The 54580-nt window shown below is 71.8% G+C and carries 37 protein-coding genes and 4 pseudogenes; 18 read left to right on the top strand and 23 right to left on the bottom strand.

Features of this window, described 5'->3' with window-relative positions:
- Positions 1 to 77 precede the first annotated feature (77 nt).
- The 5 genes from ABZT03_RS28915 to ABZT03_RS28895 all read right to left on the bottom strand — a co-directional run bounded on the left by ABZT03_RS28915 (position 78) and on the right by ABZT03_RS28895 (position 5160).
- On the bottom strand, positions 78 to 683 hold the full coding sequence (locus ABZT03_RS28915) for an ATP/GTP-binding protein (protein WP_356044558.1): 606 nt from the start codon (positions 681 to 683) through the stop codon (positions 78 to 80).
- 236 nt (positions 684 to 919) lie between these two features.
- The gene (locus ABZT03_RS28910; protein WP_356044556.1) at positions 920 to 1333 is read right to left on the bottom strand and encodes a DUF742 domain-containing protein; all 414 of its coding nucleotides are present in this window, start codon (positions 1331 to 1333) and stop codon (positions 920 to 922) included.
- 21 nt (positions 1334 to 1354) lie between these two features.
- On the bottom strand, positions 1355 to 1792 hold the full coding sequence (locus ABZT03_RS28905; protein ID WP_356044554.1) for a roadblock/LC7 domain-containing protein: 438 nt from the start codon (positions 1790 to 1792) through the stop codon (positions 1355 to 1357).
- Complete coding sequence (locus ABZT03_RS28900; protein WP_356044551.1) at positions 1789 to 4323, bottom strand: sensor histidine kinase; 2535 nt, start codon at positions 4321 to 4323, stop codon at positions 1789 to 1791. Before ABZT03_RS28900 ends, ABZT03_RS28905 begins: the two co-directional genes overlap by 4 nt.
- Positions 4324 to 4368: 45 nt before the next feature.
- On the bottom strand, positions 4369 to 5160 hold the full coding sequence (locus ABZT03_RS28895) for an MHYT domain-containing protein (RefSeq protein WP_356044550.1): 792 nt from the start codon (positions 5158 to 5160) through the stop codon (positions 4369 to 4371).
- A gap of 152 nt (positions 5161 to 5312) precedes the next feature.
- On the opposite strand from ABZT03_RS28895, the gene ABZT03_RS28890 reads away from it, so the two are divergent.
- The 3 genes from ABZT03_RS28890 to ABZT03_RS28880 all read left to right on the top strand — a co-directional run bounded on the left by ABZT03_RS28890 (position 5313) and on the right by ABZT03_RS28880 (position 7749).
- A complete protein-coding gene (locus ABZT03_RS28890; RefSeq protein ID WP_356044548.1) occupies positions 5313 to 5912 on the top strand; it encodes a class I SAM-dependent methyltransferase in 600 nt (199 codons plus the stop codon).
- Positions 5913 to 6471: 559 nt separating this feature from the next.
- Positions 6472 to 6768 (top strand): hypothetical protein, encoded by a 297-nt coding sequence (locus tag ABZT03_RS28885; RefSeq protein WP_356044547.1) that lies wholly within the window; start codon positions 6472 to 6474, stop codon positions 6766 to 6768.
- Between the two features lie 135 nt (positions 6769 to 6903).
- Positions 6904 to 7749: a hypothetical protein gene (locus ABZT03_RS28880; protein ID WP_356044545.1), complete on the top strand. Its 846-nt coding sequence runs from the start codon at positions 6904 to 6906 to the stop codon at positions 7747 to 7749.
- A 170-nt stretch (positions 7750 to 7919) separates the two neighbouring features.
- Here the strand turns inward: ABZT03_RS28880 and ABZT03_RS28875 are convergent, their stop codons facing one another.
- Entirely contained in the window at positions 7920 to 8102 is a 183-nt protein-coding gene (locus ABZT03_RS28875; protein ID WP_356044544.1) for a hypothetical protein, read from the bottom strand.
- Positions 8103 to 8269: 167 nt separating this feature from the next.
- Positions 8270 to 9318 (bottom strand): annotated as a pseudogene (locus ABZT03_RS28870) (acyl-CoA desaturase).
- Between the two features lie 585 nt (positions 9319 to 9903).
- On the opposite strand from ABZT03_RS28870, the pseudogene ABZT03_RS28865 reads away from it, so the two are divergent.
- Positions 9904 to 10182: pseudogene (locus ABZT03_RS28865) on the top strand (ATP-dependent helicase); the annotation flags it as partial.
- A 407-nt stretch (positions 10183 to 10589) separates the two neighbouring features.
- On the top strand, positions 10590 to 12617 hold the full coding sequence (locus ABZT03_RS28860) for an ATP-dependent DNA helicase (protein WP_356044541.1): 2028 nt from the start codon (positions 10590 to 10592) through the stop codon (positions 12615 to 12617).
- A 530-nt stretch (positions 12618 to 13147) separates the two neighbouring features.
- Here the strand turns inward: ABZT03_RS28860 and ABZT03_RS28855 are convergent.
- From ABZT03_RS28855 to ABZT03_RS28845, 3 genes are all read right to left on the bottom strand, one after another.
- On the bottom strand, positions 13148 to 13441 hold the full coding sequence (locus ABZT03_RS28855) for a DUF1330 domain-containing protein (RefSeq protein ID WP_356044538.1): 294 nt from the start codon (positions 13439 to 13441) through the stop codon (positions 13148 to 13150).
- Between the two features lie 192 nt (positions 13442 to 13633).
- Positions 13634 to 13933 carry a carboxymuconolactone decarboxylase family protein gene (locus ABZT03_RS28850; protein ID WP_356044535.1) on the bottom strand — a complete coding sequence of 100 codons (300 nt, stop codon included), beginning with the start codon at positions 13931 to 13933 and terminating at the stop codon, positions 13634 to 13636.
- A 530-nt stretch (positions 13934 to 14463) separates the two neighbouring features.
- Positions 14464 to 14832 (bottom strand): helix-turn-helix domain-containing protein, encoded by a 369-nt coding sequence (locus ABZT03_RS28845; protein WP_356044532.1) that lies wholly within the window; start codon positions 14830 to 14832, stop codon positions 14464 to 14466.
- Between the two features lie 436 nt (positions 14833 to 15268).
- On the opposite strand from ABZT03_RS28845, the gene ABZT03_RS28840 reads away from it, so the two are divergent.
- Together ABZT03_RS28840 and ABZT03_RS28835 are read left to right on the top strand one after the other, a co-directional pair.
- Positions 15269 to 15511, top strand: coding sequence for a hypothetical protein (locus ABZT03_RS28840; RefSeq protein ID WP_356044564.1), 243 nt, complete (start codon positions 15269 to 15271; stop codon positions 15509 to 15511).
- Positions 15415 to 15975 (top strand): annotated as a pseudogene (locus ABZT03_RS28835) (SNF2-related protein); the annotation flags it as partial. The gene ABZT03_RS28840 and the pseudogene ABZT03_RS28835, both read left to right, overlap by 97 nt.
- 13 nt (positions 15976 to 15988) lie before the next feature.
- Here the strand turns inward: ABZT03_RS28835 and ABZT03_RS28830 are convergent.
- Together ABZT03_RS28830 and xylA are read right to left on the bottom strand one after the other, a co-directional pair.
- Entirely contained in the window at positions 15989 to 16222 is a 234-nt protein-coding gene (locus ABZT03_RS28830) for a hypothetical protein (protein WP_356044531.1), read from the bottom strand.
- 382 nt (positions 16223 to 16604) lie between these two features.
- The gene (xylA, locus tag ABZT03_RS28825) at positions 16605 to 17771 is read right to left on the bottom strand and encodes a xylose isomerase (RefSeq protein WP_356044528.1); all 1167 of its coding nucleotides are present in this window, start codon (positions 17769 to 17771) and stop codon (positions 16605 to 16607) included.
- 183 nt (positions 17772 to 17954) lie between these two features.
- On the opposite strand from xylA, the gene xylB reads away from it, so the two are divergent.
- The 10 genes and pseudogenes from xylB (at position 17955) to ABZT03_RS28775 (ending at position 33573) form a co-directional block, all read left to right on the top strand.
- A complete protein-coding gene (gene xylB, locus ABZT03_RS28820; protein ID WP_356044525.1) occupies positions 17955 to 19400 on the top strand; it encodes a xylulokinase in 1446 nt (481 codons plus the stop codon).
- 44 nt (positions 19401 to 19444) lie between these two features.
- Positions 19445 to 20668 carry an ROK family transcriptional regulator gene (locus tag ABZT03_RS28815; RefSeq protein WP_356044523.1) on the top strand — a complete coding sequence of 408 codons (1224 nt, stop codon included), beginning with the start codon at positions 19445 to 19447 and terminating at the stop codon, positions 20666 to 20668.
- A gap of 315 nt (positions 20669 to 20983) precedes the next feature.
- Positions 20984 to 21142: pseudogene (locus ABZT03_RS28810) on the top strand (acetamidase); the annotation flags it as partial.
- Between the two features lie 47 nt (positions 21143 to 21189).
- On the top strand, positions 21190 to 21789 hold the full coding sequence (locus tag ABZT03_RS28805) for an N-acetylmuramoyl-L-alanine amidase (RefSeq protein ID WP_356044521.1): 600 nt from the start codon (positions 21190 to 21192) through the stop codon (positions 21787 to 21789).
- Positions 21790 to 22078: 289 nt separating this feature from the next.
- Positions 22079 to 23356 (top strand): GAF domain-containing protein, encoded by a 1278-nt coding sequence (locus ABZT03_RS28800; protein WP_356044519.1) that lies wholly within the window; start codon positions 22079 to 22081, stop codon positions 23354 to 23356.
- A gap of 278 nt (positions 23357 to 23634) precedes the next feature.
- Positions 23635 to 25158 carry an aldehyde dehydrogenase family protein gene (locus tag ABZT03_RS28795; protein WP_356044517.1) on the top strand — a complete coding sequence of 508 codons (1524 nt, stop codon included), beginning with the start codon at positions 23635 to 23637 and terminating at the stop codon, positions 25156 to 25158.
- Between the two features lie 373 nt (positions 25159 to 25531).
- Positions 25532 to 26854, top strand: coding sequence for an alpha/beta hydrolase (locus tag ABZT03_RS28790; protein WP_356044515.1), 1323 nt, complete (start codon positions 25532 to 25534; stop codon positions 26852 to 26854).
- A 78-nt stretch (positions 26855 to 26932) separates the two neighbouring features.
- Positions 26933 to 27982 (top strand): trypsin-like peptidase domain-containing protein, encoded by a 1050-nt coding sequence (locus tag ABZT03_RS28785; RefSeq protein WP_356044513.1) that lies wholly within the window; start codon positions 26933 to 26935, stop codon positions 27980 to 27982.
- A gap of 7 nt (positions 27983 to 27989) precedes the next feature.
- A complete protein-coding gene (locus ABZT03_RS28780) occupies positions 27990 to 29087 on the top strand; it encodes an effector-associated domain EAD1-containing protein (protein WP_356044511.1) in 1098 nt (365 codons plus the stop codon).
- 1 nt (position 29088) lies between these two features.
- Entirely contained in the window at positions 29089 to 33573 is a 4485-nt protein-coding gene (locus ABZT03_RS28775; RefSeq protein ID WP_356044508.1) for an ATP-binding protein, read from the top strand.
- A gap of 97 nt (positions 33574 to 33670) precedes the next feature.
- On the opposite strand, the gene ABZT03_RS28770 is transcribed toward ABZT03_RS28775, so the two are convergent.
- The 11 genes from ABZT03_RS28770 to ABZT03_RS28720 form a co-directional block, all read right to left on the bottom strand.
- A complete protein-coding gene (locus ABZT03_RS28770; RefSeq protein ID WP_356044506.1) occupies positions 33671 to 35362 on the bottom strand; it encodes a hypothetical protein in 1692 nt (563 codons plus the stop codon).
- Positions 35359 to 36144 carry a hypothetical protein gene (locus ABZT03_RS28765; RefSeq protein WP_356044504.1) on the bottom strand — a complete coding sequence of 262 codons (786 nt, stop codon included), beginning with the start codon at positions 36142 to 36144 and terminating at the stop codon, positions 35359 to 35361. The genes ABZT03_RS28770 and ABZT03_RS28765 overlap by 4 nt, the downstream gene beginning before the upstream one ends.
- Positions 36141 to 36959 (bottom strand): vWA domain-containing protein, encoded by an 819-nt coding sequence (locus ABZT03_RS28760; RefSeq protein WP_356044502.1) that lies wholly within the window; start codon positions 36957 to 36959, stop codon positions 36141 to 36143. The genes ABZT03_RS28765 and ABZT03_RS28760 overlap by 4 nt, the downstream gene beginning before the upstream one ends.
- A gap of 50 nt (positions 36960 to 37009) precedes the next feature.
- Positions 37010 to 39601, bottom strand: a complete 2592-nt coding sequence (locus ABZT03_RS28755) for a PQQ-binding-like beta-propeller repeat protein (RefSeq protein ID WP_356044501.1) — start codon at positions 39599 to 39601, stop codon at positions 37010 to 37012.
- 99 nt (positions 39602 to 39700) lie between these two features.
- Positions 39701 to 41656: a PQQ-binding-like beta-propeller repeat protein gene (locus tag ABZT03_RS28750; RefSeq protein ID WP_356044499.1), complete on the bottom strand. Its 1956-nt coding sequence runs from the start codon at positions 41654 to 41656 to the stop codon at positions 39701 to 39703.
- Between the two features lie 358 nt (positions 41657 to 42014).
- On the bottom strand, positions 42015 to 44108 hold the full coding sequence (locus tag ABZT03_RS28745) for a glycoside hydrolase family 36 protein (protein WP_356044562.1): 2094 nt from the start codon (positions 44106 to 44108) through the stop codon (positions 42015 to 42017).
- A gap of 183 nt (positions 44109 to 44291) precedes the next feature.
- Complete coding sequence (locus tag ABZT03_RS28740) at positions 44292 to 45812, bottom strand: carboxylesterase family protein (protein WP_356044497.1); 1521 nt, start codon at positions 45810 to 45812, stop codon at positions 44292 to 44294.
- Positions 45813 to 45925: 113 nt separating this feature from the next.
- Positions 45926 to 47635 carry a cytochrome c oxidase subunit I gene (gene ctaD / locus ABZT03_RS28735; RefSeq protein ID WP_356044495.1) on the bottom strand — a complete coding sequence of 570 codons (1710 nt, stop codon included), beginning with the start codon at positions 47633 to 47635 and terminating at the stop codon, positions 45926 to 45928.
- Positions 47636 to 47939: 304 nt separating this feature from the next.
- Entirely contained in the window at positions 47940 to 50501 is a 2562-nt protein-coding gene (locus ABZT03_RS28730) for an alpha/beta fold hydrolase (protein WP_356044493.1), read from the bottom strand.
- A complete protein-coding gene (locus ABZT03_RS28725) occupies positions 50474 to 52258 on the bottom strand; it encodes an N-acetylglutaminylglutamine amidotransferase (protein ID WP_356044492.1) in 1785 nt (594 codons plus the stop codon). Before ABZT03_RS28725 ends, ABZT03_RS28730 begins: the two co-directional genes overlap by 28 nt.
- Before the next feature lie 218 nt (positions 52259 to 52476).
- Complete coding sequence (locus ABZT03_RS28720) at positions 52477 to 53667, bottom strand: glutamate--cysteine ligase (protein ID WP_356044560.1); 1191 nt, start codon at positions 53665 to 53667, stop codon at positions 52477 to 52479.
- 364 nt (positions 53668 to 54031) lie between these two features.
- Here ABZT03_RS28720 and ABZT03_RS28715 point away from each other — a divergent pair, with 364 nt between their 5' ends.
- Positions 54032 to 54352 (top strand): hypothetical protein, encoded by a 321-nt coding sequence (locus tag ABZT03_RS28715; RefSeq protein WP_356044490.1) that lies wholly within the window; start codon positions 54032 to 54034, stop codon positions 54350 to 54352.
- Positions 54353 to 54580 lie beyond the last annotated feature (228 nt).

The raw sequence follows: 54580 nt of genomic DNA, 5'->3' as shown, positions 1-54580 counted from the left end.
GCCGTCGCAGGCCGGATCGCGCCCTGTTACGGACGGCGAAGCCACCCCTCACCCTGGGGCTGTTCAGGGTTGCCCGGTCAGCCGACCGAGTCGAGCAGCCGGGCGGTGTGCATCCGCCCGGCGTACTCGACCAGGCGGATCAGGACCTCCTTGCCCGAGTCGCGGTCGCGGGCGTCGCACAGGACGACGGGCGTTCCCCGGTCGAGGTCGAGGGCCTTCGACACGTCCTGGGAACCGTAGGACCGTGCACCCGTGAAGCAGTTGACGGCCACCACGAACGGGATGCGCCGGTGCTCGAAGTAGTCCACCGCGGGGAAGCAGTCCTCCAGGCGACGGGTGTCGGCGAGGACGACGGCGCCGAGGGCCCCCTGTGACAATTCGTCCCACAGGAACCAGAACCGGTCCTGTCCGGGTGTACCGAAAAGGTAGAGGGACAGGCCGGAGCGGATGGTGATGCGGCCGAAGTCCATTGCGACGGTCGTGGTGACCTTCTGGTCCACCCCGCCGGTGTCGTCGACCAACTGGCCTGCTTCGCTCAGCAGTTCCTCGGTGCGCAGGGGCCTGATCTCACTGACGGCGCCCACCAGGGTGGTCTTGCCCACGCCGAATCCACCGGCGACCAGGATCTTGAGTGCCAGGGCGGCCGTGTCGCCGTCCGCGGCGTCGGAGTGCTCGGAGACCATCGATCACTTCTCTCGGGAGTGCCGGCAACGGTCGTCGTCCGTACAGGGCCGCGCGCCGGCGGAAGGTCCGCGCACGGCCCGGGTACGTGTGTGCGAAGTCAGCATCATGACAACTGCGCCCCGCCCGCGGTGAGTACGACCACAAATTGCCCGATGTGGCCGACTCGTGTCCTTTGTGTTTCAGGGCGGGTGCGCAACTCGGCGCCGAACGGGCCGGGGTGGTCGTGAACGTACATCTACAGGGCCCGCAACCCTTCGATCACCTCGCGCAGAATCCGTTCGTCGGGCAGTTGCGCGGGGGGCACCGGGCGGCTCACGGTGACGCGGCCGCCTTCCAGGAGGTCGCCGAGGAGCACGCGGACCACGCCGACGGGCAGGTCCGCGCCCGCGGAGAGTTCCGCGACGGACTGCGTCTCCGTGTGGCACAGGTCGAGGAGAGCCCGGTGCTCGGGCCCGAGCCCGGTGTCGTCCTCGGTTCCGGGCGCGCCCGCGTCGAGGGTGACGAGGGCGATGAGGTCGAACCGCGCCCCCGAGGGGCCGGGTTGGGTACGGCCGCCCGTCATGGCGTACGGACGGACGAGCGGCCCGGCCTCGTTGTCGTACCACTGACTGCCCGGCTCGCGCGGGACGTCGCTCATGCCCTCGGTCATGTCTGCGGACCGCCTTCCGCGTCAGCCGGCGGCGGGCGGCCGCGCGCCGATCCGCGGCGCGGTGTACAGGTGCTCACCGACGCGTTTGACCAGCCGCGCCATCTCGTAGGCCACCAGGCCGATGTCGGCGGTCACGGCGGTGAGGACGGCGAGGCAGGAGCCGTCGCCCGCGGCGGCCACGAACAGGAAGCCGTCGTCCATCTCCACCATGGTCTGGCGTACACCGCCCGCACCGAAGTGGCGCCCTGCACCCTTGGCCAGACTGTGGAAGCCGGAGGCGACCGCGGCGAGGTGTTCCGCGTCCTCGCGCGCGAGGTCGGTGGAGGCGCCCACGGCCAGTCCGTCGTTGGACAGCACCACGGCGTGCCGTACCTCCCGCACGCGCAGCACCAGGTCGTCCAGCAGCCAGTCCAGTTCGCCGGACGGCTGCGCGGTTCTCGTGCTCGGGTCCTGGATCACGCGGGATCTCCTTCGCTGCTTTCTCTGCCGGCCGGGAGGTCCGCCGCGGCGGCGGTCCGGCCGGGCCGGCTCCCGCCGCCACGCGTCCAGCCGTCGCGGTACGCCGTCATGCGGTCCCTCACCAGTTCCGGGGTACGCGCGTCGTCACCGCGCGCGGGGGGCGTGTCGGCCGGTTCCTCCGCGCGCCGCTCCCGCAGTTGGGGAGCCAGGCTGGCCTGCCGGACCCGGCGCGGAAGGTCCTCGGACTCCCCGGGTTCGTCGGCGTCGTCCGGCGGGCGATGCAGTCGCAAGGTGGTGACTCCGGGAGGCGGGGTGTCGCCGGTCGTCCCGGCCGCGGTCGCCGCGGGTGCCACCAGCGCGGGCCGGCCGGCCGACGCCGGGACGGGCTCGTGCAGCCGTTCTGAGCGCGGCACGCGCGCGTGGTCGTGGTCCGCGAACCGCTTCGCTTCGGCGGTGCGCCGGGGGGAACGTTCCGGCCGGCCGGCGTGCAGTAGCGCGGTGGGCAGCAGGACGACGGCTGTGGTGCCGCCGTAGGGAGAGGTGCGCAGGTGCACCTTGATGCCGTGCCGGGCCGCGAGCCTGCTGACCACGAAGAGGCCCAGCCGGTCGCTGTCGAAGAGGTCGAGTGCCTCGGACTGCTCGATGCGCTGGTTGGCCTCGGCGAGGGTCTCCTTGCCCATGCCCAGGCCCCGGTCCTCCACCTCGACGGCGTAGCCGTTGCCGACGGGCTCGCCGGTGACGCGCACCCGGGTGTGGGGCGGGGAGAACTGCGCCGCGTTCTCGATGATCTCGGCCAGGAGGTGGGTGAGGTCGGCGACGGCGGCGCCGAGGACGGACGCGTCGGGCAGTTGCCGTACCTCCACGCGCGCGTAGTCCTCGACTTCGGAGACGGCCGCGCGCACCACGTCGGTCAGGGAGACCGGCACCCGCCAGGCCCGGCCGGGAGCCGCTCCGGAGAGGATGATCAGGCTTTCCGCGTGGCGTCGCATCCGGGTGGTGAGGTGGTCGAGCCGGAACAGGTCGCTGAGCTCGTTCGGGTCGTCGGAGCGCCGTTCCATGCTGTCGAGCAGGCCCAGTTGGCGGTGCACGAGGATCTGGCTGCGCCGCGCGAGGTTGACGAAGACCCCGGAGATGCCGCCGGCGAGTTCGGCACGCTCGACCGCCGCCCGCAGCGCGGCGCGGTGCACCGTGCCGAGAGCCTCGGCGACCTGTCCTGCCTCGTCCTCCGCGGGCGGCCCGGGCGGGGCCTCCGCCCGTACGTCGATCTCCTCCCCCGCGCGCAGTCTCCGCATGGCTTCGGGGAGTTTGCGCCGGGCGATCTCCAGTGCGCTGTTGCGCAGCCCGACCAGTTCGATGACGAGACCGCGGCCGATGCGCACGGAGATGACGAGTGACGCGGCGACGGCGAGGAGGCCGAAGAGGACGGCGGCGCCCGCAGGGGTGAGCAGACCCCGGGTGAACGGGTCGGCCTGGTCGGCGACCCCGTTTCCCGCGTCCGCCTCGATGGTGCGCATGCCGTCCCGCAGGGCTGCGTGCGCCCTGTCCCAGGCGGGTTCCGGCGCCGCGGCGAGGGCACGCGTGCCCGGGGTGGCGGCGAGGGCCCGATCCTCCGACGTGGTGACGGCGCTGTAGGCGTCACCGGCGGCGAGCGTCTGCCAGGCGGCCTGTTCGGGGCCGCGCAGGTCGCCGACGGCGGACTCGGTGAAGGCGCGGCGCGTGTCGACGGCGCCCGTGAACAGCCGCAGCCGCTCGCCGGAGAGGCCCCCTGCCAGGCGCGCGCCGGCCAGCACGGCGTTCTCCCGGGCCAGTGCCTCGCCCGCGCGGGAGAACTCGAGCAGCACGCGCGCCTCAGAACCGAGTTCGGCGTCCTGGATGCCGGTGAGGGCTCCTCCCACTCCGAAGGCGGACGCGATCGTCGTCGTGTACCGCCCGTAGGTCTCGCGCCATCCCACGCGCCGCTCCAGCACCGCGGCGCGCAGGGGACCCAGTCGCTCGGCTCCGGTGACGAACGCCTCCAGGCGCCGGGCCACCCCGGCGGGTGCCTCGCCGCCGTCGGCGATGGTGGTGTCGTCGCCGAGCCGTAGGTCCGCCACCGCCCGGTCCGTGTCGCGCGCCAGCTTCCTGAGGTCCTCGCCGTGGACGGCGGAGGGGTCGGTGGCATGGCGTACGGCGGCCTCACGCTCGGCCTGGAGCGCGGCCACGGTGCGCGCGACGGGCGAGCGGATCTCGGCGTCCACCCGCTGCAACTGGCGCAGCCGGGACACGTCCTGGGCCGTGCTGACGGTGGCGAACGCCCACAGGGCCAGCAGCGAGACGACCGGCACCATCAGCAGGCAGACGATCTTGGCCCGGACAGTGCGTGGCCGTATCCGCCAGTGCCCCACGCGCGCGGGTATGTCGTCGGGCGACGCCTCCAGTGGGTCGTCCGGCACTTCGTCGGCCGGCGGTCCGGCGTGCGCGCGGCGGCCGCGCACCGGTGGTGACGACGGTGTCTCGCCGCCTGCTGTGGGGGTCCTACGCGGTGTACGCATGGCCTCCTCGCTCGGAAGTGGGTCGGGGTCGTGCCGTCGGCGCCGTCACGCGTGCGTCGCACCCTGCGGAACGGCGCCCTCGACGGACTGCTGGGCCGACGCGGACGCCGCGCGCTCGCGCGAGGTCGGCGACAGTGCGACGAAGGCCGACGTCAGGAACAGGTAGGAACCGAGGCCGACGGCGAGCGGGAAGATGAACTGCATCGCGGTGGCCCCGGGCAGGGGCGCGCCGGAGGGTGTGACGCGCACACCGACCGCGAACATCCCGGTGTAGTGCATGCTCGTCACCGCCGCGCCCATGATCAGCGAGGCGACGGTGACGGCGACGGGTGACCTGATGTTGAGGGCCGCCCACAGGGCCGCCGTCGCCGCGACGACGGCGATGACGACGGACAGTCCGACCAGGGCGGGGTCGTAGCTGACGGTGCCGTGCAGTCGTACCGCCGCCATGCCCAGGTAGTGCATGCTCGCGACGCCGAGTCCGGTGGTGAGGCCGCCGAGGAAGAGCGCGCGGGCTCGGTCCTTGCCGTATCCGACGGCGAAGACGCCGGCACACACGACGATCATGGCGACGAGCAGGCTCACGATGGTGAGCGGCACGTCGTAACGGATGTCGGTGCCGCTGACGCCGAACCCCAGCATGGCCACGAAGTGCATGGTCCAGATGCCGGTGCCGATGGCCGAGGCCGCGGTGACGAGCCAGTTGCGGCGCGAGCGCCCGGTGGCGCCGAGCGCGCGGACGGTGCAGCGCAGCCCCAGTGCGGCGCCGATGCAGGCCATCACGTACGACAGCACGGGGGTCAGCCAGCCGAAGGAGGCGTGGTCCAGGTGTCCCATGACCCCGGGACGCTAGCCGGGTCAAGGGCGCATAAAGGGGGCGCATTTCGAAAGGTGTTGCAACATGACACAGGTGTGCGCCTGAACGATCGCCGCACGCTCGAACGTGCGCGCCGAGGCGTCATCCGTGTCGGTGCGGAATCATGCCGAGCATGAGCGACGACCACACACACGTCCAGGAGTTCTTCTCCGCCCGGGCCGCCGACTGGGACAGCCGGTTCCCCGACGACGGCCCCGCCTACGCGTCCGCGGTCGGCGCCCTCGGGCTGCGGGCGGGCGACCGGGTCCTCGACGCGGGCTGCGGAACCGGACGCGCTCTCCCGCCTCTGCGTGCCGCGGTGGGGCCCTCCGGGGTGGTCCTCGGCGCCGATCTGACCCCCGCCATGCTGCGGGCCGCCGCCGGGGCCGGCCGCGACCAGGAGGGACAGTTGCTGCTCGCCGACGTCACCGCGCTTCCGCTGCGGTCACGGTCGCTGGACGCGGTGTTCGGCGCGGGGCTCGTCTCCCATCTGCCGCGCCCGGTCGACAATCTGCGGGAACTGGCCCGTGTGGTGCGGCCGGGCGGCACCCTGGCCCTGTTCCACCCGATCGGCAGGGCGGCGCTCGCGGCACGCCAGGGGCGGCAGCTCACCCCGGACGATCTGCGCGCCGAGGCGAATCTCCGCCCACTGCTGACCGCTTCGGGGTGGCACATGACCTCGTACGTCGACGAGGACGCCCGGTTCCTCGCACTGGCGACCCGCGCGGTCTGACCCGCCGAGCCGGCCCATGCCCGTGGTCCGGGTCCGGGTGCTGTGGGTGTGGGTGTGGGTCTGGGGGTTCACTCAACGGGCGATCCGTTCAGGTGGCGGACGGGGCAACCCCGCAGGCCGGGGGTGGAATGGTGGCCCGCTCGTCCAACCGGTGACCGTTGGGGTGGCCCTTGATCTGCTGTTCTGCCGGTTCTGCCGGTTTGACCGGGCGTGATGCAGTCCCGGCGCGGCGGCGGCAGGCGTGCAGCGCGTCCCCGCAGCCGTACGGCGCGGCGCGTCGACGAACGGGCGGGTGACGGCGCCGAGCAGCAGCGCGGTGTCGTCGTAACGTCTCCGGGCTCGCCGGGTGAACTCGGCCCTCTCGGCGAGCGGTCGGTCGACGCGCGGCAAGGCGTAGGTGGGTAGAGGGCGAGCGAGTCCCAGGGCTCGGGTGCAGTCCCATGGGGATTCGTGGGCGGAACCGCACCGCCCCCTTCTGCCACCGAAGCTCCAACTCTACGGTGGGTGACAGGGCACGGACGATGAGCGATATCAGTCACGAGGAGGGAAGGTGGTCAGCATGCTCGCCAGGCTCCGCAGGTCCGTCGCCGGATTCCTCGACGCGCTGCGCACCGGGGCGGACACCGGCCCGGACACTCACGGGCACAACCTGTTCGAGGCAGCCGCCACCTATGTCGCGGCCTGTGCGGAGGACGACCAGGACCGGATCGACGAGGCGGCGGGCTGGGTGTCACCGGAAGCGCTGTCGTTCGGGGTGAACGAGCTGGCGTGCCGGGCGGTCGTGGCCCTCGCGCGGGAGCGGGACGAGTCGCCGCGTACGGTGGCTCGAGCACTCCTTGGGCTACCGGCGGTATGAAACCGCGCCGCGCGGATGGTCGATTCGCCCCTTCCTGCCGGAAACCGCAGCTCCGGGTGTGCTTCACGGTCGTGACAAGCGGCTTCCGGTCGCACTAGGGTGCGCGCGGTTGGACGAATGAATGGGGAGGCTGGGATGGCAGGGACGGAAGAGGAAACCGTCGCCGCCGCGGACGACGCGCTGTATGTGCTAACGGCAGCACTGCTGACGCCTGCGAAGTTCCCGAGCGTCCTCGGCGACGACTATCCGGAAGCCTGCGCGGCACTCGGTCTGGCACCGCTGGCCGACGGGTACGGACTGGTGCTGGGCCAGGACGGGGAGGGCGCCCGCTGGACGGTCGTCATCGACGACGTCTCCCTGGTCGCGGTCGCCATCGCGTCCTGGGACTGCGGCATGGAGCACGAGCTGTCTCCGCAGGAGCACACGGTCGTCGCCGCGCTGCCCGGCTGGCCCCTCGCTGTCGCCGTCGCGGCGCCGGGTGTGCCCGCGCCGCATGATCCCGGCCCCGAGCTGGTTGACGGGGCGCCGCTGTCGCCGCCGGACACGAGCGTCTGGGGCCCGGCGCAGCGCCGCATGGGCGCCGACGAGATCGCGCTGCGGTGGTCGGTGTGGCGGGAGCAGATCGACGAAGCGGACTTCCCGAGCCCGACCGCCGCGTCCACAGAGGACGAGGCAGCGTCGGACGCGGACGAGGCACCTGCCGGCAAGGTGGGCCTCAGCAACGTGCAGCGGGTGCTCGCCGAGGTGCAGGCGTACGTGGACACTCCGCCGCCGCTCGGTCGTGTCCGGTCCTCCTTCGCCTCGGGGGACGCCCGGATCCTGCGCGCGGACGGTCCCGGCTGGTCCCTGGTGGCCCGCACCGACGACATCGCCTTCGTGCTCCTCGACGCGGAGCCCGGTGAGGTGCTGCCGGTGGGCCGGGGGCCCAAGCTGCCGGCACTTCTCGAAGCGCTCGACAAGATGGCCGTACGTCCCAGTTGACGCCGCCTCGCTTTCGTCCCGGCCCTTCATTGGTGCGGGCGGATCGTGGCGGGCTACGCAGGGCCGACTGCCGGGCCCGAGCCTGGTGGTTCCACGGCCTTCCGTGGCACGGGCGCCGCTCCGGACGCCGGTGCGCCGCGCTCGAGGCGGCGCACCGGGACCGGGGTGCGTCAGCGGCCGATCTCCTTGCGGGTGACGCGGCGCAGCCTGCGCCGCTGCGAGGGGTCGAGCGCGAGGTACGCGGCCGCCGGAACCCCCAGGATTATCAGGAGCGAGGCCCACCAGGGCAGCCAGATCAGCAGGATCAGCCCGACCGCCACACCTCCTGCGGCGATCTTCGCGTTCTTCGACATGTGTGTCGCCTCCTTCGCGGCCACGGCCGCTCTCTGATCAGAAAAACGGCTTCGTGCTTCGCATGGTTCCGGACGGCGACCCTGAGACGCCCCTGAGATGGCCCCCTACTGGGTCGCGCGGCTCGTAGTCGGGTCGTCCGCCTCGCGGGCGGTCGGCTGCCGGGTGCCTACTCCGCCCGCAGTGACTGCCCCACCTTGTGCATGTGGCGCAGCGCCTGCCGGTAGGAGTCGAGGAGACCAGTCTCCGCGTACGGCACATCCAACTCCTGGCAGTGGGCGCGCACCAGAGGTTGGGCGATACGGAGATGCGGGCGGGGCATGCTCGGGAAGACGTGGTGCTCGACCTGGTAGTTGAGACCGCCGAGGAACCAGTCGGTGACGGCGCCGCCACGGATGTTGCGCGAGTGAGGACCTGGCGGCGCAGATGCCCCCAGGGCTCGGCGTCCGGGTCCGGCATCGCCATGCCCTTGTGGTCGGGTGCGAACGCGAGTCCCAGGTGCAGGCCGAACAGAGCTTGGTGAAGGGCGGCGAAAGCGAGCGCCTTGCCGGGGGACATGGACGTGAGCCGCAGCGTCGCGCAGCCCGCGGCATGGGTCGCCAGGAGTACGGCTTCCGCGGATCGTTCGCGGGGCGGCTGGCGGCGCAGGTCGCGGAATCCGTGGACCTTGAGGGCGACGCCTTCGAGCAGGGTGAGCGGAAATAACAGCCACGCCTGGTGGCGGGTGAGCAGACGCCGGAAGCCGGTGCGGTCCTTGGCCTGTTCGCCGGTGAAGACGGGGACGTCCGCGGCGACGTCAGGATACTTGTCGATGTGGTTGGGGTGGGCATGGTGGCGGTTGTGCTTGCGGTTCCACCAGGAGTAGCTCAGTCCCAGCAGCAGGTTGGCGTGGACCAGTCCGATGACGCGTCCGGCGGTCCGGTTCCCGGTGAGCTGGGCGTGTCCGGCGTCGTGGCCGATGAAGGCAGTGCGGGCACAGAGCACGGCGAGGGGCGGGGCGACGAGCAGGGTCCACCAGGAGTCGCCGTTCAGGGTGACTCCGGTGACGACTGCCGCAAGGGCGACGACGTTGAGGGCGATGGCACGCGCGTACCAGCCGTGTCGCCGCCCCAGGAGGCCGCGCGCCTTGACCGTGCGCAGGAGAGGTGCGAAGTCGCTCCCGGAGTGTGCGGGGGACGGCCCCGGTCGGCGTTCCGCTACGGCTGAGGTCTGGGGCATGTGCGGGCTCCGGCTCTCTCAGCAAGGGCTGACCTGAGGAAACGTACGGACCGGCGTGCGGTGGGGGCCATCCAGCCATCCCCCGTGTCCGCACGGGGGTCGGCCCCTCGCCGATGGGGGGTTGACGACACCCCTTGCAGTCCGTGAGCCAGGTCCGGAGGTGGAGAGACCGTCGTGGCGCGCGGTGCTGTACCCTCGGCGACTCCGACCGGGTAGTCAAATTTGAGGAGTGCCGCATCGCTGTGCAGACGGTTCCTTGGACGACAGCGCCCGAGATCGCGGACCTGGCCCGTTGCAGCGCCGTGTTCGTGCCCGGTGAACCGGCGCGCGCGGGCAGCGCCTTCTTCTGGCGGCCCGACGACACCGAGCCACCCGTCGTCACCGCAGGGGTCGCGGAGACGCTGACCGCGGCCGCGCCCGACGGCGCGGCGGTCACCCCGGTGAGCGTGTCCGCCGTCCGGCTGCCGGTGCGCGACGCCCTGCCGCTCCTCACTCGCGCGCGTGCCGGCACCCATGGCCACCCGGCGACCGCGTTCTGGGGCACGGCCGCCGTACTCGCCCTGCCGCCCGCGCGCGTGGGGTCGCCGGATGACCCCGGTCGACGCGCTCGGCGCCGCTCTCACGGGCTCCGCGGACGTCGACGGCCGGCGGGGTCGACGCCCAGGCCACAGGTGGCTGGAGACGCTGCGGGAACGGCTTGCGGACCCGGAGGGCCAGGCGCCGGTGGAGCAGCCCGCCGCACCAGCGGCCACCCTGCGGGACGACCAGCGGCGGGGGCTGAGCCGGCTGGCCCGGACGACGTCTCTGGGACTCGGCTGCTGTTTGGGCGACGACATGGGCCTCGGCAAGACGATCACGCTGATCTTCCGTGTCACGTCAGCATGTTGAGTCGTTGAGGTCCGGCATCCGGGCCGCACACGGCGGCGGGAACATCACCCCCGACTCGCCGCGTCGCTCAACCGGATTACGGCGGCCGCCGGTGTCCGCATTTGGATGCAGGCCAGCCCTGTACCGGCCTGTGACGCGACCGCGAACCTTTCCCATGGATTCACTGCTTTCCCAGTGCACGGGAAAGCATCACCAGAATTCAAGGGACGCGACGGAATGCATGACATGAAGCGCGGTCAGCCGTAAGGACATAGATGCAACAAGCAGGTCAAGACTTACCTTTAGGGAACTTTGGCCGTATGGTGCGGCTCGAATCGAAGGAGCCCTTGTTGTCAAACATAAATGATTCAGCCGTGCGTGCGGTTGAATCGGAGCAAGGTTACGTGTCCTCATTGTATGAGCTGCTCACCGAGCGGCTTTCCGAGGCGCGAGTGAACCGGGCGAGTGTTCTGAAGGCCCCGGCGGACGGTGCCGGCGAGGCGTACGAGAGAGAGATCGCCGCCGACCGTCTGACCAGGGAGATCGGCCGGCTGGAAGGCGCCGAGAAGGGGCTGGTCTTCGGGCGCATCGACTGGACGGACGGCACGACCCTGCGCATCGGGCGGATCGGACTGCACACGGAGGAGGACGACCTGCCGCTGCTCGTGGACTGGCGCGCGAACGCGGCGCGGCCCTTCTACGAGGCGACACCGGTCCACCCGATGGATCTACGGCGGCGCCGGCACCTGCGCCTCGAGGAGCGCACGGTCGTCTCAGTGAGCGACGAACTGCTCGACGGGACCGCCCCGACCGACGAAGACGCCGTGGGGGACGGCCCGTTGACCGAGGCTCTGTCGGCACGGCGTACGGGCAGGATGCACGCGGCCGTCGCGACGCTGCAGGCCGAGCAGGACGAGATCGTCCGCTCCGCCCACCGCGGGGTGACCGTGGTGCAGGGCGGGCCCGGCACCGGCAAGACGGTGGTCGCCCTGCACCGGGCGGCCTACGTCCTGTACGCGTTCCCGCGCGCCGCGGAGGAAGGCGTCCTCGTGGTGGGCCCCAACGCCCGTTTCCTCGACTACATCTCCCAGGTCCTTCCCTCGCTCGGGGAGAACGACGTCGATCTGGCGACCTGTCAGGAACTGGCTGGAGTGTCCCCGGACGCGGTGGACCCGTTTGACACGGCGCGCCTCAAGGGCGGCCCGGACCTCGCCGACGCCCTGGCCGGCCTGCTGCGAGACCACCAGGCCCCCGCCGGAGACTTCACCGTCCGGGTCGGGCAGGAACTGGTCCACCTCTCCGAGAAGGAGGTCGCCACTGCACGCGCCGCCGCGCTGGCGGCCGCATCCGGCCACAACCCCGCGCGCCAGGCGTTCAAGGAACTCCTGGTCGACGCCGTCACCGACGCGATGCAACGGGACATGGGCGACCTCCTGGAGCAGATCGACGCCGATGCCGAGCAGATGACGGGCCTGAACTTCGACCGGTTCACGGGGGTCGCCCAGCGCCGTACCGAGGGCGCCGCCGACCCGGGCCCGGTCCACGAGCTGGACCTGGACGCCATCGGGGCCGATCTCCTCGACGACGCCGGTGTCGACCGGGCTGTCGAGGCGCTGTGGCCGAGGCTGGTACCAGGCGACCTCGTGAAGGCACTGCTGACGGATGCCGACGCCCTGGCCGAGCTCCTGCCGACCCTGACCCCGCAGGAGCGGTCCCTTCTCCTGCGTGCCCCGGACGCCCCGTGGACCGATGCGGACGTGCCGTTGCTGGACGAGGCGGCGAGCCTGGTCGACGGCCCGCCCGAGCGGACGTACGGGCACGTCGTCGTCGACGAGGCGCAGGAACTGACCGCTATGCAGTGGCGGATGATCGTCCGCCGCTGCCCGGGGAGGGCGATGACGCTGGTGGGTGACTTCGCCCAGTCAGGGCCGGCCACGACGGCACGCGACTGGAAGGAAGCCCTGAGCCCGAATGTCGGGACGCGGTTCAGACTGCACGACCTGACGGTCAGTTACCGCACCACGCGGGAGATCCTGGAGAACGTCCGGGACCTGCTCGCACGGATCGCTCCGGACCAGCGGCCCACACGGTCACTGCGCAGCGGTGAGAGCCCGCGCACCGTGACCACACATGCGGACGGGTTGGTCACCGCCCTCGTGGAGGAACTGCGCGCCCAGAGCACCGCGCAGCCGGACGAACTCCTGGGAGTGATCTGCGCGGACACCCGGGTGAGCCAGTTGGCGGCTCACGGCATCGCCGACCACGCACGCATCGTGCCCGCGTCCGAAGCACGTGGCCTCGAGTTCGACGGGGTCGTCGTCCTGAACCCGGAGGAGATCATCACGGCACGCCCCGGCGGGGAGAGGGACCTGTATGTGGCCCTGACCCGCGCCACCAAGCGCCTGTGCACCATCACCACCCAGCCCGCATGATGGCGCGGCGCCCGCGTGGTCGCCGCGGGCGCGCACGTGCCCCGACGCGCCGTCAACATGCGCACTGGTGTAGCCCCGGCCTCCCTGCTCAGCCTGATGTCCTGCCTTCCCGCGTGCGTCGTCCAACGAGAGAGCCGGCTACCGGGTCCCCGCGGACTGGGACCGACGGAGTCTGCGACGTGTTCTACCCGTCCGAGGGGTTCGCCTCGGACGGGTAAGGCTTGTCCCGCAATGTTGGACAGGAGTGTGAGTCAGTTTTTCTCGGGCACTCGTGCACACTCGCGTGCACACTGGAGATCGCAAAAAAGGCCCTCGGCCGACATTCCTGCTGGTCACTGGTCTTTCATGAAAGTAGCCCCGACGGGTGACACAGCAGATGGATGCTGGACGTGCCGCTGGTGATCAGATCCGTTTGCCCGCTGGACCGATCTGTTGCATGAGTACCGGTTCGCGGTTCGCTTGGGGCGAGCCTGAGTTCTGCCGACGAGGCCAGCGGGGCCGCCAGGCCGGCCTGAACGTCAGTGCGCCGGTCAGTCGACGCCTTCGATGATGCGGAAGTCGCGTTCGACGCCGTCGGAAAGGACGACCAGCGCCTCCTGGTATGCCGCGCTCTCGCGTGCCGCGACCGCCTGTTCAAAGGTGTCGAACTCGATCAGGACGGTGCGCTCGGCGATTCCGGCGTCGTGGGCGACGACCCGACCGCCGACGGCGAGCCTCCTCCCGCCCCCGGCCTGCACGGCCGGACCGGCCAGCTTGTTGTAGGCGGCTAGCTTCTCGGGGTCGGAAATGGTGCGGTAGACACTGACCCAGTAGCCCTTGGCCATGGAAACCTCCTGTGTTCGGACAAGCGTGCCAGGCTTCGAGTCGACACTCGGATTGATCGGCCCGGCGACGGATCACCGGGCATTTCAGAGGGCGGTTCGCAAGGGACTGGCTGATTGTGGTGTGCTGTTGAGATAGGACGATGTCTCAGTTGGCGATGGAGCCCTGCCTGCAACTCGTACCAAAAGCTCAGGTCACCAGACATCCCTGCCCGGATGAAGTCGTGAACGATGTCCCGCCCAAGCCGTCCTCTCGTCGACGGCGTTGAGCAGTGCCGCATGACGAGGCAGCCACGCGGTGTTGGCTGCGGCGTCGACGTCGGTGGTGGCCTGGAGCTGTTCCTGGCTCAGTCCGGCCTGCTGGGCGAGGGTCGCGGCGTGTGCCCCCCATTCGTAGGCGCAGCCGGTGCGTGCGGTTACTCGGGCGATGATGATCTCGCGGTCGATGGCGGGAAGAAGTCCGTGGCCCAGCAGGCCGGCCTCCAGGGCGAACATGCGTGAGGCCAGTTCCGGGTTGCGGTGCAGTACCCGGAACAGTTGTGAGCGGCTCGCCTGTCACGCCGGGAGGCATCCATCGGCGCAGTGCCTGGGCGATGGGCGCGGGATATGGCGGGGAGAGCGGTTCGATGCGCGGCATGGGCATCTCCTGCTTCGGTTTTCGAATCACTATGATGCTTCGAAACCCGAAGCGCAAGGAGTGGGCATGGAAGCCAGAACGCCTCGGTCGGGTTGACCGGTACGGGGGTCCGATTCAGGGCGCCCTGTCATGGCTGCACTCGATCTGCTCGGGCGGCGCTGGACGCTGCTCATCCTGTGGCAACTGAGCCAAGTCCCGGCAGGCTTACGGGATTTGCAGCGCCGTCGTGAACGCAAGCCATCGAGCGTGCTCAGCACCCGGCTGGGCGAGCTGACCGGCGCCGCGTGCTCCCTCTGCACGGCGACGCCTATCACCTCACCCAGCTTGGCGAGGACCCAGCTGCCGGGCGGAGGTTCCGAACGCGCCGTCCGCCCAGGCCGCGCGGGCGTCAGCCGGCGGAATCCCTCTCGGGTACCCCGTCGCCCACGACGTCGGGACGCGAGGTGCCGTCGGCGGGCCGCTCACTGTCGCGATGCGCCGGTTGCGGGTCGAGCATCGCCGCCCAGCGCTCCGACCACTGGACGAGGGGGCCGAGTGCGAGGCAGGCGTCCCGCCCCAGTGGAGTGAGCTCGTACCGGCTGTCGGGTAGTTGGTGAACCACGTGGGCATCCAGCAGTTCGGTCAGGCGCTGCCGCATCACGCTGGAGGACATGTCGTCGCACTGCTTCTGCAAGGGGCGAAACCCAAGGGGGCCCCCGCGCAGCTCCCAAAGGATGCGCAGGCTCCACCGCCGCCCGAACAGGTCGAGTGCGGCCATGAGGGGGCGACCGGTGGTCGAACCACGAACCGGCTTGCCGGGTTTTGGGGTTGGCATGGCGTGGAGTCCAGCCTCCAAGGTTGATGCTTCGGATTCCGAAACGCTACCATCGAGGATTGCTTCGGAAAACGAAGCGAAGGGGACCATCGTGGCAACCACCCACCCGCGTCGCCCCGCACCCTGCGCTGCGGAATCCCACGATCACCGCCTGGGAGCACCACCTGCGCTGCAGCTGCGTCAGTGGTGGTGACGGCCAGGCTCAACGCCCACGCGGAGAGGGAGACCAGATGACCACGACGCGGTTTCCCTCGACTGCGGGACGAACCGCCGTCTCCGTCGCCCTGGCCGAGGACGCCTCGGGGAACGACATCACACCGCGTGGAGTGTTCCCGAAGACCTAGCGGCCACGGCCGAAGTCCGCACCCGGCAGAGCGGCATTGCCGCCGGCCTCCCCGCGGTCGCCGAGGTCTTCGCGCAGGTCGATCCCAAGGCCGAGATCGAGGCGAGCGTCGCCGACGGCGCCCGGCTGACCGACAGCGACGCCCTGTTGCGCCTGTCCGGTCCGGCGCGCAGCCTGATCACCGGCGAGCGCACGACGCTGAACGCCTCGCCGATCTGGCCGACGGCGAGTTCGTGCTCACCACCTACGCGACGATGCGTCTCGAGGCGGCCGGGCTAGCCGGAGTGCCGTGGGGCATGGTCGTGGCGGACGGGGCCCAGCACGTGAAGAACCCGTAGTCGGCCGCGACCCGCCAGCTGCGCACGATCGGCGCACGCGCGCGTGGCGCTCACCGGCCAACCTGTCGGAACTCTGGGCGAGCCGCTACTGGACGACCCCGGTGTTGCTGGGCCGGCTGGGCACCTTCCGCACGCGGTACGCGCGGTCCGTCGCCGCCAGTGCGGCCGTGCCCCGGCCGCGGCGGAGCGGTCGGCCCGTCTGGTGGGCGCCCTTTCCTGCTGCGGCGGCGGAAGTCCAACCCGGGGATCGCTCCCGAACTCCCGTCGAAGACCGAGACCGACCGTGCCGTGTCGCTCACGCACGAGCAGGCGGCCCTCTACGAGGCCGTGGTGCGCGAGACACTCGCCGAGATCCCGGGAACGGACAGCATGGCGCGGCGGGGCCTGATCGTGAAGTTACTGACGGCCGCCGGCCGTCCTACGGCAGCGCGTCGGTCGGCAGGGACGGGATCAGCGACTCCAGGTCGCTGGGCAGGTCGCTCAGCAGATCGCTGGGCAGCCCGCTCGGCAGTTCGCTCGGCAGCCCTGAGGGCAGGCTACTGGGCAGCTCGCTCGGGAAGGCGGGCGACGATCCGGGAGAGCGGCTCGCGCTCTCCCCGGCACCGGGCGACGACTTCCCGTCGGGCGAGTCGTCGTTACCCGAGGCCATCATCACCACGACGACAACGGCCGCCGCTGCCGCGAGAACGGCGAGGAGAACGAACAGGGCGGTGCGGCGACCGCCCGGACCACGGCGACCGGGTGGGCCGTCGGGCGGACCTGGCGCCCAGCCACCGTAGGACTGTGTAGGCGGTCCGAAACCGCCACCCGAAGGCGGCGTGCCCCCCGGTGGCCCGGGCGGCTGAGGCGGTACGGGTGGCATGGCCATACCGCCAAGCGTCGCGGCGGAGCGGGCAGAGCGCGACCCCCGCACGGGAGTTGATACGCAGTCATGTCATGGACCACATGATTCCGGAGCATTCCACGCGGGGGTCGTCCACCGCCGCGTGCGCCGCGAAGGGGTCCGCGGCGCACGCACACGCGCGCGCGTGCACTCAGCCGCGGGCTCCCAGCAGGTGGTCCATCGCCAGCTGGTCGAGGCGCTCGAACGCCATCCCGCGCGCGGCGGCCGCCTCGATGTCGAACTCCTCGAAAGCCGCACGGTCCGCGAGCAGCGCCTTCAGACCGTCCGCGGCCGTCGGCTGCGCCAGCTCGTCCAGCCGCGAGGCGCTCAGCGCCTCCTGGACCTCCGGATCGGCGCGGAAGGCTGCCGCGCGCTCCTTGAGGATCAGGTAGTTGCGCATGCAGCCCTCGGCCGACGCCCACACGCCGTCGAGGTCCTCGGTCCGCGGCGGCTTGAAGTCGAAGTGCTTCGGGCCGGAGTAGCCGGCCCTCTCCAGCAGGTCGACGAGCCAGAAGGCCGCACGCAGGTCGCCGGCGCCGAAGCGCAGGTCCTGGTCGTACTTGATGCCGGACTGGCCGTTGAGGTCGATGTGGAAGAGCTTGCCGGCCCACAGGGCCTGGGCGATGCCGTGCGGGAAGTTGAGCCCGGCCATCTGCTCGTGGCCGACCTCCGGGTTCACGCCGTACAGCTCGGGGCGCTCCAGGCGCTCGATGAACGCGAGGGCGTGGCCGACGGTGGGCAGCAGGATGTCACCGCGCGGCTCGTTCGGCTTGGGCTCGATCGCGAAGCGCAGGTCGTAGCCCTGCTCGGTCACGTACTCGCCGAGAAGGTCGAAGGCCTCCTTCATCCGGTCGAGAGCGACGCGCACGTCCTTGGCGGCCCCGGACTCGGCACCCTCCCGGCCGCCCCAGGCGACATAGGTCTCGGCGCCGAGCTCGGCCGCCAGATCGATGTTGCGGATCGTCTTGCGCAGCGCGTAGCGGCGCACGTCGCGGTCGTTGGCGGTGAACGCGCCGTCCTTGAAGACGGGGTGCGTGAAGAGGTTCGTGGTCGCCATCGGCACCTTCATGCCGGTCGCGTCGAGGGCCTCACGGAAGCGCTTGATGTGCGCCTCGCGCTCGGTGTCCGAGGACCCGAAGGGGATCAGGTCATCGTCGTGGAAGGTCACACCGTGGGCGCCGAGCCCGGCCAGGCGCTGCACCGTCTCGACCGGGTCGAGGGCTCGGCGGGTGGCGTCGCCGAACGGGTCCCTTCCCTGCCAGCCGACGGTCCACAGGCCGAAGGTGAACCTGTCCTCGGGGGTGGGCTGGTAGTTCATACCGCGGCTCCTTGCTTGCTCCGACTATTTCGTCATGGCAGTTTACAAATTAGTATGCCCACGCTTCCCTGGGAAGGGACAAGATGTCCCTGAGGGAGCGAGGTCCGGGTCACCGCAGCCCGGGCGTCCCCGGAAACACCAGGTCAGAGCCCCGCGGAGCCGCGGAAAAATAGGGAGAGCCCGATGTCAGCAGCCGAGGGTCCGCTCGTCGTCGGCGTGGACACGTCCACCCAGTCCACCAAGGCGCTGGTGGTCGACGCGTCCACCGGCCAGGTCGTCGCGAGCGGCCAGGCGGCGCACACCGTCTCCACCGGCGCGGGCCGGGAGAGCGATCCGCGCCAGTGGTGGGACGCGCTGTGCGAGGCGCTGCACCAGTGCGGCGACGCGGCTCGCGAGGCGGCGGCGGTGTCCATCGGCGGCCAGCAGCACGGTCTGGTCACCCTGGACGGCCGCGGTGAACCGGTGCGTCCCGCACTGCTGTGGAACGACGTGCGCTCGGCACCGCAAGCCCGCCGTCTCATCGAGGAACTGGGCGGCCCGAAAGCGTGGGCGGAGCGCGTCGGAAGTGTGCCCGGCCCGTCGTTCACGGTCACCAAGTGGGCCTGGCTGGCCGAGAACGAACCGGAGGCGGTCCGCGCGACCAAGGCGGTGCGTCTCCCCCACGACTACCTCACCGAGCGACTCACCGGCCTCGGCACGACCGACCGAGGCGACGCCTCCGGCACCGGCTGGTGGGCGTCGGCGACCGAGTCGTACGACGACGACATTCTCGCGCGCGTGGGGCTCGACCCGGCGCTGCTGCCCCGCGTGGTGCGCCCCGGCGAGGTCGCGGGAACCGTGCGCGACAGTCACGACCTGCCGTTCTCCAAGGGCACCCTGGTCGCAGCCGGCACCGGCGACAACGCGGCCGCCGCCCTCGGCCTCGGCCTGCGCCCCGGCACGCCGGTGCTGAGCCTCGGCACGTCCGGCACGGTGTACGCGGTCTCGAAGCGGCGCCCCGCCGATCCGAGCGGCACGGTCGCGGGCTTCGCCGACGCCCACGGCGACTGGCTGCCCCTGGCCTGCACCCTGAACTGCACCCTCGCCGTGGACCGCGTAGCGGCTCTCCTGGGGCTCGACCGCGAGGCCGTGGAGCCAACCGCCGACGTGACGCTGCTCCCCTACCTGGACGGCGAGCGCACCCCCGCCCTGCCAGGCGCCTCCGGGCTGCTGCACGGACTGCGACACGACACGACCGGCGGCCAGCTCCTCCAGGCCGCCTACGACGGTGCCGTGCACTCCCTGCTGGGCGCCCTCGACCTGGTCATCGACGAGGACGCGGACCGCTCCGTCCCGCTGCTGCTGATCGGCGGCGGCGCCCGCGGGACGGCCTGGCAGCAGACCGTACGACGGCTCTCCGGGCGTCCGGTGCAGGTGCCCGAGGCCAGGGAACTGGTCGCGCTCGGCGCCGCGGCCCAGGCCGCCGGCCTCCTGACCGGCGAGGACCCCGCGGCGGTCGCAAGGCGCTGGAACACGGCCGCCGGACCCGTGCTCGACGCCGTGGAGCGGGACGAGGCGACGCTGGCCAGGATCGCCGGGGTACTCTCCGACGCGGCCCCGCTGCTGGCTCGCTCCACGGACACCCGCTGACGGGCACGCACACGCGTACGCACTCCGACCGAGGACTGACCGGCATGACCGCACCCCCGCACGAGGCCCACCCGGCCGGTCCCGGTCGCGCGCTGCCCGACACCCAGCAGGGCATGCGCCGCCGCAACCTCGCGCGCGTGATGCACACCGTCAGCGCCGAGGGGCCGCTCTCGCGTGCCGCCGTCGCCTCCCGCATAGGTCTGACCCGGGCGGCGGTGTCGACCCTGGTCGAGGAACTGATCCGCTCGGGCCTGATCGAGGAACTGGGCCCCGAGCGGCCCGGCCGGGTGGGCCGGCCGGGTTCGGCGCTCGCCGTCAGCGGACACGGTCCGGCCGGCATAGGCGCCGAAATCGGCGTCGACCATCTCGCGGTCTGCGCGGTCGACCTGCGCGGTGAGGTGCGGGCCAGAGCCGTACGGCACGGAACGAACCGCGGGAGCTCCCCGGAACCCGTGGTCGAGTCCCTCACCTCGCTGGTGCGGCGGGTCGTCACCGAGGCGGAACGCGAGGGCCTGTGGCCGGCCGGGCTCGCCGTGGCCGTGCCGGGACTGGTGGCGCGCGACGCCCGGACCGTGGTGCGCGCCCCGAACCTCGGCTGGCACGACACGGACCTCGGCACCCTGCTGCCCTTCGGATTCCCGCTGACTGTGGACAACGAGGCCAACTTCGGGGCCCTGGCCGAACTCTGGCTCGGCGAGGGCACACCGCGCGACTTCCTGCATGTGTCCGCGGAGATCGGCATCGGCGCGGCACTCGTCGTGGGTGGAGGACTGCTGCGCGGAACACGGGGCTTCGCCGGCGAGTTGGGGCACGTGCCGGTCCGCCCGGAGGGGCCCGCCTGCGCGTGCGGCGGACGGGGGTGTCTGGAGCAGTACGCCGGCGAGGAGGCCGTACTGCGCGCGGCCGGCCTGGCGCCGGGCGAGGACCGCGTCGGACTCCTCGCGGGGCGTGCGGCGGACGGCGACGAGGACGTACGGCGGGCTCTGCGCGACGCGGGAGAGGCGTTCGGTGTCGCACTGACCGGGGCGGTCAACCTGCTGGACCCCGAGAGTGTCGTGCTCGGCGGTGCGCTGTCCGGGCTGGCGCCCTGGCTGCTGCCGTCCCTGCAGGCCGAGTTGGACCGCCGTACGGCGGGGCCCGCCTGTCCGGTGAGCGTGTCGCGGCTGGGCCCCGAGGGCCCTCTGCTCGGGGCCGCGCATTCCGTGGTCCGGGCGTTGCTGGACGATCCGGCGGCGGTGGCGGAACGGGCTGCTCACCCGATCGGGTGAGGAAGTTCTCCACAATCCACCGGCTGTCCACGGATGCGCGGACCGTCCTTCTGCCCAACCCGCATACGCCGTAGCGTGATTCACGTGAGGCGCACCCGACCTGTCCGGCCGACGGCGTCCAGGTGCCGAGCGTACGAGGGGGAAACACATGGCAGGGAGAGATGTCCGGGACTCTCCCGGCGCACTACAGGACTTCCGCGGGATCGAGCGGTGCGGGGATGAGCGGGCGCCGCACGGTTGCGGCCCTACGGCCGTGACTAGGAGGCCGAGCAGACGGGGCGAGGGGGAACCTGCGGGGTCGGAGTCGGGGTCTGGGTCGGGTGCGCGATGAACACCGTGGTGATCGTCGAACCACTCACGGGGCTCGCCACCGCGTGGCCCCGCGCCGAGTCGGACACCCACAGCATCCCGACGGCTCCGGCGCGCCCACGAGAGGACGCGTTGCGGATATCCCGGCGCGATCTGGTGCACTGGCCGCGCCGAACAGACCGTGTCCTCCCCTTGTCGAGAGGCAATCGTCCATGGAACGCGCACGACCCGAACTCACCAGACGGCTGCTGCTGAGAGGAGCCGCACTCGCCGCACTCCCCTACGCCCTGCTCCCGGAGGCCACAGCAGGGGCCGGGACGCAGGCCGTCGACTACCCGCCGGCCGAGTGGCAGCCGGCCTCGAAGTCCAACTACACGGTCTCCGAACGCCCCGGCGCATACTCCGTGGACCGGGTGGTCATCCACGTCACACAGGAGACGTACGGCGACACGCTGTCCATTTTCCAGAACCCGCAGAAGCAGGTGTCCGCGCACTACGTGGTCCGCTCGGTGGACGGGCACGTGGTGCAGTGCGTCCGCGAGGCCGACGTCGCCTGGCACGCCGGGAACTGGAGCTACAACACGCGCAGCATCGGCATCGAACACGAGGGCTGGGTGGACCGGCCCGCCTACTTCACCGACGCGATGTACGAGCAGTCCGCCAGACTCACGGCGGCGGTCTGCAGGACGTACGGCATCCCGAAGGACCGGTCCCACATCATCGGCCACTACGAGGTACCGGGCTCCGACCACACCGACCCGGGACCGAACTGGGACTGGGTCCGCTACGTGAGACTGGTCAACTACGCCTGACAGCGGTCGGTTCCGAGTCGGGCCGGCGTGCCTCGTCGCGTCGGCGTGGACGGCCCGGGCGCAGTGGTTCGGACGGGGGAAGTCCAGCGGTTCGCACGGCCGAGGCCCAACGGCGCGTACGGCCGAAGTCCAGGGATTGGCCCGGCCGATGTCCGGCCGTTCGGACGGCCGGAGTCCAGTTACTCGCACCGCCGAAGTCCAGCCGTTCGGAAGGTGGGCGTCCCAGAGGTTGTCGGCGTCCCGCCCCGGAGTGACGATGTCCCCAACCGTATCGCCGTCGGGAGGCCGAGTGACCGAGCCATGGGTGGCCCTGGAGCCGGGGGCCGATCCCGCCGAGCGCGTTCGGATGCTGCGTCGGGCGCACGAGACGTTCGCCGCCGCGGGCACCGTGCCGCGGCCGGTCAGGTCGGTGGTGGCCGACTCGTGGCGGCGGTCCGCGCGGGCCGGCGTCGGACCGGACGGCACCGCCGACGTGGAACTCACCGACGGCGACCTCGGCGCCTACCGGGCCGAGCATCCGCTGGCGCGGGTGATGCCGCTGTTCCGTGAACTCATGGGCACGTTCGCGGCCGACGGGGAGCACCTGCTCGCGGTGTGCGACGAACACGGCCGGCTGCTGTGGGTCGAAGGCCATCCGGCGACCCGTCGTGAGGCCGGGCGGATGAACTTCGTGCCGGGTGCGCGCTGGGCCGAGTCCGCCGTCGGGACGAACGCGCCGGGCACGGCGGTCGCCGTCGACCGGCCGGTGCAGGTCTTCGCGGCCGAGCACTTCATCCGGCGCGTGCAGCCCTGGACCTGCGCGGCGGCTCCCGTGCACGATCCGCGGACGGGTCGGGTGCTCGGTGCCGTGGACGTCACTGGCGGGGACGGACTCGCGCATCCGCACAGCCTGGGATTCGTCCAGGCCGTGGCGCGGGCCGCCGAGTCCCAGCTCGCGCTGCTCCTCCCGGTACGGCAGGCGACGGACGGTCCGGGGCTGACCGCGCTGGGCCGTGACGAGGCGCGGTTCACCGTCGGTGGCCGGGGGGTCAGACTCAGCCGGCGGCACAGCGAGATCCTGGTGCTGCTGGCCCGCCACCCGGAGGGCCTGACCGGGGACGAGTTGCTGTGCGCGCTGTACGAGGACGAGTCGGTGACGCCGGTGACACTGCGGGTCGAGATGGCCCGCCTGCGCGGGGTGCTCGGCGCAGGGATGCTGGCCTCGCGGCCGTATCGGCTGACGGTGCCGGTCGAGTCCGACGTCGACACCGTCGAGCGACGGCTGCGGAGCGGGGCGGTCACCGCGGCGGCCGCGGCCTACCCGGGTCCGCTGCTGCCCGCCTCCCAGGCCCCGGGGGTGGTGCGGCTCAGACGGCGACTGGCCGACGGGCTACGGTCGGCGCTGATCGCCCGCCGCGATCCCGACCTGCTGGCGGACTGGGCGCACACGGCCTGGGGCGAGGACGACATCGACGTGTGGCGGGCACTCGCCACGGTCCGTCCGACGGCTGCGGTACGGTCCCGACTGGTCGCGCTGGAAGCCGAGTTGACTGCACCGGCACGGCGGCCGGGGGCCGCGAACCACTGACCGAGGGGCGGACCGGCCGAGCACGCGCGTGATCGGCAGACCGGCAGACCGGCTGAGCGAGTGGTGGTGGTGACTGGCCAGCCGGCTGACCGAGTGGCCGACCGACGGCCGGCCACTCCCCTCCGCTCTCCCTGCTCCTGCTCCTGCTCCTGCTCCTGCTCCTGCTCCTGCTCCTGCTCCTGCTCCTGCTCCCGCAACGTCCCTGCAACCTCCCGGTTCCTAGCCTCGCGCCGAGAGCTGCCCAACGGCGGGCAGCGCTTCTGAGGGAGGCCACCAGCATGACCCGTTACGCGGCGCCCGGCACCGAGGGCGCGATCGTCTCCTACCAGGCGCGCTACGACCACTTCATCGGCGGGGAGTACGTACCGCCGGCCCGGGGGCAGTACTTCGAGAACCCGTCTCCGGTGAACGGGCAGCCGTTCACCGAGGTCGCGCGTGGCACGGCGGAGGACGTGGAGCGCGCGCTCGACGCGGCGCACGCGGCCGCGCCGGCGTGGGGCCGCACGTCGGTCACCGAGCGTTCCGACATCCTGCGCAAGATCGCCGACCGGATGGAGGCGCATCTCGAACCGCTGGCGGTGGCCGAGAGCTGGGAGAACGGCAAGCCGGTGCGCGAGACGCTCGCGGCCGACATCCCGCTCGCGATCGACCACTTCCGCTACTTCGCGGGGGCGATCCGGGCGCAGGAGGGCTCACTCGGCGAGGTCGACGACGACACGGTGGCGTACCACTTCCACGAGCCGCTGGGTGTCGTGGCGCAGATCATCCCGTGGAACTTCCCCATCCTGATGGCCACCTGGAAGCTCGCTCCGGCGCTGGCCGCGGGCAACGCCGTCGTGATCAAGCCCGCCGAGCAGACACCGGCCTCGCTGCACTACTGGATGAGCCTGATCGCCGACCTGCTGCCGCCCGGCGTGGTGAACATCGTGAACGGCTTCGGCGTGGAGGCGGGCAAGCCGCTGGCGTCCAGCCCTCGGGTGGCGAAGGTCGCGTTCACGGGTGAGACCACGACGGGGCGGCTGATCATGCAGTACGCCTCGGAGAACATCAAGCCGGTCACGCTGGAGCTCGGCGGCAAGTCGCCGAACATCTTCTTCGACGACGTCTGGGCGCAGGACGACGACTTCCGCGACAAGGCGCTCGAAGGCTTCACGATGTTCGCGCTCAACCAGGGCGAGGTGTGCACCTGCCCGTCCCGGGCTCTCGTCCAGCGGGGCCACTACGCCGAGTTCCTGGAGGCGGCGGTCACCCGCACCGAGCTGATCAAGCCCGGGCACCCGCTCGACACGGACACCATGATCGGCGCGCAGGCCTCCAATGACCAGTTGGAGAAGATCCTTTCCTATCTGGACGTCGGCCGACAGGAAGGGGCGAGGGTCCTCACCGGAGGTGAACGTATCCAGTACGACGGCGAGTTGAAGGGCGGCTACTACGTCCAGCCGACCATCTTCGAGGGCGACAACCGGATGCGGATCTTCCAGGAGGAGATCTTCGGCCCGGTGGTCTCGGTGACGTCGTTCGACGACTTCGACGACGCCATCAAAACCGCGAACGACACGCTCTACGGCCTCGGGGCGGGCGTGTGGACGCGCGACATGAACACCGCCTACCGGGCGGGCCGCGCGATCCAGGCGGGCCGAGTCTGGACGAACTGCTACCACGCCTACCCGGCGCACGCCGCGTTCGGCGGCTACAAGCAGTCGGGGATCGGCCGGGAGACACACAAGATGATGCTGGAGCACTACCAGCAGACGAAGAACCTCCTGGTGTCGTACTCGCCGAAGAAGCTGGGCTTCTTCTAGAGCCCGAAGTCGGTTGCCTGGACGCATCGTTGCGCTCCAGGCAACCCGACTCGGCAACCACGCTCCGCGATCACCCCGGTGCGCGGGTCCTGGTCCGTCGCCTTCCGCCGCCACGGCGGCCCGCACCCGCTGCTCGCCCGCGAACAGGGCCGACGTTCCGTTCCATGTGCGTGCGGCTCACGGCCGTCGCGAGGTCTTTCGCGGCGAGCAGGCCACCCCTGACGGTGGGTTGCGGTTGGCGGGCCCGGAGACATCGTGCACCCGGCTCAAACGGTGGGAATGCCCCTTCCCGGTGCGGTGTACCCCATATGCTGCGTCGGGAGTGGCGCGGGGCCGGACATGGGGTGCCGTGCGCTCTTCGGGGGGAGGGGCTGTGGAGCAGTGGGGGCCGTTGGTGCCGGCGGTGGCGGCGGTGTGGCCGCGAGTCGAAGGGCATGTCGTAGGTCGGGATCTCTGCGACCTCGAGGACGAGGTGCTGGCGGGGTTAAGGGCCTTCGACCGGGCCTGTGAGGCGGCCGCGGCCGAGCAACCTGCCCTCACGCCCGATACTTTCGACGCCCTTGAGGGGGCGGCCCGCGTCGTGGAGGCCGCGTTGCAGGCCCGGCCGCCACTGGGAACCTGGCTGGGCGAGGAGTTCGACCGGCTGACCCTCACGCGGGAGCGGTTCGGGCCTGCGGAGGCGCCGGCCTACTGGACCCCCGTGCAGCGCTCGCTGATCGTGCCGGTCCTGTACGGCACCGACCGGGCGCCGCTGGCCGACGGCACCGACCCGGCCGTGTACGGGTCGGAGCGCGGTGCGCTCGCCTACGGGCAGGTGACCGTCGGTGTTCCGGACGACCGGGTGATCGGTTCCGTGGGCAAACCGCGCTGGTGGCGGCTGCGGCTGAGGCCCGACCCCGCGCGCGACGTGCTCCTCGCCGCCACCCGGCCCTCGGACGAGGACACCTTCGCCCGAACGGTGCGCGCACAGCTCGACCACGGCACCTCCCGCGAAGCGCTCGTGTTCGTGCACGGTTACAACGTCACCTTCACCGACGCCGCCCGCAGTGCCGCGCGGATCGCCTACGACCTCAACTTCACCGGGCCGGTCCTGCTGTACAGCTGGGCCTCGAAGGGCGGCGTTCTGGACTACCCGGCGGACGGGGACGCGGCACGGCGCGCCGTGCCGTATTTCGGGACCTTCCTGCGCGCGCTGCTCACGCGGACCGGGGTGCGCCAGGTGCACATCATCGCCCACAGCATGGGCAACCGGCTCCTCACCGACGGCCTGGCAGAGCTGAACACCGCCGCGCTGCCCGGGGACTGCGGGCGGCTGGGTCACGTCGTGTTCGCCGCTCCCGACGTGGACGCCGACGTCTTCCGCCAGTTGCTCCCGGCCACCGTCCGGCAGGCCCGCACCTGCACGCTGTACGTCTCCGACCGGGACCGAGCTCTGGCAGCGGCCCGGAGACTTTCGGACTTTCCACGGGCGGGGCAGGGCGGCCCCGGCGTGATCGTCGCGCCGGGACTCGACACCGTCGACGTGACCGCACTCGGGACCGACCTCGTCGGCCACTCCTACCTGGGCAACCACGCCACCGTACTGGCCGACCTGCACGGGCTGTTGCGGCACGGGCACCGCCCCGACCAGCGCTTCGGGCTCGCTCGCAGCTCGCACCCGGACGGCGACTACTGGTCCTTCCTGCCCCAGAGTTGACCGGGCCACCCGCCCACGACCACCGATGACCGAAGAGCCCCTGACCCATGACCTCCGACGGACACAGAGCGACTGACGATGACCCATTTCGTTGACCGAGTACCGTTCGAGTGGAGCGCGCCCGGCGCGCTGGAACTGCGCGATCTGCTCGCCTCGGTGTACAGCCGTTCCGCGCGGGCCGAGCAACTCGCCAAGCAGGCCGGTGTGGACACCGGTTGGGTCGACCTGGAACGGCCGATGATGAGCGTCTGGTTCGACCTCATCGAGGTGGCGAGCAACCAGAAGCGCCTCCGCCCGCTGCTGGACGCTGTCACCGCCGGGCCCGACCAGGCCGTCGCGGAGCGCGTGCGTGAACTGCTCGACGCGCACCCGGTGGTCGAGGCCACCGGCCCCTCGGGGACGGACGCGGGGGACGCGGCGGACTTCCGGCACTTCGAGAACCCCGGCGAACAAGAGCGGCAGATCTTCCGCACCAGCACGCTGCAAGACGTGGCGTTCCTGCGCCGCGGCACCGAACTGGCCAGCGCCGTATGCCGGTTGCGGGTCACCGCCGCCGACGGAGCCCAATATCACGGCACAGCGTTCCGTATCGCGGACGATCTCCTTCTGACCAATCATCACGTGCTGTTCGACGACAACGACGCACAACCCCGGGCGGTGGAGGCCTGGTTCGGCTACGAGACCGACCTGCGGGGCCGGATCCGGGAACACCACGTGGTGCCCTGCGATCCGGCGTCGGCCGTCGGGGAGCGGGGGCCGGACTGGGCGGTCGTGCGCAGCGCGACGGGCCTGCCCGAGGACGCCGTGTGCGTGTCCTTACCAGGCGGCAGCGTGTCGGTGTCGGTGGACGACAGGGTCTACATCATCCAGCACCCTCACGGCGGCGTGAAGAAGCTGGCAGCCCGCCACAACGTCGTACGGCACGCCGACGACACCGTGATCCAGTACTGGACCGACACCGAGCAGGGTTCGTCGGGCTCGCCGGTCTTCGACGAGCACTGGGAGCTGGTCGCACTGCACCGCCGCTGGCGCAGAATCGGCTCGGCCGACGGACCGGCCGAATTCCGCAACGAGGGGCTGCGGGTCGAGCGCGTCGTCGAGGGACTGACCCGGATGCGGCTGGTGTGAGCCGGGGATGTCCGCACTGATCGACGAATACGCGTTCAACCTCGACGACGAACGTGCCAGGACCCTCCTGCGAGCCCTGATCGCCGTGTACGGCTCCGCACAGCGGGCACGGCAGCTCATTCTCTCCGCCGGACTTCGGGAGGCTGACGTCAACTGGCACAGCGGTATGGCGGACGTGTGGCCGGAGGCCCTCGAGAAGGCGGCGCCGGCCGGTCTGCTGCGGGCTCTGGTCGAGAAGGCCGCGAAAGACCCCAACACCAAGGGGCATCCCGTATTCGAATACCTGCTCTCCGAAGAGACCTCCTCCCCGGAGTCGGACCCCTGTTCGACGCACCTCGTCAACAACCGCCAGCGGGCGTTCATCGACCGGGTGGCGTTCCGCGCCACCCTGCACGGCATGATCAACGGCGACGGCAACCGGGTCATGGCCGTGCAGGGGCGGCGCCGCTCGGGCAGAACACACAGCTGGTACCTGATCGCCCATGTGCTGGACAGCCACGGCGTCAACCGCCGCCGGATCCGGATGAGCGACTACGGCACCCCGGTGCGCGTCGCGGACATCGGGCACACGCTGCGGGAGATGTTCGGCTGGAACCTCTCCGTGGACCCCAACACGTCCGAGGACAGCCAGGCGCGCAGCCTGGTCAACCAGATCGGGAACGTGATGAGCGAACAGCGGGCCGTCGGCGCGGGGGTCGGCCACTGGCTGGTCATCGACGACTCGCAGTCTGTGAGGTTCACCGAGCCCGCTCTAAGGGCCCTGACGCGTCTGGTCTCCGCCGTCGTCGAGGAGGAGATGGCCGACCGGCTCCGCATCGTCCTGCTCGCCTACGACGGCTGGCTGCCCGACGACGTCCAGTCCTACGTCTCTCACGAGGAGTTCAGCCCTCTCGTCGGCAAGGACCTGCACGACTTCGTCCTCGCCGTCGCCGAGGAGGCGGGCCGCCCCATCGACCCGGACCAGGTCGACCACCTCGCCAACGAGCTCAGCAGCCGCGCCGGCGGCGGTCACATCGCCGCCGACGCGCCGCTGCTGATGACCGACGGACTGCAACGCGCCGCCGCGTCCTGGGCCCGCGATCAGTTCGCGTGCGGAGGCGGATGACGTGCCGGGCACACCGGCCGGCCCGGACCGGCACGACGACGAGATCCGCCGGGGTCTCCGAGAGCGAACGGCGCTGCTGTCCTCCTTCGCCGCCCAGTGCCTCGCCCCCGTCGAGGACGCCGCCCAGACCCACGGCGACGCCGCTGTCCAGGACTTCCTGCTGGAGGACTGCTCGCGCACCACGACGCCCCGGGGACGGCGCTGGTCCCTGGCACCCGGTCCGCGGGCCCGGACGCTGGACGGTCTCGGGAGCCGCGACCGGCTGCTCGTGGCGGCGGAGTCCGCGCCCGGCGGCCGCGAGGACCCGGCGTGCGCCTGGGCCGTACGACTGCTGCGGGGCACCGCGCCGCCGCTGTCCGGGCAGAGCTTCGACGAGCTGTACACCACCCTGAGCGTCGTCGGCTGGTTCCAGGACGCTCGCCTCGCACGGCAGCGGCTGAGCCTGGACGGCGTCGCCCTGCCGCGCCGCGAGGACATCGAGTACGCCCTGGGACGCGCCCGCCTGCTCCAGCCGCTGCACGCCCTCACCGGCACCCGGTTCGCCGGGCGCGCCCGTGAACTCGCCTGGCTCAGCGACCGCCTCGACGACGCGCCGGACGGTGGCCGGCCCTCGGCAGCGCAACGCACCCCCGCCGTTCGGGTGTTCGTGCACGGGCCCGGCGGCGTCGGGAAGTCCACGCTCCTCGCCCGCTTCGTCCTGGAGCGTACCGGTGACCGGGCCGGCCGCATGGGCGAAGCCGTCGGCGAAGGCGAAGCATCACCGGCCGGTGTCCCCTTCGCCGGGCCCCGTCCCGCGACCGGCCGCCTGCCCGACGGCGCCTTCGGCACGGACGACACCGCAGGCGGGGACGTGCCCCGTGCCGGATCCCCCGCGCCTCCTGGCGAGGCACGGCCACCGACCCCGATGCCCTGCCTGTACCTCACCTTCGACCGGCATGACCTCGTCGCCGAACGGCCGCTGACCCTCGTCGCCGAGGCGGTGCGCCAACTCACGCTGCTCAAGCCGCAGTTCGCCCACCTCGCCCGCGACCTGGTCGGGGAGCTGGCCAACACGCTGACCTCGGACCGCCTCACCCGTTCCGAGGAGGGACACCTCGGCCCGCGGGCCGCCCACCGGCGCGACGAACTGACGCTGATCGACGCGTTCGCGGCGCTCGTCACCTCCGTCACCGGGGGCACCGCCCGGCCTTGGGTGCTCGCCTTGGACGCGTTCGAGCAGGTGCAGCGCAGCGGACCCGTCGCAGTGGAGCGCCTCCTGGACTTCCTCACCCTCATGCACCAGGCGCACCCTGGTCTACGGGTCCTCGCGGCAGGCCGGGCACCGTTCGGATCGGCCACCTTCCGGAGCCTGCGGCTGGACGGATTCGACCCCGACACAGCCCGGTCCTTCCTGTACGGCGAGCTGACGGACGGGGCCCACGGCGCCCTGCCGGCCGCACGCCGCCGGGAGCTGGACGCCATCACCCGCATCGTCGGGACGGGCCCGCTCAACCTGAAGCTCGCCGCCGCCCTCGTACGGCGGGAGGGGACCCGGGTTCTCGACGATCCCCGCCTGCGCAGCGAACTGCTGCTGGAGCTGGGGTCCCAGAACGTGCAGGGGTTCCTCTACCGGCGGATCCTGGACCATCTGGACGACCCGGACCTGCGCAGCCTCGCCAGCCCCGGCCTGGTCGTGCGCACCCTCACCCCCGGCGTCATCCGCGATGTGCTGGCCGAGCCGTGCGAGCTCGGCCTCGTCGACGCGGACCGCGCGCGGCGGCTCTTCGACGGCCTGCGGGCCGAGGTCACGCTGGTGGAGGCCGTACCCGGCCGGGACGCCGTGGTGCACCGGGGCGACGTCCGCCGCGTGATGCTGGCCCTGGTGCGCCGCGACCGCCCGTCCGTCGTGAACCTGATCCACCGCAGCGCGGTGCGGTACTACGCCCGGCTCGACGCGCAGGGCGACGACGCGGTCGAGAACAGGGCGGAGGAGCTCTACCACCGGCTCGCCCTGAACCAGTCGACCCGCACGCTGGACGAGCGGTGGACGGATGCCGCCGGCCCGCGCCTGGAGGGCGCGCTGGACGAACTGCCCGCGCGCGCCCAGGTCTATCTCACCGAGAAGCTCGGCAATTCGGCTACGGCGGGCCTGCGCCGCAAGGCGGACGGCGAGACCTGGGAGCGGCAGGTCCTGCGCCTGGGCCGGGCCCACCTCGCGGCGGATCAGCCTGCCGAGGTGCTGAATCTTCTGTCCGAGCGGAGGCACAGGGTCGAGCGGAACCTCGAACTGACGCTGCTCAGCATGCGGGCGGGACTCGCCCTGCGCCGTCCAGCGGCGGCCTTCGCACACGTCGAGCGCGCCCAGGAGCTGGCCGCGGAGTCCGGTGATCCCACCGCGTTCGTGGAGCTGGCGCTGCTGGGGGCGCGCGCCTGCGAGGACCTCGGCCGTTTCGACGTCGCCATGGACCTGCTGGTGCAGGCGCGGCGGGTGGGCGGCCGGCCCGGCATGGCGGTCCGGCTGCTGTCCGTGAGCGCGGCCCAGCTCAGGATCCACCGGCGGCGTGGCACCTCGGACGGCGTGGAGGCGCGCGCGTTGCGGGCGGACACCGTGCTCCAGGTGCAGGGCCTCCACGAGAGGTCCCTGCGGCGGCACCCCGTCCTGATTCGTGAACTGGCCGCCGAGATCGGGGACGAGCTGCCGGAGCTGGTCTCGTACACCGCAGGGTCGCTCGGTGTCGGCGGCGCCGAGGGCCCTGACGACGCATTGCTCGGCACGTTCACCGGGGAGGTCGTGCACACCCCGCGCCCGGTGCCCGCCGCCGAGCCCCCGGGGCAATCCGGGGCCCGGGTCGCGCCGGTGCGTGACACGGGTCCGTCCGCCCGTCCGGGATCGGTGAGCGTGAGCAGCGTCAGCCGGGGCATGGCGGTCGGGAGCCGGTTGGGCGTGGATGACAAGGCGACCGCTGAGTGGAACAGGGCCCTGGTCCACTCCTACCGCCACGAAGTGGATCGCCCCCACACCGGCGACGCCGTCGTGGTGATCCCCGGGTTCGCCGGGAGCACCCTGGTGGACGGGGAGAGCGGCGCGACCCTCTGGGCCAGAGGCCTCGACCTCTACAGGGCTCGGACGTTTCGTGGGATCGAGCGCGCGATGGGACGGCTGTCCGTGACGGAGGAGGAACGCCTGGGGACACCGCGGCGGTTGCGGCCCGCCGGACTGCTGTCGCTTCCCGTCTGGCTTCCCCTCCTCGGCGGCCTCTCGCCGTACGGCGCACTCGTCAGGGGCGTCGGCTCGGTGGCGCTGCACGACGACGCGGTGCTGCCGTTCCCGTACGACTGGCGTCTGTCGGCGGACAGCAGCGCCCGCCTGCTGGCCCACGCCGCCCTGGACCATCTGAGCAGGTGGAAGCGGCACCCGGCCCGCCATGCCTCCGCCTACCAGGACCCGGCCGAGCCACCGAAACTGGTGCTGATCGCCCACTCGACGGGCGGGTTGGTCGTCCAGAGCGCCCTGGCACAGTTTCCGGAACTGGCCCGCGCGACCCGGGACGTCGTGGCCGTCGGCACACCGTTCCGAGGCGTCCCCGCAGCGGTGACCCTGTTCGGTCCGCCGCGCTCGGAACGGCACACTGCGGTGAACGCCGCCCGCGCCGCGCTGCGGACGATGCCGGGCGTCTATGACCTGCTGCCCGACGCGCCCTGCGTGCTCACCGACGTCGGCGGGCTGCGCCGGCTCACCGCCGACGACGTGGCAGCCCTGGGCGGGGATCGCGCGCTCGCCTCGGCCGCTCTGGACGCCCGCCGCGGCCGTACCGCCGCCGGGCCGCAGCCGCGCCTGCACGCCGTCGTCGGCACGTCTCAGCCCACAGCGCAGAGCCTGTCCGTCGTGGACGGCGTCGCCGAGGTGTTCCGGCACGTTCCGCGGCTGCATCCGGACGGTGCCCCGGTCCGGGAAGGCGACGGACGGACGGGGACGGTGAACGAAGGGGGCGACGGTCTGGTGCCGGTGTGGTCCGCGACGCCGCCCGAGTATGCGACGTGCCTGGACGTCGTGGCCCAGCATGGCTCGCTCCCGTCCAGCGCGACCGTGATCAACCTTGTCCAGCGGATCCTCACCGCCGGATCCGACGGCACCGACCCGCCCCCCGCGGAGGTCGGCGACGATTCTCCCGTCAGGGGCCGCGCGCCCGGACGGGTGCCGCCCGATCCGGACGCCGGCCTGGCGGCGTCCTTCGGCATCAGCTCGCCGTCACAGATCCTGCCCGGAGTGGAGTGGTCGTTGACCATCACCGGCGCCCACCACACCGCTGTCACCTGCCGGGTGCTGCGCGCGGAGACCGGTGAAGTGGCGGCACGGCCGACGCTGCGCCCCGTGCCGGGGACTCCGGGCACGTCCACGGCGGGGGTCGTCGTGGACGGCCCGGGGTTGTACACGATCCTCGCCCAGGCGGGGGGGCTGTCCGCCACCGCGCTCGTGGTCGCCGCCGAGGAGTGGCTCGACACCTGAGACCCCGGGCCGTCGACCGCGCCCGGACCGGCGCGGCACCGGACCTCCTCGCACCGGCGGCGGTGACGCCGTCCCCGCGCCTCCCACGCGGGAGGCGTCACCGCACGAGGACGAACAGGAGGACGGCGACGAGCGCGACGAGCAGAACACCCAACAGCGCCAGCGTGATCCTGGCACCGGTGACGAGCCGGGACGACGGTGCCTGTGGCAGGAGGGGCAAGCAGTCGGCGAACAGGTCGGTGGGGTGGAGGTCAGACCGGTGGGCGGCGGGAGCGAGCCCGGGGGAGCGTCGCTGCTCAGGTGCGGGCACGGACGTGACGGGAGTGGAGAAGGGCGGGGCGAGCCATGCGGGGCGCGGCGGTTGTGGCTGCTCGGGCTTCGCGGGCTCCGGTGCCGGCCGTACGCGGGCTGCCCGGACTTGCGTCGCGTCCGCGGCGGAGCCGACCGGGGCCCCCGGGCCACGGACCGGCCGGGGTTCGGCCTTGGGGCCGACCGGCGCCCCTTGGGCACGGACGGGTCCGGGTTTCGCGGTCGGAACGGGTCCGGGTTTCGCAGCCGGGACAGGCCCGGGTTTCGCAGCCGGGACCGGCCCGGGTTTCGCGGTCGGGGCGACGGTCGGTTTCGCGGCGGGGACGGGCCTCGGGTCCTGTGGCTCGTCGGGGGCCGGGAAGATGCCGAGGTCCAGAAACGGACGCGTGGCGGGCCGTGGGCCCGTCGTGGGCCGGTAGGCCATGGGCCTCAGTACATCCGCCTGCGAGGCGACCTCCGGCTGCGGTTCGAGGTCCGGTTGCAGGTCGACGGGGCATTGGAGCAGCGCGAGCAGTCGCCGCGCCATGCCCCGCACCTCGTCCACGTTGTGGTTCAGCAGGGTCCGCCAGGCGGCGGACTGCGCGGGGTCGCGGAAATCCTTCCGGGAGAGCAGGAGATGGTCGGATCCCGGCTGATGCAGGGTCTTCCACAGCGAGAGATCGTGGCTGAGCATCACCAGCGTGCTGTAAATGACGTGCGAGGGGAATCGGTCGCGGTGCATCGCCACGAGGGCGTCCGGCTCCTGGATCGGGATCCCGTTCGCCGTGCTGGGCGTGAAGACGGTACCGACGGCGACCTCGGTGTGGCGGATCTGGGTCGCGCCGTCCGGGCCGCGTTCTCCCTCGCGCGGCAGACGGAAGTCGGGGTGGCCGTCCTCACGCCGGGGCGGCAGCGACCACGTGGGCACGGTCATGGCGTCGTAGTCGACGAACCGCACCTCCGTCTCGGCGGTCACCAGAATGTTGCCGCTCTGCAGGTCTCCGTGGCTGATGCCGGACCTGTGCATCTGGTAGACGGCGCTGGCGAACCGGTATGCCAGCCGCCGCAGTTCGTCGGCCGTGTCCCGCCGCCGCTGGTCGAGGAGTTGGTCCACCCATTCGGTGAGCCGCTTGCCGGGCGCCCACTCCATCAGGACCACGGGCCACCAACGCGCTTGCACCCACAGCCCGTTGTGCAGATAGTGCACCTCGGTCCGCCACGAACCGCGGGCGCCGCGCAGGCAGTTCGCGATCTCGCGGTAGCGGTCCTTGCGGTGCGGCTCGTCGCGGGTGAAGCACTTCAACGCCCAGAGCCGGCCGTCCTGCGGGTCCTCCAGGCGGTACACCGCCCCGAAACTGCCGCAGTCGGCACCCGGTTGGCCGTCGGCGTCCAGCCGGGGCCGGCACCGCTTCAGGCGTGGCTCCTCGCCGCACTGCTCCAGCCGGGCCACTGCCGACTGGAAATCGACCAGCGTGGGCCATGATCCAGAGGGCGTCCTCACGTCCCGCACTCCGCTCTGAGCAGGGTGATGTCGTCGTCCTTCAGGGCACGCCTCACCCGTTGGTCCCGCACCCAGGTGACGAAGTCGACCTGGGTGGCACACACCGCGTCCAGCACCTCCCAGGGCCGGCCACCGCCGTCGGCATGACGCATCCACCAGACGGCCAGCGCGTCCGTCATCAGGTAGAACACGTCCTCCGAGCACCAATGCCCCTCCACGAAGCGGGGGTTGGTAGAGGACTGGGCACCGCCTGCCCGGATCACCTCCGGCACGCGTGTCATGACGGCCACCGACGCCACCACGCACCCGGCGCGAACCTGGAACATGCATGAGTCGCCGACGCAGACCACCCGCCACCCGCTTCCCCCGAGGCAATCGGGCGGCTCGTGCTCGGCCGGCTCGGGGAGGAGTTGAAGGCCGAGGAGCGTCGCGGCCGGGGAGTTGCTGATCCGGTGCTGGGCCAGCCACGCCATGGGACCGGACGAGGCGGTCATGTCGAGCAGGGTCCTGCGCTGGTCGGGCCAGCGAAGGCCCGCGTCCATGGTGACGTGCATGAATGCCTGGCTGTCGCGGAACGCCCGGCCGGGCGCGGCGCACAGGTCCCGGGCCAGTTGGCTCGCCCACCAGCCGCTTCCGGCCGAGCCGCTGCTGCCGTCGGCCACGATCAGCCGGGCCTCTCCCTTGAAGTTCGCCGCGGGCAGCACGGAGCATGCCGCGTCCTCGATCCGGGTGGCGCTGAGGTCCGACTTCGGCGCCTGCATGAGGATCTGGCCCGCGATCATGCGGGTGTGCCGACGTCCAGGAAGAGCATGACCGACTGCATGCTCGCGTTGAACACGAAGCCGCGCGCTCCCGGCTCCACCGGGATGCCGAGGTCCACGGCCGTGTCCCGCATGTCGGGCGGCAGAACGTCGGAGATGGAGAACAGCTTGGCACCCGCCGGCGGCAGCCCTCCGGCGGTGCTCGGGTAGCGCGTCGGCTTCGCCAGGTCGGACGCGATGTGCAGGTTGAACAGCAGGGCACTGCCGTCCATCGTGCCGATGGAGCGCAACTGCTGGGCGGGTCCGACGGGGTCACCGTCCGTCGACTCCCCGTCGGTGAGGTTGAGGATGATGGGGGGAAAGCTGCCGGGGTGCTCGGTCACCCAGCCGTCCAGGACCCGGTGGGCGTACCGCAGGGCCTCGCACATCGGGGTCCCTCCCGAAGCCGCGGCCTCCAGCCAGATCGGCATCTCCGCCACATGGGTGGTGCTCGTGCCGTCCGGGAGGACATCGGTATGGGTCAGCCGCTCGGTCCGGATCCTGCCCTGGGCGAGGGCGCTGGCGGCCACCAGGTCCTGACCGGCGAGCGGGCCACCGAGCGCGGGCCCGACCGCGGCGCCGTAGCCGATGACGGAGACGTGGAAGAAGTCCCAGATCTCGTCGATGCCCCGGCCGCACCGGATGATCAGCTCGCGGAGCATGCTGTTGATGGCGTCGGCCACGGCCATCTGCTTCGACTGGGTGGTGCTGGGCATGGTCGCGCGCATGGAACTGGACTGGTCGATCAGGAACACGATGCAGGCCGGATTGGCCCGGCTGATCTCTGCCTCGTACACGGCGGGAGTCCCTTCTACTCAGGATGGTTGGCTGCTGCTCGACGGCCGTCTCAACCGGGCCGGCTCCAGGTGTTCAGGCGCCCGTCGAGGAAGCCGACATGGAGCTCGCCGGGAGTGACCGTCACGTTCATGGGCTTCGGGCCCTCCGCCGTCAGCGGCTTCAACTCCTGCCCGGTCCGTGCGTCCAGCCGCCGCACGCTGTCCGCGCCGCAGACGTACACCACGCCGTCGACCACCGTCACCGGGCTGCGCCCGTCCGCCTCGACGGGGGTGCGCCACCGCTGCGTCCAGTGCCGCAGCGACTGGGCGATCACGGTCCCCTTGCGGTCGATGACCACCAGCAGGTCGCCGTGGACGACAGGGGGCGCGGTGATCGGGTGGGGTGAGGCCTCCCACTGTCGGCGGGTGGTGCCCGTGCGGCCGAGGTGGTGGAGGGTGCCCGCCGCGCCGCCGATGTACGCGCCGTCGGCGGCGAGGGTCGCGGCGCAGCCGGCGGCGTCCCACGGCTGGTGCGGGCTGTGGCTCTCCCGGGTGGCGGGCTGCACCGTCACCAGGCCCCTGCGTTCGGTGGGGACCCAGACGCGGACCCCGTCGGACGCAAGGGGGGAGACCACCGGTTCGTCCAGCGGGATGACGCGTTGCCCAGCGGCGTCGTGCGGCGGCAGAGGGCGCTGGAATTCGAAGAGACCATGAGTGGTTCCGATCAGCAGCAGGTCGTCAACCGTGACGGGCGGCCGCAGGCCGGGATCGCCGTCGAGCTGCAGAACGACGTCGCCGTCGTCGGCCGTGTCGCTGAGGTCGTGGCCGTTGAGCAGGCCGTCCCGAAGGGCCCACCACAGTCGCCCGTCCCAGGGGACGGGAGTCGACTCGGCGGTGCCGCGCAGGGTGAGCGTGCGGTGGTGCTCCCCCGTCCTCGCGTCGAACAGGTGCGCGGTGCTCCCGCAGGTCACCACGATGCGGCCGTCTGCGATCAGGGGTGGGCACAGCAGTGGGCCGCCGGTGTCACGGACCCATCGCGGCCGCTCGGCAGGGCCGGTGTTGGTACGCCCACGGTGAGGGGTGGACCGGCCGGCCGGGGAGGGGGACGCCGTGCGGCGGTCGCCGGACAGCAGGGTACGCGGGTCGTCCGGAGCGTCGTCACGGGTGGCACCGCTGTGGGTGTCACCGGACAACGGTGGGCCCGGATCGTCCACGGCGTCGTCACCGGTGGCGTCGCTGTGGATGTCGCCGGGCAACGAGTGACCCGGATCGTCTGCGGCGTCGTCACCCGTGGCGGCGCTGTGGAAGTCACCGGACAGCGGGGCACCCGGATCGTTTGCGGCAATGCCACTGGAGGCGGCGCCAGTTGGCGCCGGGGACACATCTGCTTCCGTGGCGGCGGTCACCTCGGCCGAGGCGGTTGCCGCACCGGGCGCCGGAGCGGGGGTGTCGCCGCTCGGTCCGTACCCGGGCGACGGGGACGACGGGAGCGGCGTGTGCTGGGCGGCGGGCACCGCGCTCGGCACAGGGGTGGACCGGGTGGACGCTGCGGCGAGGCGGGTTGTCGATGTGTCCCGGCCCGTCGAAGGCGACAGAGCCGAGGACAGCGCCGGGCGGTCGACGCCGGAGCGGTCGGCCCCGGAGCGATCGACGCCGGAGCGATCGACGCCGGAGCCCACGGAGAGAAGCTTCCGGGCCCTTTCCTGACGGAGCAGGTCCCCCACGTACTCCGTCCAGGCCGTGCTGTGCTGGGCGATCCGGTGATTGGCCCACAGCGGCGGCACGGTGATCCGCCTGAGCCGTCCGGCTCCGGGCCGCGACCACGGCCGTCGGCGCGTCGAGCGCCCCGCCGCCTTGCGCAGTCTGTCGCCCGTGTTGCCGTGCGCGAACGCCCAGTGGGCGAGGGCCGCCTCAGCGGGTACGCGTACGGCCTTGCGCTGTGTCAGCGCGTCGACCAGGTCGGTCGTGGGCAGCGGAACGACGCCTGTGCAGGCGAACGCGGCGATGGCACCCACCGCGTGGATGCTGCTGGACTCGTGGGCCACGGCGTCGCCGCGGCGGAGCTCCGGGGGCAGCCATCTGGCGTCGGCCCACGCGAACGGGGGCCTGGCCGTGCCCGGCGGGTTGTAGCGAGGCTGGAGGAGGCGGCGCAGCACGTAGGCCAGGTGCACGTCCACGACCACGGCTCCGTCGGGAGTGAGGAACAGGTTGGAGGGAGTGAGGCCGGTCAGCGAGAGCTTCCGCGCGTGCAGGCTCCGGGCCAGCCCGGAGAACTGCCAGACCAGGTGAAGCGCTGCTTCCGCCGGAAGCGGCCGCATGGCCACGGCGGCGGCCAGGGAGATGTGGGACGGGGGTCCCCCTTCGGCCGCCGACACCCCGGCCAGCCAGGGGGTGGCGATCCAGGCCCGGTCGGCGGCGGCGTCGTATCCGCCGTGGGTGGGCATGACGTGGCGGGCCCAGGAACGGTCCCGCCCCGTGCAGACCTGCCGGAAACGGTCCAGGACCTTTTCCACCAGCTGTCCCGTCAGACCGGCCGGCCCCCAGCCTGGGTGCAGTTCCTTCACCGCGTGGTGCTCGCCGTCCGGTCCGACGGCGAGATACGTGTGTCCGAGCACCCCGCTGCCCAGCGGCTGGACAAGGTGGAAACCCCCGAGCACTTCCATGTGTGGCACTCCCGTGCGGCTGTCGTTGTCCTGTCCCGTTCTTCGTCCCCGGGTGTGCTGTGTGAGGTCGGACGTCGCGGCCGCCCCCGCTGCGGCGGGTCATGGTCCGGCCGGCCCGGGGAGGCTGAGGGCCTGCACGGTGCAGTTGATCGTGCCGACGTACGCGGCCCCCCGCGTAATGAGGGGCGGCGCCTGCAGGGCGGCCTCGACGGGGTGGGTCCAGCGCACTTCTCCGTTGTGGGCGGCGACCGCGGTGAGCGCTTCGTCCGAGCCGACGTACACGGTGCCGTTGTCGTACACCGGGACGCAGCGCAGACGGCTGCCCGCGGTGAAGCGCCAGCGGCGGGCTCCGGTGTCCAGGTCGCGTGCCCAGAGGGTGCCGCCCACCGTCCCGGCGAACAGTGTGCCGTGGCCGATGACGGGGCCGGTGACGGCCGTGGCACGGCCTGCCCAGCGCCACCGCTCCTGTCCCGTGCGGGTGTCGTTCGCGCAGAGGGTGCCCGTCCGGCCGGCCAGGTACAGGGTCTGGGCGTGCTCGGCGGGCGCGCCCACGACGTCCTGCACGTACGGCAGTTGCAGCACACCGGACCCGTCGTGCAGCGACAGGGCCTGGACCGTGCCCTGCCAGCCCGAGATGTACACGCGGTCCGCCGTGACGGTCGGGCGGTCGACGATGGGGCCGTTGCCGCGGCTGCTGACCCACTCCGCCTGGCCGGTGCGGGCGCACAGGCAGTGGACCGCTCCGTCACGCGCTCCCACCAGCACCCGGTCGCCCCTGACGGCCGGTGTGAACAGACAGCTGTCGCCGGCCGAGTAGCGCCACCGTGTGGATCCGTCCGCGGTGTCGAGAGCCAGCAGTGTGCGGTCCGAGCAGGTGACGTAAATCGTGCGTCGGTCCGCGGCGGGGGTGTGTTCGATGCGCGCCGGGAGGTCGCGCCTCCACAGGACGCCGCCGCCGACCGCGTCCAGCAGTTCGACGGTGCCGTCCAGTGAGCAGAAGGCGATGCCGACCGTGGCGTCGACGGGGGAGGTGAAGTAGGCGCGCCCGCCGAGCCGGTGGGTCCATCGGACGTGCGGCGCGTCCGTGGAGCCTGGGTCGCGGGGCCGTGTCCGAGCTCGCTTCTCTTGGGCGAGCACGAACGATCTGGTGTGCTCGGCATGCTTCAGCACCTGGGTGCGGGCGGTGTCCGTCAGCCAGGTTTCGCTACGGGTTCTCCTCGCGCGAGGCTGTACGCCGTGCTCGGCGAGTCGGGCGAGGAGTTGCTGTGCGGTGATGCGATCAGCAGGCTCCGGCCGGGTGCATGCCACCACGAGGTCCTGCAGAGAGGCGGGCAGGCGGTCGAAGGCGCCGGCGGGGAACCGGGGTGCACGGCCCGCGATGGCCTCGTTGAGGTCGTGGCGGTCCATCTCGGTGCCGGTGGCGGCGTACGCCAGGGTCAGACCGAGGGCGAAGATGTCGCTGGGGTGATCCGCTCCGCCGTAGATCTGTTCCGGGGCCATGAAGGCGTCTGTGCCGACCTTCATGGTCGGATGGGTGCGCGTCCGGTCCAGTTTGCGGGCGACGCCGAAGTCGATGAGCCGTAAGGAGCCGTCCGCCGCGCTGAGGACCAGGATGTTCGCCGGTTTGAGGTCGCGGTGCACGATCCGGCGCGCCTGAAGGCGGATCAGAATGGGGGCGAGCTCGGCCGCCAGGTGCAGCACGCGCCGGGTGGCGAGGGCACCGTGCTGGGCGACCAGTTCACGCAGGTCCATGCCCTGCACGTATTCAGTGGCGAACCACGGCGGCCTGCCGTCGGGATCGCAGTCGATGAGATGCAGGGTCCCTTCGGCGCCCATCTCGCGTAGTGCTTCGATCTCCCGGCGGAACAGACGGATCACGTATTCGTCCGACCAGAGATCGCGGCGCAGCACTTTCACCACGGCCAACATCGGCTCTTCGGTTCCCGGTTCACCGGTGCTGGCCAGGTAGACGGTGGCCATGCCGCCGGCGCCCAGGACGGCCAGCATGGTGAACGGCCCCAGATGCGGTGGATCGCCGTTGCCCAGGCTCATCATGTCCCCTTCACTCCCCCCTACTGAAAAGGACAAGAATTTCCATGGTGCGCTGCCGCCTCGCACGGTGATGCAAGAGAACTCCTGAGGCGACGAAATCCCTTCAGAAGCAGCGACAATACTTCAATAGGCACCCGCTTTTTACAGCACGGATGATCTACTGCAGAGTATGAAAGAAAGCGATTATCTGATACTTCAAGTTGATCGACATATTTCGCCTGCGACCGTGTGACGAGGCGGTGTTCAGCGAGCGGGGACGGCCATCGTGCGCGGAAGCCGCCGGGTCCGGCACGTGATGTCGAGGCTGCCGACCGTCCGGTGAGTGCCGTCCGGTCCTCACGGGGTTGCGTCCGGGCGCGCGCTACCGCGTGTACGCCGGCACGCCGTCACCGGCGTCGCCGCTCGGTGCGGTCTGCTCGGCCTTGCGGTCCAGGCGCAGGAGTACGGCGGTGTCGGGGCGCGGGAGGTGGACGGTGAGTCGGCCGTCGGCCGGGGACCAGGAGGCGGTGGCGTCCGCGGTGGAGGGATAGAGCACCGCGGGCCGCACCGAACTGCCGTGCAGGTGAGGGACGGTGAGGGTGCGGGTGTCGTCGCCGGCCGGTCCGCGCCGCCACACGGTGAGCAGTGTGGAGGTCCGGCCGCGCAACCCCTGGGCGATCCAGGTGTCGTCCCACGCGGGGAGGCCGAGGGGCCAGAACGGGAGGCCTGCGCCGATCTCGCCCCGGATGCCCTTGTAGACGTCGAGGCCTCGGCGGACGAGCCGGAGCTGGTCCTCGCTCATGCGGTCGAGGAAGCCGGACAGGTGGACGCGGCCCAGCAGGGCGCCGGTGACGGTGAAGGCGATCCGGTCGTCGCTGAAGTGGGGTTGGGGATAGGCCCACACGGCGGACTGCTCGGGGGTGACCGCGGTGGGGGCCGCCGCGGCGATGGGCGGGTAGCGCAGGGGGTCCTGCTGGTCGCTGGTGGACTGGACCTGGGTCACCGCCAGTTGCGCGTAGTCCATGCGCAGCCCTCCCGACCCGCAGTTCTCCAGGACGAGTTCCGGGTGACGGTCGAGCACGGAGCGGAGCCAGCCGAGGTGGGCGCGGTGGTGTCCGAGCAGACCGGCGCCGGCGCTGTGGCCGCCGCTGTCCGTGCCCGGACCGATGTTGACGTTGTAGTCGAGTTTGAGGTAGCCGACGCCCCAGTCGCCCACGAGCCGGTCCACGACCTGGTCGAGGTGGGCACGGGCGGCCGGGTGGCGCAGGTCCAGGTGGTGGCGCCCGTGTTCGGTGACGCGGATCCCGCCGCGCCGGAAGAACGCCTCGGGCGGCAGGGAGTGGGCCAAGGGGCTGCGTACGCCGATGACTTCCGGCTCCAGCCACAGGCCCGGGGTCATGCCGTGCCGTCTGACGGCGTCGAGGACCTGGGTGATGCCGCCGGGGAAGCGGCGGCGGGAGGCTTCCCAGGCGCCGACGGCGTCCCACCAGCCCTGGGCGTCGTCGTCGTACCAGCCGGCGTCGATGACGAAGACCTCGGCACCGGCGGCGCCGGCCGCCTCGACGAGCGGGAGGAGCTTGTCGGTGGTGGGGTCGCCCATCAGGGTGTTCATGTAGTCGTTGTAGATCACCGGGAGGGCGTGCAGGTCGGGGTGGTCGCGGCGGAAGTGACGCCGGTAGGCCGTGAGTTCGCCGAACGCGGTCTCCAGGCCACCGGATTCGGCGTGGACGAGGACGGCCGGTACGGTGGCGAACTCCTCGCCCGGCTTCAGTGTCTGCCGCCATTGGTGGTGGGCGTCGTCCGGGCCGAAGAGGGCGAGGTAGGCGGCGCCCTCCCGTTCGCCCGTCTCGAAGCGCCAGCCGGCGCTGGACTCGATCTGCCAGAGCCAGGCCCGGCCGGCCCGGTCGGTGAGCGCGCCCATCGGCAGATGACGTCCGGTGGACCAACTGCCCTGCGAGTAACGCTCGAAGGTGCCGCGGCCTTCGTGGCCGTGGGCGGACCGGTTCAGCCGGACGCTGCACTCGCGGAACGGTGCCTGCCGCCAGCGGCATTCGGCGAGCCAGTCGTTGTCCGCCCAGTGGAGGGTCAGGCCGTCGAGGGCGTCCGGGCCGCCCACCGCGTCGACGATGCCGCCCAGCGTCAGGGTGGACACGCTCTCCAACTGGAGCGCTTCCGCGCCCTCGTTGACGAGGCGTACCTGCGAGCGGACGTGTGCGGCGCCGGGTCGTGTCCGCAGGCCGACGTGGGCGGTCAGACCCGTGACCGGGTCGGTCAGCCGGATCGTGGTGCACTGGCCGCCGCCGTCCTCCGCGGTCTCGTGACCGCCGTAGGTCATGCGGTCGCCGATGGCGGTGTCGATGAAGCGCTCCCCCGACCAGGTGCGGCCGTGGCCTGTCGCGGTGACCTCGACCAGCGGTACCAGCCGGACCCACTCCTGACCCCGGGCCCCGAGCCTGACCGCCCCGCCGGCGTCCACGAGCACGTGCAGCCCGAGCACCGGGTGGGACCACAGCCGTCGCTCCCCGGCCGATGCGATGTCAGTGCTCAACACACTCCCCCGTCACGACGTCACCAGTGCTCTGCACACCTACCCGTCGGGGCTCGTCGGTGCTCAACACACTCCCCTGTCACAGCGCCGCCTGTGGTCGACGCTCCCCCGTCACGGTGCCGTCAGGGGCAGCGGGGCGAAGGTGTGGTGCTCCCAGAGGCGGCGGGAGGTCTCCTCCGGGTAGGCGGCCACCGTGGGTTCGGCGTCCAGGAGTTGGACGAGGTGCCGTTCGCCGTCGTACGCGGGCCAGCCGGGGTCGCCGGTGGTGGCGAACCCGGTCCACGCGGAGCGGAAGCGGGCGGACAGCGCCTCGGTCCCGGGTGACGGGGTGGCACCGACGAGCAGGGCGCCGAGACCGCCGTAGACGCCGAAGGTCAGGGGTATGTCCAGGCCGTGGCAGGCACCGAGGGCGCCGCCGTCGGCCGGGGCGGGCCAGGTGAGTTCGTACACGTGGGCCCGGCCGCCGCCGGTGACCTGCGCCTGTGCGAGGTGCAGGGAGGGCATGCGGAACAGCCAGTCGGACTGGACGAGTTCGAACAGGTACTCCGCGGAGGCGTCCGGGAATCCGGTGCGGTACGCCTGTTCCGCGTCCGGGCCGGGCCCGAACAGGCCGAGGGCGGTCGAGGCCATGGCCTCGTCCACCGTGCCGAGCAGTCCGCCGAGCAGGAGGAACAGGCGGTACTCGTCGCGGTTGTGGCCGGTGATCAGCTCGACGTCCCGCGCGGAGCCGCCTGCAAGTGCCTCCCACGGCGCGGTGGGCAGGACGTCGCCGTCGACGACGGGCGAGAAGGGGGTCGGGGTGTGGGCCACCGGGCCCCAGCGGTGCGCGAAATCACGCATCCGGGCGGTCAGCGCGGCCCCGGCGCCGGGCAGCTTGCGCGGATCCACCCCGGACAGGTCGGCGGCGGTCGGGCGCAGGCCGAGCCCCTCGCTCATGGCCTGGGCGATGTCCGCGGCCAGCTCTCCGGAGAAGTAGGTGCCCGGCACGCTCTGGGCGATGGCCCGCCGGAACAGTCCGCGGGCCCGTGGCATGGCCAGCAGAGCGGCGATGGACCCGGCGCCGGCCGACTCCCCGAAGACGGTGACCCGGTCGGGGTCGCCGCCGAAGGCCGTGATGTTCTCGCGCACCCATTCCAGGGCCGCGACCTGGTCGAGGAGTCCGCGGTTCGCGGGGGCGCCCTCGATCTGGAGGAACCCCTCGATGCCGACGCGGTAGTTGAGGGTGACGACGACCAGGTCGCCGTCCCGGGAGAGGCGGCTGCCGTCGTAGGCGGGGTCGTCGGTGGAGCCGAACTTGTAGGCGCCGCCGTAGATCCAGACCATGACCGGCCGGCGGGCGGCGGGGTCCGGCTCGGATGTCCAGACGTTGACCGTCAGCCAGTCGTCGTCGTCCGGGACGGGTACGGGCCGGGCGGCCTCGGGTCCGAGCGGCTCCTGCGGAGGCGGCGGGCCGAAGGTGAGGGCGTCGCGCACCCCGTCCCACGCCTCGACCCGACGCGGTGTGGCGAAGCGGGCGTCGCCCACCGGTGGCTGGGCGTAGGGGATGCCGCGGAAGATCGCGAGGCCGTTCTCCCGGTGCCCGCGGACCGTGCCCGTCGTGGTGGTGGCCTGCGGAAACTCAGCACTGCTCATGGTGACTCCTCGGCGAGCGACGGCCTACGTCGGCGCGGCCATCTTGCCCCGAAGTCTTTGAAGTATCAATCAGTCCGGTCTCGTGGTGTGGTGGGGCCGCCCCGGCCCAGGGGTCACGACCGGTCGCTCTCGTGCCCGGAGGCGTCGAACGCGTCGCGCTGACCGGTGGTCTCCTTCTGGTCCAGCTGAAGGATCTCGGGGTGATGGAGTTCGAAGGCGGGGGATTCGGAGCGGATGCGGGGCAGGGCGACGAAGTTGTGGCGGGGCGGCGGGCAGGAGGTGGCCCATTCCAGGCTACGGCCGTAGCCCCAGGGGTCGTCGACCTCGACGCGTTCGCCGTACCTGGCGGTCTTCCACACGTTGTAGAGGAACGGCAGGGTCGACAGGCCCAGCAGGAAGGCACCGATCGAGGAGATCGTGTTGAGCGTGGTGAAGCCGTCGGCGGCCAGGTAGTCGGCGTAGCGGCGGGGCATGCCCTCGGCGCCGAGCCAGTGCTGGACCAGGAAGGTGGTGTGGAAACCGACGAACAGCGTCCAGAAGTGGATCTTCTCCAGACGCATGTCGAGCATCCTGCCGGTCATCTTCGGCCACCAGAAACTGAAACCCCCGAACATCGCGAACACGATGGTGCCGAACAGCACGTAGTGGAAGTGGGCGACCACGAAGTAGGTGTCGGTCACCTGCCAGTCCAGCGGCGGTGAGCCCAGGATCACTCCCGTCAGACCACCGAACAGGAACGTCACCAGGAAGCCGGCCGCCCACAGCATCGGCGGCTCGAACGACAGCGAGCCCCTCCACATGGTGCCGATCCAGTTGAAGAACTTCACCCCGGTGGGCACCGCGATCAGATACGTCATGAAGGAGAAGAACGGCAGCAGCACCGCCCCGGTGGCGAACATGTGGTGCGCCCACACCGTCACCGACAGTCCCGCGATGGAGATCGTCGCCCCCACCAGCCCCATGTAGCCGAAGATCGGCTTGCGGGAGAACACCGGGATGATCTCCGTGATCACCCCGAAGAACGGCAGCGCCAGGATGTAGACCTCCGGATGCCCGAAGAACCAGAACAGGTGCTGCCACAGAATCGCCCCGCCGTACTGCGCGTCGAAGACATGCGCACCGAACTTGCGGTCCGCCTCCAGCGCCAGCAGCGCCGCCGCCAGGACGGGAAACGCCAGGAGCACCAGCACCGAGGTCAACAGCACGTTCCAGGTGAAGATCGGCATCCGGAACATCGTCATCCCCGGAGCCCGCATACAGATGATCGTGGTGACGAAGTTGACCGACCCGAGGATCGTGCCGAACCCGGCCAGCGCCAACCCCATGATCCACAGATCACCGCCGATGTATCCGGACCGGATCGGACCATTCAGCGGGGCGTACGCGGTCCAGCCGAAGTCCGCCGCCCCCTGCGGGGTGAGGAAGCTGCCCAGCACGATCAGGCCGCCGAACAGGAACAGCCAGTACGAGAACATGTTCAGCCGCGGAAACGCCACATCCGGCGAACCGATCTGCAACGGCATGATCGCGTTGGCGAACCCCGCGAACGTCGGCGTCGCGAACAGCAGCAACATGATCGTGCCGTGCATCGTGAACGCCTGGTTGTACTGCTCGCTGGAGAGCAACTGCAGCCCCGGACGCGCCAGTTCCGCCCGGATCGCCATCGCCAGCAGGCCACCCACCAGGAAGAACGCGAACGACGTGATCAGATACAGATGCCCGATCTTCTTGTGATCCGTCGTCGTCGCCCAGGACACGATCACCTGACCCCTGGTCCGCCTCGCCGTCGGGACCGGTGCCACCGGTTCAGTCACTGCCGCCATCGCATGTCCTTACCAGATGAACAAAGGGGACTGTTCGCGCTTTCCTCCCACGATGGCGTATCGGCGGAGTCGAACCCGCTCGCCACGCTGCCGGAGACCCATGGCGCGCTGTGTTCCCCGGCCGTCCCGACGTATTCCCCTTACTTCATCCGATTCCCCCGCGAATTCACCCGACGGTCGGCGCCGCTCCCGGTACGGCTGTGATCCGCGCGTGCTGCCCGTGACGGCACTGGACGAGCCGGTCGCGGAGCCCCATGCGGTCGGCGGCGGGGAAACGGCGGGCGCTCCCTGGTCGCCGGGCCGTTCAGAGGTGGAGGTGTCGTTGCATCCAGTCCGCGGCGGCCCGGCGGAACCGCCGGCGGTTGTCGGCGCGCAGGAAGTCGTGGCCCTCGTCGTGCAGGGTGAGGAGTTCCGCCGGCAGGCCCCGCTCACGGGCGGCCCGCACGAACTGCTCGGACTCCCCCGGCGGCACGTTGGTGTCGTGCTCCCCGTGCACCGCGAGCAACGGGACCCGCAGCGCGTCGACGCGGCTCATCGGCGAGAGGGCGCGCAGGAGTTCGCGGTCCCGCTCGGGATGGCCGTACTTGTGCGCGGCCGACTCCGCGATCCACGGCTCCGTACCCGCGAAGAAGGTCAGGAAGTCCGACATGCCACACACGGCGACGCCGGTACGGAACAGGTCCGGGTGCCGCACGAGGGAGGCGAACACCAGGTAGCCGCCGTAGGAGCGGCCCATGACCGCCAGCCGGGTCGGGTCGGCGGGGCCGGCCGTCACCGCGTGGGCCGCGCAGTCCGCCACGTCGTCGAGCGCGGCGAAGCGGCCGGCGCCCAGGTCGGCGTCCACGAACGACCTGCCGTGGCCGGAGGAGCCGCGGACGTCGGGGGCGAACACGTCCAGTCCGCGTCCGAGCAGCTCGTGGTAGAGCGGGTTGAACACCGGGCGTTCCTGCTCCTCGGGGCCGCCGTGCAGGTGGATCACGCAGGGCGCGGGCTCGTCCGCGGGGCGGCCGGGCGCCCTGTAGTACCAGCCGCTCAGGGGCAGTCCGTCCCGGGCGTCGAGGCGCAGGGGGACGGGCCGTACGGGCGGGCGGCCCGGCGGGACGGCGTCCTCGTCCCGGGAGGACCAGGGGGCGCGGAGCAGGGACACGCCTTCGTACTCCCACCACACACCCGGCCGGCGCTGCGACCCGGACAGCGCGAGCAGCAGGCGCCCCGGGCCGGCCGGCACGACGCGTGTCACGACCTCGTGGGGCAGGGGAACGGGCCTCGCCGGGCCCGTGACCTCGTCCGGGGCGTGAGACGTGTCGGGGAAGGTCTCGACGAGGTCGAGTTCGCTCGCTCCCTGGACGTTCCACGCGAGCGCCGCCGTACTGCCGTCCTGCGCGAAGGTCAGGAGTTCGAGGTCGCTGCCCTCGCGTTCGGTCACGACGGATGTGCCGCGCGGGCCGCCGTCGGTGTCCAGCGAGACGGCGAACAGGGCCGCGTACTCGCGGTCGGCGTTGCTGCGCAGCCACAGCGTCCGCGCGTCGGAGGAGAACCGGCCGATCCACGGGTCGCCGTCGGCGACGGGGAGCGTGCACGTCGTCACCGAGTCGGCGATGCGCCGGACGACCGCCTCGCGCCTGCCGCGCGGCCCCCGGCGCAGCAACGCGAGCGTGCCGTCGCGGCTCAGGTCGCACACGCGCAGGGTGGCGGCGTGCGCCTCCGTGGCGAGCAGCGCGGGGGACGCCAGACCGTCGGGGTCGATCAGATAGGCCGACAGACCACCATCCGGTGCGGCTTGGGGGACGGAGTGCGGTGGGGTCTGCGGAACACCGAGCGGGACGCCCTCGGGAATGCGCTGCGGGACGGCCTGCGGTACGGCTTGGGGGACGGTCCGGGGAACGCCTTGCGGAACGGTCCGCGGATCGGTTCGCGGTACGGCGAAGACCTCGGCGGTGATCTCCGAAGTGACCCCCGGCCAGGGCTGCGGCCGGGCTCCCGCACCGGACGTGCCCGCGTCCGGCGCCCCCGGCCACGGTGGCGCGGCCGTCCCCGGCCCCGCCGTGAGGCCGTACGGCGCGGTTCCTCGCCGTAGCTCGATCCTCGCACCCTCCCCCGGCGGCCACGGCCCCGCACCCGAACCCGGGTCATACGGCGTTCCGCCCAGGAGCGTCGCGTGGCCGTCGCGGTCGGCCCAGTCGGACGGGAGGCGGGTGCCGTAGGGGTGGCCGTCGGCCGGGCCGGGGTCCGGCGGGGTGGGTCCCGCGGCGGCCCGGGAGGTGCGGGCGGCCGGCTGGGCGACGGTGACGGCGACGGCCGAGCCGTCGTGCGCCCAGCAGCCCAGGTAGGCGGTGCTGTCGGGGTCGGCGCCGGCCAGGACGCGGCGTCCGGTGCCGTCGGGCCGTACGCACAGCACGCGGGAGTGCTCGCCGCCGCCCGGCGCGGTGGTGTAGGCGATCCAGCGGCCGTCCGGGGACCAGGACACCTCGGTGACGGGGTCCGGGGAGGAGTCGAGCAGCCGGACCTCGTCGCCGTCCACGGGCCCGGTCCACAGCTGGGGGACGCCGGAGCGGTCGCAGATGAACGCGACCCGGGTGCCGTCAGGATGGGCGGAGGGGTACCAGCAGCCGTGGGCGTGCAGCCGGGTCACGGCGTCGCGCGGGCCGGCCGCCTCGGGCAGGTGCAGCGGGACCGGGGCGGCGGAGCGGGCGGGATCACCGGCGTCCATGGGGCGGGCATCCGGCGGCGGTCCGTACGCCGAGGCGCCCGGGGAAGCGCCGAGCGCCCCCGGGTGCACGACGGCGGACGGCCGGGCGGGCGTCTGCCCGTGCGGGGCGCGCGCGGCCGGCCCGCCGGTCACTTGATCCCGTGCGTCTGCAGCCATATCTCCAGCAGAGCCACCTGCCACAGGGCGTTGGCCCCGCGCCTGGTCCGGTGTTCGTCGGGCGCCGCGAGGAGTTCGGCCACGTAGGACTCCTGGAAGAGGCCGCGCTGCCTGGCCTCGGGGGCCTGGAGTGCCTCGCGCACGCGCTGCAGGACGGGCCCCGCCATGTGCTTGATCGCGGGGACGGGGAAGTAGCCCTTGGGGCGGTCGACGACCTCGCGGGGCAGGATCTTGCGACCTGCCGCCTTCAGTACGCCCTTGCCGCCGTCGGCCAGCTTGAGCTCCGGTGGGCAGGCCGCGGCCAGTTCCACCAGTTCGTGGTCGAGGAACGGCACCCGGGCCTCCAGGCCCCACGCCATGGTCATGTTGTCCACCCGCTTGACCGGGTCGTCGACGAGCATGACGTGGGTGTCCAGCCGCAGGGCCGCGTCGAGCGCGGTCTGCGCGCCGGGTACCGCCATGTGCTCGCGGACGAAGCGGCCCGAGACGTCGTCGGCGGGCAGCATGTGGGGCTGGAGGATGCGGGCGAAGTCGGCGTGCGGCCGGTCGAAGTACGTGTCGGCGTACCGCTCCGGCTCTTCCGCACGGGAGACCTCGGCAAGGCGGGGGTACCAGTGGTAACCGGCGAACACCTCGTCGGCGCCCTGCCCGCTCTGCACGACCTTCACGTCCTTGGAGACCTGCTCGGACAGCAGGTAGAAGGCGACGACGTCGTGGCTGGTCATCGGTTCGCTCATCGCCGCGACGGCGCCGTCCAGGGCGTTGGACACCCGGTCGGAGGGCACCATCAGCCGGCGGTGGTCGGTGTCGAAGCGCCGGGCGACCAGGTCGGAGTAGCGGAACTCGTCGCCCTCCTCGCCGCCCTCCGACTCGAATCCCACACTGAACGTCATCAGGTCCTGCGCGCCCTCCTCCGCGAGCAGGGCGACGATCAGGCTGGAGTCAAGACCGCCCGACAGCAGGACACCGACCTGTACGTCGGAGACCGTGCGGCGGCGGACAGCCGTGCGCAGCGCCTCCAGGACCGCGTCCCGCCAGTCGTCCGCGTCCATGCCGGCGTGCTCGGCCCGGCGGGTGTAGGACGGCTGCCAGTAGCGGTGATCGCGGTGGGTGCCGTCCGGTTCGACGACCCGCACGGTGGCGGGCGGGAGCTTGCGTACGCCGTTCAGGACGGTGCGCGGCGCGGCCACCGTGGCGTGCCAGCTCAAGTACTGGTGGACGGCGACGGGGTCGAGCGAGGTGTCCACGTCCCCGGCGGCGAGCAGGGCCGGCAGCGAGGAGGCGAACCGCAGCCGCTCGGGCGTTCGCGCCAGATAGAGCGGCTTGATGCCGAGGCGGTCGCGCGCCAGCACCACCCGGCCGGTCCGGTGCTCGACGAGGGCGAAGGCGAACATGCCGTGGAAGTGCTCGACGCAGGCGGTTCCCCACTGCTGATAGGCCTTCAGGACGACCTCGGTGTCGGACGTCGAGGTGAAGCGGTGACCGAGAACCGTGAGTTCCTCGCGCAGTTGCCGGTAGTTGTAGACGCAGCCGTTGAAGACGCCGGTGATCTCGCCCGAGGCGTCGGTCATCGGCTGCGCTCCGAGGTCCGACAGGTCGATGATCTTCAGTCGCCGGTGTCCCAGCGCCACGGCGCCGCGCGTCCAGATGCCCCGGCCGTCGGGCCCGCGGTCGGCGAGCCGGTCACCCATGCGCTCGACGGCCCCGACGTCGGGGCGACGGCCGTCGAAACGGATCTCACCGCTCAGACCGCACACGAGGGGCCGCCTCCCTTCCGCACACCGTCGTCGACGCGTCGGCACGGGCGTGCCGTGTCGCGCCTTCCGGCCACGGACTGGATGCTGCTGGACATGACGGGATCTCTCCTGAACTCGTGGGTGGCGAGGGGATGTCGAGGGTGCGGGCCATGGTGGGCCGACGCCGCCGGTGCGCGGCGCGTGCGCGGGATGCTCGTTCCATGAGGTTCACCGGCCGGTCAGTGGCCGATCGCCTCCGGGGAGCCGGAGCCCAGGGAGGGCCCGCGTGCCGTTCGGGCGTGCGCGGACGGCACGGCGTCGCGCGCCGTGGTCGTCCGGCCGGGGCGCCGGCGTTCGCCGCGGGTCTCGGCGATCAGCAGGTCGACGCAGGCCAGCAGGTCCTCGTCGTGTGCGGTACGGAGCATGCGGCGGGCGGCGCTGCCTTCGGCGAGGGCGGCCTCGGTGAGCGCGTGGACGGTCTGCCAGTCGCCGCTGGCCTCCAGTGCGGGGCGCAGCCGGGCCAGCATCCCGGCGACCACCTGTGGTGCTGGTGCCTCCCTGCGGGTCTGGGGATGCACCAGGGTGCCTTCGAGGCCGGAGCGGGCGGCCCGCCAGGAGGCTCCGCGCAGCCACTCGTGGTGTCCGTCGCATCCGGCCGCACCGGGCTTCCGCAGCCGTTCGACGGCGTCGCTGACCAGGGCACGGAAGAGTCCGGCGATCAGGACGACGGTCTCAGCCCGTGGGCAGGCGTCACAGATGCGCAGTTCCAGGGTCCGCAGATGAGCGGAGGGGCGGACGTCGTAGTAGATCATTCCGGCGTCACTGATGATCCCGGCCCGGACGAGGTCCCGTACGGCCTTGTCGTACTCGTCGGCGTCGGCGTAGCAGCCGACCGGGCCCGCGGTGGGCCAGCGCTGCCACAGCAGGGTGCGCCAGCTGGCGTAGCCGGTGTCGGCGCCCTGCCAGAACGGTGAGCTGGCCGACAGCGCCAGCAGCACGGGCAGCCACGGGGAGACGGCGCACATGACGCGTACCGCCGTGTCCCGGTCGGGTATGTCCACGTGGATCTGGGCGCCGCAGATCAGTTGCTCGTCGGCGACCTTGCGGTACTCCTCGACCATGCGGCGGTAGCGGGCGTCGGCGGTGGGGCGCGCGGCGGCCGCGGGTGCCAGCGGTGCGGTGCCCGCGGCCACGACCGCGAGCCCGAGCGAGGAGGCCGCCGTGTCCAGCCGCCGCCGCGTCCTGGCCAGGTCGGTGTACAGGTCGTGGAGGCTGGTGTGGACCGCGCTGTTGGTCTCCACGGTGGACTGGTGCAGTTCTGACGTGAAGGTCTGCGAGGAGAGCCTTCGGAGGATCTGACCTGCACGCGGCACGAGCATTCCGCTCTCCACCTCCAGGACGTGGAACTCTTCCTCCACTCCGATACGCATGCTCACGGTCGCTCCTTGAGGTGTGGCCAGAACGCCTGCCCCCGTCCCAGGATCTCGCACCGGGGCGGACGCGGCAGCTTGTGACGGTTCACGGGTGCCCAGGGCACCGATCTTCACGCCTCTTCCTGCTCTTCTGAATCAAGTACCTCACCGATGAGCACGCGGGGTGCGGCGGCCCGGTCCGCACACGTCGTTTCGGACACGCCCACTACCCCGGATCGGCGGAGCCTCACCGGCCCGGAGGCCGTTCCCGGCCTCCCTTCGCCGGTCACCGGCGACTCATTGGGTTTCGGCCCGCGCAACCCGCTTCGGTGTCCCGACGTCCAACTCCACGACGGACGGTCGTCACTCACCGGGAGAGCACATGGCGAAGAAGGACCAGACGGCGGACGCGGCGGTGGAGAAGGACCGCGAGCGGTGGATGGCGCGTTTTCAGGTGAGGCTGGCCATGCAGCCGGGCGTGGACCGGGCGGTCGTGCTGCAGGCGGTCAAGGAGGTCACCACGCACTGCGCGGACACGCGGGCGCAGCCGCAGACCGCCTTCGGTGACCCGGACGCCTACGCCGTGCAGGCCGCCGCGCGACTGGTGCCGGCGGACCGCGCGGCGCGCGCGAGGCGGCACAACAGCGTGGTGGACGCGCTCGACTCCGTACTGAAGAGGGCCGGGGGCGTCGACGGTCTCTGATCCTCGCGAACCGGGGATGCCGCGTCTGCCGATCAGGTCCCCGAACAGGGCCGCGCGTTCCGCGACGCGGGCGGCGTCGGCCGGCACGGCCTACTGCTCGCCGCCCAGACGCCGGACGGACACCGGGACGTCCTCGCGTCCCCTGCCTGCCGTACGCCGCTCACCCGGCCCCGGTCGTCCAGCTGGACGACACCGGACGGCGGAAAAAAACAAAAAACCCCGGGAAAG

Source organism: Streptomyces sp. NPDC005574, from assembly GCF_040605435.1.
Lineage (GTDB): Bacteria > Actinomycetota > Actinomycetes > Streptomycetales > Streptomycetaceae > Streptomyces.
This window is presented reverse-complemented; position numbering and strand designations above follow the sequence as displayed.

What these genes read in the sequence shown, in the direction of transcription:
- ABZT03_RS28915 (WP_356044558.1), bottom strand. Translation starts at nt 683, where the DNA reads ATGGTCTCCGAGCACTCCGACGCCGCGGACGGCGACACGGCCGCCCTG.
- ABZT03_RS28910 (WP_356044556.1), bottom strand. Translation starts at nt 1,333, where the DNA reads ATGACCGAGGGCATGAGCGACGTCCCGCGCGAGCCGGGCAGTCAGTGG.
- ABZT03_RS28900 (WP_356044551.1), bottom strand. Translation starts at nt 4,323, where the DNA reads ATGCGTACACCGCGTAGGACCCCCACAGCAGGCGGCGAGACACCGTCG.
- ABZT03_RS28895 (WP_356044550.1), bottom strand. Translation starts at nt 5,160, where the DNA reads ATGGGACACCTGGACCACGCCTCCTTCGGCTGGCTGACCCCCGTGCTG.
- ABZT03_RS28890 (WP_356044548.1), top strand. Translation starts at nt 5,313, where the DNA reads ATGAGCGACGACCACACACACGTCCAGGAGTTCTTCTCCGCCCGGGCC.
- ABZT03_RS28885 (WP_356044547.1), top strand. Translation starts at nt 6,472, where the DNA reads ATGCTCGCCAGGCTCCGCAGGTCCGTCGCCGGATTCCTCGACGCGCTG.
- ABZT03_RS28880 (WP_356044545.1), top strand. Translation starts at nt 6,904, where the DNA reads ATGGCAGGGACGGAAGAGGAAACCGTCGCCGCCGCGGACGACGCGCTG.
- ABZT03_RS28875 (WP_356044544.1), bottom strand. Translation starts at nt 8,102, where the DNA reads ATGTCGAAGAACGCGAAGATCGCCGCAGGAGGTGTGGCGGTCGGGCTG.
- ABZT03_RS28855 (WP_356044538.1), bottom strand. Translation starts at nt 13,441, where the DNA reads ATGGCCAAGGGCTACTGGGTCAGTGTCTACCGCACCATTTCCGACCCC.
- ABZT03_RS28850 (WP_356044535.1), bottom strand. Translation starts at nt 13,933, where the DNA reads ATGTTCGCCCTGGAGGCCGGCCTGCTGGGCCACGGACTTCTTCCCGCC.
- ABZT03_RS28845 (WP_356044532.1), bottom strand. Translation starts at nt 14,832, where the DNA reads ATGGCCGCACTCGACCTGTTCGGGCGGCGGTGGAGCCTGCGCATCCTT.
- ABZT03_RS28830 (WP_356044531.1), bottom strand. Translation starts at nt 16,222, where the DNA reads ATGATGGCCTCGGGTAACGACGACTCGCCCGACGGGAAGTCGTCGCCC.
- xylA (WP_356044528.1), bottom strand. Translation starts at nt 17,771, where the DNA reads ATGAACTACCAGCCCACCCCCGAGGACAGGTTCACCTTCGGCCTGTGG.
- xylB (WP_356044525.1), top strand. Translation starts at nt 17,955, where the DNA reads ATGTCAGCAGCCGAGGGTCCGCTCGTCGTCGGCGTGGACACGTCCACC.
- ABZT03_RS28815 (WP_356044523.1), top strand. Translation starts at nt 19,445, where the DNA reads ATGACCGCACCCCCGCACGAGGCCCACCCGGCCGGTCCCGGTCGCGCG.
- ABZT03_RS28805 (WP_356044521.1), top strand. Translation starts at nt 21,190, where the DNA reads ATGGAACGCGCACGACCCGAACTCACCAGACGGCTGCTGCTGAGAGGA.
- ABZT03_RS28795 (WP_356044517.1), top strand. Translation starts at nt 23,635, where the DNA reads ATGACCCGTTACGCGGCGCCCGGCACCGAGGGCGCGATCGTCTCCTAC.
- ABZT03_RS28785 (WP_356044513.1), top strand. Translation starts at nt 26,933, where the DNA reads ATGACCCATTTCGTTGACCGAGTACCGTTCGAGTGGAGCGCGCCCGGC.
- ABZT03_RS28780 (WP_356044511.1), top strand. Translation starts at nt 27,990, where the DNA reads ATGTCCGCACTGATCGACGAATACGCGTTCAACCTCGACGACGAACGT.
- ABZT03_RS28765 (WP_356044504.1), bottom strand. Translation starts at nt 36,144, where the DNA reads ATGATCGCGGGCCAGATCCTCATGCAGGCGCCGAAGTCGGACCTCAGC.
- ABZT03_RS28755 (WP_356044501.1), bottom strand. Translation starts at nt 39,601, where the DNA reads ATGGAAGTGCTCGGGGGTTTCCACCTTGTCCAGCCGCTGGGCAGCGGG.
- ABZT03_RS28750 (WP_356044499.1), bottom strand. Translation starts at nt 41,656, where the DNA reads ATGATGAGCCTGGGCAACGGCGATCCACCGCATCTGGGGCCGTTCACC.
- ABZT03_RS28740 (WP_356044497.1), bottom strand. Translation starts at nt 45,812, where the DNA reads ATGAGCAGTGCTGAGTTTCCGCAGGCCACCACCACGACGGGCACGGTC.
- ctaD (WP_356044495.1), bottom strand. Translation starts at nt 47,635, where the DNA reads ATGGCGGCAGTGACTGAACCGGTGGCACCGGTCCCGACGGCGAGGCGG.
- ABZT03_RS28730 (WP_356044493.1), bottom strand. Translation starts at nt 50,501, where the DNA reads ATGGCTGCAGACGCACGGGATCAAGTGACCGGCGGGCCGGCCGCGCGC.
- ABZT03_RS28720 (WP_356044560.1), bottom strand. Translation starts at nt 53,667, where the DNA reads ATGCGTATCGGAGTGGAGGAAGAGTTCCACGTCCTGGAGGTGGAGAGC.
- ABZT03_RS28715 (WP_356044490.1), top strand. Translation starts at nt 54,032, where the DNA reads ATGGCGAAGAAGGACCAGACGGCGGACGCGGCGGTGGAGAAGGACCGC.